This window comes from Pseudomonas sp. MH9.3 (assembly GCF_034354675.1).
Lineage (GTDB): Bacteria > Pseudomonadota > Gammaproteobacteria > Pseudomonadales > Pseudomonadaceae > Aquipseudomonas.
The window spans coordinates 344,923-402,593 of the sequence record NZ_CP133785.1; the positions used below are offsets into that span (position 1 = coordinate 344,923).

The window sequence follows — 57,671 nt, forward strand, 5'->3', positions numbered from 1 at the left end:
GGGCGCTGTTCGAACAGCCAACCCTGGCCGGCTACGCCGCTATAACCGAACGAATGGAGATCGTCCTATGAGCATCAATCAACTGCTGGCGACGCTGAAAACCAAGGACATCCAACTGGCCCTCAAGGGCGAACAGTTGTCGGTGCAAGGCAACAAACAGGCATTGAGCGAGCCGGCGATACTCGCCGCGCTGCGCGAGCACAAACCGGCGCTGATCGAGCTGATCAAGGCCGGCGACTACACGGCGACCAAGGCCGGTGAGGTGCCGGTGCCGGCCAATGGCATTCCCGCTGGCGCAACGCGCATCACCCCGGACATGCTGACCCTGTCCACCCTGAGCCAGGAAGAGATCGAGCGCATTGTCGCCAGCGTCGACGGCGGCGTGGCGAATATCCAGGACATTTACCCGCTGGCGCCGCTGCAGGAAGGCATTCTGTTTCACCACGTCAGCGCCGAACAGGGCGACCCCTATGTGATGCAGTCGCAGTTCGCCTTCGACAGCCTTGAGCGTTTCGAGGCGTTTGCCCAGGCGCTGCAAAGCGTCATGGACCGGCACGATATTCTGCGCACCGGCGTGGTGTGGGACGGTCTGCAACAGCCCTCGCAAGTGGTGTGGCGCCAGGCGCGCCTGCCGGTGCAGGCCCTTGAGCTGGACCCGGCCGACGGCGATATCGCCGCGCAACTGCACGCGCGCTTCGACGCCCGGCACTACCGGCTGGATGTGACGCAGGCGCCGCTGCTGCGCCTGGTATACGCCGAGGACCTGGCCAACCAGCGCCTCGTCGCTACCTTGCTGTTCCATCACATGGCCCTGGATCACAGCGCCCTTGACGTGGTGTGCCACGAAATGCAGGCCTGCCTGTTGGGGCAGGGCGCGGTGCTGGGCCAGGCCGTGCCGTTTCGCAACTATGTGGCGCAGGCCCGTCTGGGCATCAGCGAGCAGGAACACGAAAGCTTCTTCCGGCAGATGCTTGGCGACATCAGTGAGCCGACGCTGCCATTTGGCCTGCAGGATGTGCAGGGCGATGCGCGCGGCATTGCCGAGGTCAGCCTGCCGCTGGCGGCCGAGTTGTGCCAGCGCCTGCGCACGCAGGCGCGGTTGTTGGGGGTGAGCGCCGCGAGCCTGTTTCACATGGGCTGGGGCCAGGTGTTGGGCGCACTGGCCGGCAAGCAACAGGTGGTGTTCGGCACCGTGCTGATGGGGCGTATGCAGGGCAGCCATGCCACGGACCGCGCCTTGGGTATTTTCATCAATACCCTGCCGTTTCGCGTCGACGTCGACGGTCAGGCGGTACGCGCCGGGGTCAAGGCCACCCACGCGCGGCTGACCACCTTGATGCGCCATGAGCATGCAGCGTTGGCCCTGGCCCAGCGTTGCAGCGGCGTGACCGCGCCCACGCCGTTGTTCAGCGCGTTGCTCAACTATCGCCACAGTGCCCCGGCGGCGAGTGCCGAAGCGGTTGCGGCCTGGCAGGGCATCTCGGCACTGCGCGCCGAGGAACGCACCAATTACCCGCTGACCCTTAGTGTCGATGACCTGGGCGACGGCTTCGGCCTGAGCCTGCTGGCCAGCACCCAGGTCGACCCGCAACGCGTTTGCGCCTATCTGCAAACCGCCCTGGAAAACCTGGTGACGGCCCTGGAGCAGGCACCGCACACCGCGCTCGATCAACTGCCGGTGGTGCCCGCGGCCGAGCAACACCTGTTGCTGGAAACGCTCAACGCGACCGCCGCCGATTTCCCCCAGGGCACCACCCTGCATGGGCGCATCGAGATCCAGGCCGCGCTGACGCCGGATGCGATCGCCGCCGTGCATCAAGGCCGCCAGTTGACCTATGCCGAGTTGAACCAGCAGGCCAACCTGCTGGCCCATCACCTGCTGGCGCTGGGCGTGAAACCGGATGACCGCGTCGCCATCGTCGCCCGCCGCGGCCTGGACACCCTGGCCGGCTTGCTGGCGATCCTCAAGTCCGGCGCCTGCTACGTGCCCGTCGACCCCTCGCACCCGGCCGAACGCCTGGCCTACCTGCTCAGCGACAGCGCGCCGGTGGCGGTACTCACTCAGCATGCGTTGATCGAGCGCCTGCCCGCGCTGGACGTGCCGGTGATCAATCTGGACCGCTACACCTGGCAGCATCACTCGGCAAGCAATCCGCAGGTCGCGGTCACGCCGTCGAACCTTGCGTATGTGATCTACACCTCCGGTTCCACCGGCCTGCCCAAGGGCGTGATGGTCGAGCACCACACCGTGGCCAACCTGGTGGACTGGCATTGCCGCGCCTTCGACCTGCGCGCCGGACGCCACACTGCCAGCGTCGCCGGTTTCGGCTTTGACGCGATGGCCTGGGAAGTCTGGCCGGCGCTGTGCGTGGGCGCGACCCTGCACCTGCCGCCGGCCAGTGACGGCGCCGAAGACATCGACGCGTTGCTGGCCTGGTGGTGCGCGCAACCTCTGGACGTGTGCTTTTTGCCCACGCCGGTGGCCGAGTACGCCTTCAGCCAGCAGATCGACCACCCGACCCTGCGCACCCTGCTGATCGGCGGCGACCGCCTGCGCGCGTTCAACCGTGGGCAAACCTTCGAGGTGATCAACAACTACGGGCCCACCGAAGCCACGGTGGTCGCCACCTCCGGCAAGGTCGAGGCGGGCCGTGCCTTGCACATCGGCAAGCCCATCGCCAATGCGCGGGTCTACCTGCTCGACGCACAACAGCGCCCGGTGCCATTGGGCGTGGCCGGTGAATTGTATGTGGGCGGCAGCGGCGTGGCGCGCGGTTACCTCAACCGGCCCGAAATGACCGCCGAACGCTTCCTGCAGGACCCGTTCAGCCAGGGCCGCATGTACCGCACTGGCGACCTGGCGCGCTGGTTGCCCGACGGTAATCTCGAGTACCTGGGACGCAACGACGACCAGGTGAAGATTCGCGGCATGCGCATCGAACTCGGCGAAATCGAAACCCGGCTCAACCAGTTGCCAGGTATTCAGGAAGCCGTGGTGCTGGTGCGTGAAGAGCGGCTAGTGGCGTATTTTACCGAGAACCCGCAACTCGAACCCCAGGATGTCGGCACCCTCCGAGCGCACCTGGTGGCGCATTTGCCGGACTACATGGTCCCGGTCGCCTACATGAAACTCGACGCGCTGCCGCTGACCGCCAACGGCAAACTCGACCGCAAGGCCCTGCCGGCGCCGGACAGCGCCGCCGTGTTCAGCCGTGACTACGAGGCGCCCGAGGGCGACATCGAGACGCTGCTGGCGCAGATCTGGGCCGATGTCCTGCAGGTGGAACGCGTGGGCCGACGCGATCATTTCTTTGAATTGGGCGGGCATTCGTTGCTGGCGATGCGCATGGTCTCGCAGATTCGCCAGCGCCTGGGCGTCGAGCTGCTGCTGGCCGATCTGTTTGCCAATGCCGAACTGGCGGCGGTTGCTCAGGTGCTGGCCGAGGCAGGGCGCAGCACCTTGCCGGATATTCTGCCGACCAGCGGCAACAGCGACGTGCCGCTGTCGTTCGCCCAGCAGCGCCTGTGGTTTTTGGCGCGCATGGACGGCGGCAACAGTGCCTACAACATCCCCATCGCCCTGGGCATGCGCGGGCCGTTGCAGGCAGATGCCCTGCAACAGGCGCTGGCGCGTATCGTGGTGCGCCATCACACCCTGCGCAGCCGGTTTGTCCAGTACGGCGACGATACCCAGGTGCTGACCGTGCCGGTGGAGGAGGGGGCGCTGCTGCACGTGCAGGACCTGCGCCATCACGCCGAACCGCAACACGCCCTGCAGGCACTGATTCACCAGGACGCCTCGGCGCCGTTCGACCTGGAACACGGCCCGCTGCTGCGCGGGCGTCTGGTGGTACTGGCCGACGATCATCATGTGCTGCTGCTGACCCTGCACCACATTGTCTCCGATGGTTGGTCCATGGGCGTGCTCACCCGCGAGCTGATGGCGCTGTACCAGGCGTTCAGCCACGGTCAACCCGACCCGCTTCCGCCGCTGGCGATCCAGTACGCTGACTTTGCCGTGTGGCAACGCCTGTGGTTGAGCGGCGAGGTGCTGCAGCGTCAGAGCGATTATTGGCAGCAGGCCCTGGCCGGTGCGCCGGCCTTGCTCACCTTGCCCACTGACCGCGCGCGTCCGGCGCAGCAGGACTACACTGGCGGCAGCGTCGAGGTGCGCCTTGACGAACGCTTGACCGCCGGGCTCAAGGCCTTGAGTCAGCGCCATGGCGTGACGTTGTATATGACCGTGATGAGTGCCTGGGCCTCCTTGCTGGCGCGGCTGTCCGGCCAGCAGGATCTGGTGATCGGTTCGCCGGTGGCCAACCGCACGCGCAGTGAAGTTGAGGGGCTGATCGGCCTGTTCGTCAACACCCTGGCGGTGCGCATCGACACGTCCGGCGAGCCGAGCACCGAAGCGCTGCTGGCGCGGGTCAAGGCGCAGAGCCTGGCGGCCCAGGCCCATCAGGACCTGCCGTTCGAACAGGTGGTGGAGATCACCCGGCCGGTGCGCAGCCTGGCCCATACGCCGGTGTTCCAGACCTTGCTGGCGTGGCAGGACAGCAGCGCGCCAGCACTGTCGCTGGGCGACCTGACCCTGGAAAACGTTGCCCAACAGAACCTGTTTGCCAAGTTCGAACTGACCCTGGACCTGTGCGAAGTGCAGGGCCGCATCAGTGGCGCGTTGCAATACGCCGTGGCGCTGTTCGATGAATCGACAGTGCGCCGCTACGTCGGTTACTTCACCCGCGTGCTGCAGGCGATGGTCGCGGACGATCAGGCGGTGCTGGCCCAAGTGCCGTTGCTGGATGAGCACGAGCATCAGCAGGTGCTGGTGGACTTCAACGCGACGGCGATGCCGGCTCGCGACGAGCAGACCCTGCACGGCCGGTTCGTTGCCCAGGCGGCGCGCACGCCCCACGCGATTGCGGCGCAGGCGGGTGAGCGGCAGCTGACCTACGTCGAACTCGACCGCCATGCCAATGGCCTGGCTCATCACTTGCTGGGCCTGGGCGTACAGCCCGACGACCGCGTGGCCATCGTTGCCCGGCGCGGCCTCGACACCCTGGTCGGGTTGCTGGCGATTCTCAAGGCCGGCGCCTGTTATGTGCCGGTCGACCCGTCGCACCCGGCCGAGCGCCTGGCTTACCTGCTCAGCGATTGCGCGCCGGTAGCGGTGCTCACCCAGCATGCGTTGCTCGAGCGCCTGCCCGCCGTGGACGTGCCGGTGATCGAACTCGATGGCAGTGCCTGGGATCAGCCTGTGCATCCGGCGGTTGCGGTGGCGCCGTCGAACCTGGCTTACGTGATCTACACCTCCGGCTCCACCGGCCTGCCCAAAGGCGTGATGGTGGAACACCACAGCGTGGTCAACCTGGTGGACTGGCATTGCCACGCCTTCGACCTGCGCGCCGGGTGCCACACCGCCAGCGTTGCCGGCTTCGGCTTTGACGCAATGGCCTGGGAAGTCTGGCCGGCACTGTGCGTGGGCGCGACCCTGCACCTGCCGCCGGCCCACGACGGCGCCGAAGACATCGACGCGCTGCTCGCCTGGTGGTGTGCACAACCCTTGGACGTGTGCTTTCTGCCCACGCCGGTGGCTGAATACGCCTTCAGCCAGCACATCGAACACCCGACCCTGCGCACCCTGCTGATCGGCGGCGACCGCCTGCGCCAGTTCAGCCATGCGCAGTCCTTTGCGCTAGTCAATAACTACGGCCCTACCGAAGCCACGGTGGTCGCCACCTCCGGCCTGCTCGAAGTCGGTCGGCCGCTGCATATCGGCAAGCCGGTGGCCAATGCCCAGGTGTATTTGCTGGACGAACAGCAACGCCCGGTGCCTCTGGGCGTGGCTGGTGAGTTGTACGTGGGCGGCACCGGCGTGGCGCGTGGCTACCTGAACCGCCCGGACCTGACCGCCGAGCGCTTCCTGCGCGACCCCTTCAATCATGGGCGCATGTACCGTACCGGCGACCTGGCGCGCTGGTTGCCCGATGGCACCCTTGAATACCTGGGCCGCAACGACGACCAGGTGAAAATCCGTGGCGTGCGTATCGAGCTCGGTGAAATCGAGACCCGGCTCAACCAACTGCCGGGCATCCAGGAAGCCGTGGTGCTGGTGTGTGACGAGCGGCTGGTGGCGTATTTCACCGAGCATCCGTCGGCCGGCAGCCTGACTGCCGGCGAGATTCGCGCCCACCTCGTCGCGCACCTGCCGGACTACATGGTCCCGGCCGCTTACGTGCGCCTTGATGCGCTGCCGCTGACCGCTAACGGCAAGCTGGACCGCAAGGCTTTGCCCGCGCCGGACCTGGCTGCGCTGTTCATCCGCGACTACGAGGCGCCGCAGGGTGAGATTGAAAGCGTGCTCGCGCAGATCTGGGCCGAGGTGCTGCAGGTGGCGCAGGTGGGGCGTCGCGATCACTTTTTCGAGCTGGGCGGGCACTCACTGCTGGCCATGCGCATGGTGTCCCAGGTGCGTCAGCGCCTGGGGGTCGAGCTGCTGCTGGCCGACCTGTTTGCCAACCCCGAGCTGGCGGCGGTCGCCCAGGTGCTGGCCCTGGCGGGGCGCAGCGTGTTGCCGGACATTCTGCCGGCCAACCGGGATAACGAGGTGCCGCTGTCGTTCGCTCAGCAGCGCCTGTGGTTCCTGGCGCTGCTGGAAGGCGCCAACACCGCCTACAACATTCCGATTGGCCTGCGCTTGCGTGGTCAGTTGCATGTGCAGGCGCTGCAACGTGCCCTCGCGCGCATCGTCGCGCGGCACGAAACCCTGCGCAGTCGTTTCGCCCAGCACGGTGACGACGCCCAGGTGCTGATCGCAGCGCCGGAAGATGTGCTGCCGCTGCAGGTGCAGGACCTGCGTCGCCATCCGCAGCCGCAGCAGGCGCTGGACGCGTTGATCCACGGTGAAGCCTCGGCGCCGTTCGACCTGGAGCGCGGCCCGCTGCTGCGTGGGCGCCTGGTGATACTGGCCGACGATCATCATGTGCTGCTGCTGACCCTGCACCACATTGTCTCCGATGGCTGGTCCATGGGCGTGTTGACCCGTGAGCTGATGGCGCTGTACCAGGCGTTCAGCCACGGTCAGCCCGATCCGCTGCCGCCACTGGCGATCCAGTACGCCGACTTTGCCATGTGGCAACGCCTGTGGTTGAGCGGCGAAGTGCTGCACCGTCAAAGCACTTATTGGCAGCAGGCCCTGGCCGGTGCGCCGCCGTTGCTGACGCTGCCCACCGACCGCCCGCGCCCGGCGCAGCAGAACTATGCCGGCAATACCGTCGAAGTGCGCCTGGACGATCGCCTGAGCGCCGGGCTCAAGGCCTTGAGTCAGCGTCAGGGCGTGACGTTGTACATGACCGTGATGAGTGCCTGGGCCTCCTTGCTGGCGCGGCTGTCCGGCCAGCAGGATCTGGTGATCGGTTCGCCGGTGGCCAACCGCACGCGCAGCGAAGTGGAAGGGCTGATCGGCCTGTTCGTCAACACCCTGGCGGTGCGCATCGACACCAGCGGCGAGCCGAGCACCGAGGCGCTGCTGGCGCGGGTCAGGGCCGTGACCCTGGCCGCCCAGTCGCACCAGGACCTGCCGTTCGAAAAAGTCGTGGAAATCGTGCGGCCGCCGCGCAGCCTCTCTCACAGCCCGATCTTCCAGACGCTGCTCACCTGGCAGGACAGCAGCGCGCCGGCCCTGCGTCTGGGCGACCTGACGCTGGAAGCGATTGTCGAGGAGAGTCACTTTGCCAAGTTCGATCTGGCCCTGAGCCTGGGCGAAGTCGGCGGCAGCATTCTCGGCACGCTGGAATACGCGGTGGCCTTGTTCGACGAGGCGACGGCGCAGCGTTACGTCGGTTACCTCACCCGCGTGCTGCAGGCGATGGTCGATGACGACCAGGCAGTGCTCGAACACGTGCCGCTGGTGGGCGCGCGCGAGCGTCAGCAGTTGCTGTTCGAGTTCAACGCGACCAGCGTCGACTACAACCTCGAGCAGACCGTGCACGGCCTGTTCGAAGCGCAGGTCGAGCGCACGCCTCATGCGCTGGCGGTCAAGGCCGGCACCCGGCAACTGACCTACGCCGAACTCAATGCCCGGGCCAACCAGTTGGCCCATCACCTGCTGGCGCTGGGGGTGCAACCGGATGCGCGAGTGGCGGTGTGCGCCGAGCGCGGCCTGGACATGGTCATCGCCCTGTACGCAGTGCTCAAGGCCGGTGCTGCCTACGTGCCGCTGGACCCGGCGTATCCCCGCGAACGCATTGCCTACATGCTGCAGGACAGCGCACCACAGGTGGTGCTGGCCCAGGTCGCCACCCGTGGTTTGCTCGGTGAAGTCCCGGTGGTCGAGCTGGATGTGCCGTGCTGGCAGCACCTGCCGGTCGCTAACCCGAACGTGGTCGCGGCCAGTGCCTATGTGATCTACACCTCCGGTTCCACCGGCCAGCCCAAGGGCGTGATCAACGACCACAGTGGGGTGGTCAACCGTCTGCTGTGGATGCAGGACGAATATGCCCTGACCGCCGCCGACGCGGTGCTGCAGAAAACTCCGTTCAGCTTCGACGTGTCGGTGTGGGAGTTCTTCTGGCCGCTGTTTACCGGTGCGCGGCTGGTGATGGCGCGTCCCGGCGGGCACAAGGACCCGGCCTACCTGTGCGAGGTCATCGAAGCCGAAGCGATCACCACCCTGCACTTTGTGCCGTCGATGCTCGATGTGTTCCTCGCCCACGGCGATGTCGGCCAGGCGGCGGGGCTGCGGCAGGTGATGTGCAGCGGTGAAGCGCTGCCGGGCAGCCTGGTGCGACGCTTCAAACAGCAACTGCCGGGGATCGGCCTGTACAACCTGTACGGCCCCACCGAAGCGGCGGTGGATGTGACGGCATGGCGCTGCATACGCGCCGAGATGCCGGATAACACACCGATCGGCAAACCGATCGCCAATACCCGCATGTATGTGCTGGATGCGCAGATGCAGCCGGTGCCCCTCGGCGTGGTCGGCGAGCTGTACATCGGCGGCGTGCAGGTGGCGCGCGGTTACCTGAACCGGCCCGAGCTTTGCGCCGAGCGCTTCCTCGACGATCCATTTACCGGTGGGCGCCTGTACCGCACCGGCGATGTCGGTCGTTACCTGGCCGACGGCACCCTCGAATACCTGGGGCGCAATGATGACCAGGTGAAGATCCACGGCCTGCGTATCGAACTGGGGGAAATCCAGGCGCGGCTGACCGAACATCCGGCAGTCAACGAAGCCGTGGTGCTGGCCCGCGAACAGCGCCTGATTGCTTACTACACCGGCGAGCAGAGCGACATCGATGTGCTGCGCAATCATCTGGCGCAGCACCTGCCGGCGTTCATGGTACCGGCCGCGTTTGTGCACCTGGACGCGCTGCCGCTGAGTCCTAACGGCAAGCTCGACCGCAAGGCCCTGCCGGCGCCGGGCGCCGAATCGGTGATGGCGCGGGACTATGAGGCGCCCGAGGGGGATACCGAAATCGCCCTGGCCAGCCTGTGGGCCGAGCTTCTGGAGGTGGAGCGCGTAGGGCGTCACGACAACTTCTTCGAACTGGGTGGGCATTCGCTGATGGCCGTCAGCCTGATGGGGCGCCTGCGGCACCTTGGCTTGTCGGCGGATGTGAACGTGTTGTTCAGCCAGCCGACGCTGGCAGCGCTGGCGGCAACCCTGGGCGGCAGTCGCGAAGTGGCCGTGCCGGCCAACGGCATCGCCGCCGATTGCCGCGCGATCACCCCGGACATGCTGACCCTGGTGACGCTGGACCAGCCGGCCATCGACCGGGTGGTTGCGGCCATCCCCGGCGGTGCAGCGAATGTGCAGGACATCTACCCGCTGGCGCCCCTGCAAGCGGGGATTCTCTATCACCACCGCGCAGTGCAGCAGGGTGATGTGTATGTGTTGCAGGCGCAATTTGCGTTCGACAACGTTGTGCGGCTGCAGGCCTTTGCCGAGGCGTTGCAGGCGGTAATCCAGCGCCATGACATCCTGCGCTCGTCGTTCCACTGGGAAGGCCTTGAGGAACCGGTGCAAGTGGTGTGGCGTAGCGCCGCGCTGCGCGTTGAAAGCGGGCCGTTGCCGCAGCGCCTGGACCTGACTCAGGCGCCGGTGATGCGCCTGGTCTACACCGAGCAGGCACAAGGCGTGGTCGCGACCCTGCTGTTTCACCACCTGGTGATGGACCACGTCACCCTGGAAATCCTCAAGCACGACATGCAGGCGTTGCTGAGCGGCGAGGGCGCAGCACTGGGAACGGCGGTACCTTATCGCAACTATGTGGCGCAGACCCGGCTGGGCATGACCGAGCAGGAACACGAAGCGTTCTTTTGCGACATGCTGGGTCAGGTCGACGAGCCGACCCTGCTCTGTGTGCCGGGCGCGGATGAAAAAGCGCAACGCCTGCTCGACAGCGCGCTGAGCCAGCGCCTGCGTGCCCAGGCCCGCCGCGCGGGCGTGAGTGCCGCCAGCCTGATGCACCTGGGCTGGGCGCAGGTGATGGGCAAAGTGGCCGGTCGCGACACCGTGGTGTTCGGCAGCGTGATGCTGGGCCGCCTGCAGGGTGGCGAAGGCGCCGAGCGCGCGATGGGGGTGTTCATCAACACCTTGCCGCTGCGCGTCGACCTCGGTGAACACTCGGTGCGCAGTGCGCTGCGCGACACCCATGCGCGCCTGTCGCGTCTGCTCCGTCATGAGCACGCGTCGCTGGCCCTGGCCCAACGCTGCAGCAGCGTGCCGGCGAACACGCCGTTGTTCAACGTGCTGTTCAACTATCGCCACAGTGCCGGGGCGGCGGCAGCGATGAGCGCCGAGGCCGCCATGGCGTGGCAGGGTATTCATCTGCTCGAGGCCGAGGAACGTTCCAGCTACGGCCTGTCGATGAGCGTCGACGACCTGGGCGACGGTTTCAGCCTGACGGCCGCAGGGCAGGGCGCGCAGCGTTTGTGCGATTACCTGCAGACGGCGCTGGAGCACCTGGTGGAGGCATTGGAGCAGAACGTCGACAGCGCCATCAGTGCGGTGTCGATCCTGCCGGCCGTCGAGCGCCGGCAAGTGATCGAGACATTCAATGCCACCGACCGGGAATTCCCCCGTGCGCACACCGTGCAACGTCTGTTCGAGGCCCAGGCGCAGGCGCGTCCCGGTGCGTTGGCGGTGGTGCACGGCGAGCAGCGCTTGAGCTACGGCGAGCTGAACACCCGCGCCAACCGTCTGGCCCATCACCTGCTTGGCCTGGGCGTGTGTGCCGGCGACAGCGTGGCGATCCTGCTGCCGCGCGGCATTGACTTGATTGTCGGCCAGTTGGCCGTATTGAAATGTGCCGCCGCCTATGTGCCGCTGGACATCAACGCGCCCGCCGAACGCCAGGGTTTCATGGTGCAGGACAGCGGCGCGGTGCGGCTGCTGACCCGCAGCGACATCGCCGTCGACTACACGGTTGCGCGCCTGGACCTCGACACCGAGGTGTTCGATCCGCAACCGGCGCACAACCCCGACCTGTCGCAGGCGTCGGACAGTGTGGCCTACGTGATGTACACCTCGGGCTCCACCGGTACGCCGAAGGGCGTGCTGGTGCCCCACCGTGGCATCACCCGGCTGGTCATCAACAATGGCTACGCCGACTTCAACGCCGGTGACCGCGTGGCGTTCGCCTCCAACCCGGCGTTCGACGCCAGCACCATGGATGTGTGGGGGGCGCTGCTCAACGGCGGGCAGGTGCAGGTCATCGATCACGCCACCTTGCTCGACCCGGCCGCCTTTGGCGCGGCGCTGGAGGGGGCGACGGTGCTGTTCGTCACCACGGCCTTGTTCAACCAGTACGTGCAGCTGATACCCGATGCGCTAGCGGGGTTGCGCATTCTGTTGTGCGGCGGCGAGCGTGCCGACCCGGCGGCGTTCCGCAGCCTGTTGGCGCGGGCACCGGCGCTGCGCCTGGTGCATTGCTACGGGCCGACGGAAACCACCACCTACGCGACCACTTATGAAGTGCGCGCACTGGCCGAGGACGCCGACAGCGTGCCGATTGGCCGGCCGATTTCCAATACCCAGGTTTATGTGCTGGATGCGCAGTTGCAGCCGGTACCGGTGGGCGTGAGCGGAGAAATCTGCATTGGCGGCGACGGCGTGGCCCTGGGCTATCTGAACCGTGCGCAATTGAGCGCCGAACAGTTCGTGCAAAACCCGTTCAATGGCGGGTCACTGATGTACCGCACCGGGGATCTGGGCCGCTGGACGGCGGACGGGCTGCTGGAGTGCATTGGGCGCAACGACGATCAGGTGAAGATTCGCGGCTTCCGCATCGAGTTGGGCGAGATCGAAGCGCGCCTGGCGACCCACGCCGCACTGCAGGACGTGGTGGTGCTGGCCCGTGAAGACGTGCCGGGTGACAAGCGGTTGGTGGCCTATTTCACCTGGGCGGGCGAACCCGTCGGCAGCGACAGCCTGCGCGACCATCTGCAGGCGCAACTGCCGGACTACATGGTGCCGTCGGCCTACCTGCCACTGGCGCGGCTGCCGCTGACCGGCAACGGCAAGATCGACCGCAAGGCCTTGCCGGTTCCCGCTGTGCAGGCCCTGGCCGGGGCCGTGTTCGAAGCGCCGCGCGATGACCTGGAGCAGACCCTGGCGCAGCTGTGGGCCGAGGTGCTCAAGCTGGAGCAGGTGGGGCGCGATGACAGTTTCTTCGAACTGGGCGGGCATTCATTGCTTGCGATCCGTCTGGTCAGCCTGATGGAGGACGCAGGGCTTGCGGTGAGCCTGGCCGAACTGTTCGAGCACGCCAGCGTAGCGAACGTGGCATCGATGCTGCGCCAGCGCAATGCGCAGACGGTGCGCGACACCACGGTGATCACCGTGCGCAGCAGCGGCACGCAGCCGCCGTTGTTTCTGGTGCACGAGTTCAGCGGCATGGACGTGTATTTCCCGGCGCTGGGTCAGCATCTGGCCGGTGACTACCCGATCTACGGCTTGCCGGGCCTGGCGCTGGGCGAGTCGCACCTGAACACCATGGAAGGCCTGGCGGCGCGCATGGTTGGCCTGATCCGCGAGATTCAGCCGCACGGACCTTACCGGGTCGCGGGCTGGTCGTTCGGCGGCGTGCTCGCTTATGAAGTGGCGATGCAGTTGCTGGGGCTGGATGAGCCGGTGGCGTTCCTCGGCTTGATCGACAGCTTCGTGCCGCGCATGACCGACCAGGGCAAGGCGCGCTGGGAAGGACCGCAGGCGCTCAAGCGGCATCTGCTGCTGCAGTGCACTGCACATTGGACCGTACAAGGAGGTGTTGATGAAGTGGCAAGACTGGCGCAACTGGAAGCAGACACTCAACAGCTGGACCTTGCTGGTTTGCTGCAATGTTGTCGCGATGAAGGTTTGCTGCACCCGCAAATGGCGGCGGCCGAAGACGCCGACTTGATCAGCTTCATCGAACGCGAGGTCGGCCACGGCCACGCGCTGGCCCATTACAGCCTGTTCCCGCTGCCGGTGGCGGTGCATTTGTTCAGCGCGCAGGAGCGGCTCACCGAGCTGTCGCGGCGCAGTGATTCCCTGGGCTGGAGCGACGCGCTGGCGCCGGGGCAACTGCGCCAGATCGAAGTGCCTGGCACGCACCAGAGCATGATGAAGGCGCCGCATATCCGCGAGCTGGGGGCTGCGATGTCGGCTGCCCTGGCAGCCTCGTTACCGGTGACGCAGGCGGCCCATCAGCCGCTGCTGCGTATCCAAAGCGGGCGGCCGGGGTTTGCGCCGGTGTTCTGCGTACCGGGGGCGGGCGACAGCGTCACCGGGTTCGTCGGCTTGGGCGAAGCGCTCGGGCGTGACTGGCCGCTGTTCGGCCTGCAGCCGCGCGGGCTGGACGGCGAGGCGGTGCCTCACAGCCAGGTCGAGGCGGCGGCGCAGTGTTACCTCACGGCGCTGGAACAGGAATGCCCGCACGGGCCGGTGCATCTGCTCGGGCATTCGTTCGGCGGCTGGGTGGCGCTGGAGATGGCGCTGCGCTTGCAGGCGGCCGGGCGCGAGGTGGCGTCGTTGACGGTGATCGACAGTGAAGCGCCGGGCGGCAATGGCGTGGTGGGACGGCCGTATACGTCGACGGCGGCGTTGTTGCGGTTGATCGAGGCGATGCAGTTGTCGGCCGGCCGGCCGCTGGGGATTGATCCGGTGGAATTTGCCGGGCGCGATGAGGTGGCGCAGCGGCTCGCGTTGCATGCCGGGATGGTGGCGGTCGGATTGCTGCCCGCGCGGGCGGCGGTGGAGGCGATGGTGGGGCCGGCGCGTACGTATGCGGCGGCGTTGCGCACGGTGTATCGGCCTGGGCGGCGGTATGGCGGGGTGGTGAGGTTGGTGTTGGCGCAGGATCCTGCGCTGGATGCGGTGGGCAATCTGCGGGAGCAGGGGGCGATGATTGAGGGGTGGCGTGGCCAGGGGGATGGCTTTGAGGTTTGGTATGGCGGGGGGAATCACTTCACGTTGCTCAAGGCGCCCAATGTTTCTGGGTTGGCCAAGTGGTGGCTTGAGTCGTTGGTGGTTGGGGAGGTGGTGTCGTGACGGGTGTATGCCGCTCAAAACGTGGGAGGGGGCTTGCTCCCGATGAGGGTGGGTCAGTCAGCTTATTGGTAGCTGACACACTGCCATCGGGAGCAAGCCCCTCCCACCTTTGGATCGCCATCTTTCAGGAGAGTATCAATCGGCTTGGCCCTGCTTTGGCTTTGGCTTTGGCCTTTGATCTTGCTTCTGATCTCGGGCACACCGAGCCCGGGCGAGGTGCCGAGTGTTGGGGCAAGAGCCCTTTGGTTACTTTGGGCTGGGCCGGCATTCCGGCTTTTCCAAAGTGCCCCGCCGTAAGGGCGGAACCCTAAGCAGCCGTAACCGCAGCAACGGATATACCCCCAAAAACCTCATCATCTTTTATGGGCATTTATGCAAACGTCTAAATTCCGCAAAATCGGCTTATTCACCCTGTTGGCCATCGCCATCGGCCTGATCATTTACACCCTACAGGCCCCCGCCGACACCCCCCAATACCTGACGGCCACCGCCGAACGCGGCGATATCGAAAACGCCGTTCTGGCCACCGGCCTGCTCGAAGGCATCAAACAAGTCGACGTCGGCGCCCAGGTCTCCGGCCAGTTGAAATCACTCAAGGTCAAAGTCGGCGACAAGGTAAAAAAGGGCCAATGGCTCGCCGAAATCGACCCCCTGATCCTGCAGAACACCCTGCGCAAGGCCCAGGTCGACGAAGAAAACCTCCAGGCCCAGCGCCGCGCCACGGCGGCGCAGCTCAAGCAGGCCAAGTCGGTGTACGAGCGCTACAAGGGACTGCAGATCGACGAGTCAGTGTCCCGTCAGGACTTCGAAGACGCCGAGTCAACCTACCAGGTGCAGCAGGCCAACCTGCTGTCGCTGGATGCGCAGATCAAGAGCGCGCATATCCAGATCGACACCGCCAAGGTCAACCTGACCTACACCCGCATCAATGCGCCGATCGATGGCGATGTGGTGGGCATCGTCACCCAGGAAGGCCAGACGGTGATCGCCAACCAGCTGGCGCCGGTACTGCTCAAGTTGGCGGACCTGGACACCATGACCGTCAAGGCCCAGGTGTCCGAGGCGGATGTGATTCATATCAGCCCCGGCCAGCAGGTGTATTTCACCATTCTCGGCGAGGCCGACAAGCGCTACTACGCCAAACTGCGCGGTACGGAGCCGGCGCCGCAGAACTTCCTCGAGACCCAGAGCGCCGGTACGCCCAAGCAGAACACGGCGGTGTTCTATAACGCGCTGTTCGACGTGCCCAACCCCGACCATCGCCTGCGCATCGCCATGACCGCCCAGGTGCGCATCGTGCTCGACACCGCCCAGGGGGCGCTGATGGTGCCGGTGGCGGCGCTGGGCGCGCGCAACAACGATGGCAGCTATGCGCTGCGGGTGCTGGATGCCAAGGGCAAGGCGCAGGCGCGCAACGTGAAGACCGGCATCAACAACAACGTCAAGGTGCAGATCCTCGACGGCCTGGTCGAGGGCGACAAAGTGGTGATCGGCGACGCTACGCCTGCCGTGGCGGGGAACTGAGCCATGACCCAGCCACTGTTGGAGCTCAAGGGCATCACCCGCAGTTTCATGGCCGGCGAGCGTGAATTCATTGCGCTCAAGGGCATCGACCTGACCATCCAGGCGGGGGAGATGGTCGCGATCATCGGCGCGTCCGGCTCGGGCAAGTCCACCTTGATGAACATCCTCGGCGGCCTGGATTACGCCACCGCTGGCAGCTACAAAATCAACGGCATCGAGACCCGCTCCCTGGGCGATGAGCAACTGGCGGAGCTGCGCCGCGATTACTTCGGGTTTATCTTCCAGCGCTATCACTTGCTGGCGCACCTGAGCGCGTTGCACAACGTGGAAATGCCGGCGATCTACGCCGGCACCCCCGAGACTCAGCGCCACAGCCGCGCCCGCGAACTGCTGACGCGGCTGGGCCTGGCCGGGCACACCCGCCACCGGCCCAGTCAGCTGTCCGGCGGTCAGCAGCAACGGGTGAGTATCGCCCGGGCCTTGATGAACGGCGGCGAAGTGATCCTCGCCGACGAGCCCACCGGGGCGCTGGACACCCACAGCGGCAAGGAGGTGATGCGCATCCTCGCCGAGCTGCACGCGGCCGGGCATACGGTGATCATTGTCACCCACGACCCCAAGGTGGCGGCCAATGCCCAGCGCATCGTCGAGGTGTGCGATGGCGAGATCGTCAGCGACAAGGCCAATGCCAGTGTCGGCCTCGAGCTGCCCGGCGAAACGCCCATCGAGTCACGACGCAGTGGTGCGCGGCGGCTGGTGGCGAGCCTGGGGTTGTTCAAGGAGGCGTTCAACATGGCCTGGGTCGCGCTGGTGTCGCACCGCATGCGCACGCTGCTGACCATGCTCGGCATCGTCATCGGCATCACCTCGGTGGTGTCGATCTCGGCCATCGGCGAAGGGGCCAAGCGCTACGTGCTCAAGGACATCCAGGCCATCGGCAGCAATACCATCGATATTTTTTCCGGCACCAGTTTCGGCGATAGCCGTGCTTCGGCCATCGAGACGCTGATGCCCTCGGATGTGGACGCGTTGAACCAGCTGTATTACGTCGACAGCGCCACGCCGGTGGTGGGCCGCAACCTGCTGCTGCGCTTTGGCAATATCGATCTGGATGCGCAGGTCAACGGGGTGAGCGAGCGCTACTTCAAGGTCAAGGGCCTGAAGCTCGAAGCCGGTATTGCCTTCAGCGAAAACGATGCGCGGCGCCAGGCCCAGGTGGTGGTGATCGACCACAACACCCGCCAGCGCCTGTTTGGCGCGCATGTCGACCCGCTCGGCCAGGTGATTCTGGTGGGCAACCTGCCGTGCACGGTGATCGGAGTGACGGCCGAGAATAAAAACATGTTCGCCGCCAGCAAGTCGCTGAACGTGTGGGTGCCTTACGAGACGGCGGCGGGGCGCGTGCTGGGTCAGCGTCATCTGGACAGCATCACCGTGCGCATCAAGGACGGCCAGCCGAGCAAGGTGGTGGAGGACAACGTCAACAAGCTGATGCTGCAACGCCACGGCACCAAGGATTTCTTCACCAATAACCTCGACAGCATCATGCAGACCGTGCAGAACACCAGCCGCTCCCTGGCCTTGCTGCTGTCGCTGATCGCGGTGATTTCGTTGCTGGTGGGTGGTATCGGTGTGATGAATATCATGCTGGTGTCGGTCACCGAGCGGACCCGCGAGATCGGCATTCGTATGGCGGTGGGCGCGCGGCAGTCGGATATTCGCCAGCAGTTTCTGGTGGAGGCGGTGATGGTGTGTCTGATCGGCGGGATCATCGGGATCTCGCTGTCCTACGCCATCGGCTACCTGTTTTCGCTGTTTGTGAAAGAGTGGGAGATGGTGTTTTCGGTGGGCTCGGTGGTCACCGCGTTTGCCTGTTCCACGCTGATCGGCATTGTGTTCGGGTTTGTGCCGGCAAGGAATGCGGCGCGGCTGGATCCGATTGAGGCGTTGGCCAGAGATTGACAGATGTGGAAGGGGGCTTGCTCCCGATAGCGGTGTTTCAGTCGCACATGCAGTGGCTGACACGCTGCAATCGGGAGCGAGCCCCCTCCCACAATTTGCTGGATGCTGGCTTAAAGACCGCTGTTGTTCTCGGTGGCATACATCCACCGCAACAGCGAATGCCGCCCGCTGATACCCAGTTTGATCGACGCGCGCTTGAGGTAGCTTTCGATGGTGTTGACCTTCAACGCCAGTTGTTCGGCCAGCTCTGGCGCGGTTTTCCCGGCCAGCAGGCCGACGCACACTTCCAGCTCGCGGGTGGACAGGGTCAGCCGCGATTGCACCAGGCGCTCCTCGATGCGCTTGCGCAGGGTTTCGATGCCCTGATGTTTTGCCGCCACCGGCTCGCTGTCGTTGCCAGGCTGGATCGCCGTGATGTGTTTTTCCACCATGGGCAGCAACAGCGTGGAAAACTCCTGCAGCATGTTGCGTTCCTGCGGCGAAAAGCTTTCGGACTGGTGCGAACGGTAGACCGAGAGGATGTAGCGCACGTCATCCTTGCGCCGAGTCAGGTGCAGTTGCGCTGCGGGCTGTTCCTCGCCCAGCGTTGCCATCGAATCGGTGTAGACCGGGCTGATTTTGCGCCGCGTATGCCCCTCGGGGCTCACTCGCAATTGGGTGATATGGGTAGCGTCCACCGCCAGTTGGGTGAGGATCAGGTCGTGCAGCATGCGCGGGAAATGTCGGCTCCCGGTGCTGGCAATGACTTTGCCTATATGAGGAAACAGCTGAGCGTTCATCCAATCGTCCATGAGTGTCAGGTGCGGGTATTCGGCCTTGCAGCGACGGGGTTCAGGTGCCAATACGAATAACCCACAGTGATAGTCCATCCCGCCAGCACCTATGCTAGTACAGCCTCGCCACAGGAAGGGGATCCAATTTGAAAAAAACGGCCCAAGGCCGCACAGCTGCGGGCTGTTGGCTCAGCGTCCAGCGGCCTTTTCCAGGTTTGTTGTAACATATGAATACAACTTCGCCGTTTCAGGGCGGACTGCATGCCAACCCAGAGTGAACCCGCGATGCAACCCACCCGGTTGACCCTTGTCTGCCACGCCGCCACTCCCGCGCAGAAATACGCGCGATTTGCCGATGACGACTCGGTGGTAATGGATTGGCAGAGTGACGCGTTATCCCTGGCCGGTCGCTTCAGCAAACCCCCGCAACTGGTGTGCGGCCCCGAGCTGCGAACCCGTCAGACCGCGAGCCTGTTCGGTAACGAGGCCACGCTGGAAACCGCTCTGCGTGACCTCGACATGGGCCGCTGGAAAGGCCAGGCGATTGACCAGCTCGACACTCACGCGGTGAGGGCCTGGCTCGCCGACAGCGCCGGTGCGCCCCATGGTGGCGAATCGGTGGATGCGTTGTGCGAGCGGATCGCGCAGTGGCTCAAGCAGCTGCAAACCCAACCCGGCCATGTGCTGGCCGTGACCCATCCGTTCGTGATCCGCGCGGCGATGCTGCAGGTGCTGCAGATGCCGGTCGAGATGATCTACCGGATCGACGTCGCGCCACTGTCCTGCATCGAGCTGCGCTTTACCGGCGTGTGGCGCCTGCGCCTGGACACTCACCCCTGGCCGTCCGAACATGGCAACATCCACGCCCCGCACTGAGAGCACCCCATGAAACGCATCCTGATCATCGGCATTGGCGCCGGCAACCCTGACTACATCACGATGCAGGCGGTGAAGGCGCTGAACCGCACCGACGTGTTCTTCCTGATGGACAAAGGCCAGAGCAAGGACAAGCTGATCGACCTGCGCCGCGAGATCTGCGAAACCTACATCACCGAACCCGGCTACCGCTTCGTCGAGGCCGACTGCCCCGAGCGCGTGCGCGGTGAGATCGACTACACCACGGCGGTGCAGGTGCTTAACCGCGACAAGCAAGCCACTTTTGAACGCCTGATCAATGAGCACATGGCCGACGGCGAGGTCGGTGCGTTCCTGGCCTGGGGCGATCCGGCGCTGTACGACAGCACCCTTCGTATCCTGCAGGCGATTCTGGCCGCAGGGCAGTGCGAATTCGAGTTCGAAGTGATCCCCGGCATCACCAGCGTGCAGGCCCTGGCCGCGCAACATAAAGTGCCGTTGAACCGCATCGGCAAGTCCGTCGAAATTACCACCGGCCGGCGTTTGGCGGCAGGGCAGGCCAGTGATGCGGATACGCTGGTGGTGATGCTCGATGCCGAAGACTCCTACCGCAGCGTGGCTGAGCAGGGCTTTGATATTTATTGGGGGGCCTACCTGGGCACGCCGGATGAAATCCTGATCAGCGGCAAGGTCAGTGAAGTGGCTGAAGAAATCGAACGGGTGCGCAAGGCCGCGCGCCTGGAAAATGGCTGGATCATGGATACTTATCTATTGCGCAAACCCTGAGGTGACCTCCCATGCTCAAACTGTTTGCCCTGGCACTGACCCTGGTGGCCGCTGCCGCCCACGCCGACTCGAACCTGCACACCGATTTGCCGTTGTCCTACCTGGAACAGACCCAGGGCGATGCGCGCAACCAGCCGTTGGTGATCTTCCTGCACGGGTTCGGCAGCGACGAGGAGGATCTGTTCGGGATCAAGGACGCGTTGCCCTCGACCTGGACCTACCTGTCGGCCCGCGCGCCAACGCCGGTGGACCCCCATGGCTATCGCTGGTTCACCAAGACCACCGGCGAGCGTGATTACAACGGCGAGACCGCCGACCTGCAGCGCAGCGCCGCGCTGATCGAAGACTTTGTGCGCAAGGCCACGGTCAAGTACCACACCCAGAGTGATCGCGTGTTCCTGGTGGGGTTCAGCCAGGGCGCGATCATGTCCTACGAGGTGGGCTTGCGTAAGCCTGAGCTGCTGCGGGGCATCGCGGCGCTGAGCGGCAGCGTGCTACCGGTACTCAAGGCTGAGCTCAAGCCCGATGACGCGCTGGGCAGGCTGGCGATCTTTATTGGCCATGGCACATTGGATCAGGCGCTGCCGTATGCGTCGGCGACGCGGGCGAACGAGGTGCTGGTGGGGTTGGGGTTGAAGCCGCAGTTTCATACCTATGAAGGCATGAACCACACGATCAGCGAAGCGGAGGTGCAGGACCTGAAGGCCTGGCTTGAATCGAACCTGAAGTGAGCACGGTTGCAATGTGTGAGGGGGGCAAGCCCTAATGCCGCTCAGTTAAGCCAGCGTGATGCTCGAAGCAACGAGCGGTGCGACTTTTCGGTGTACATATCGGTTTGTTCGGTAACGGCGGCTTAGGGTTCCGCCCTTACGGCGGCTCACTTTTGAAAAGCGCAAAAGTAAGCAAAACGCTCTTGCCCCAACACTCGGCACCTCGCCCAGGCTCGGTGTGCCCTCACGCAGGCTTTGGAGCGTGGGCCGCCGCGATGGGCCATCCTTGGCCCAGCGCGGCTAACCCGGCGTCCTGCCGGGTTACCCACGCTCCAAAGCCTGCGTTCGGCCAGCGTGTTTGACGGGGCGCCTAAGATCAAGATCAAAAGCGCGGCGGCCTGAGAGCCGACCGGAATGGTTTGCGAACGCTGTACAAAATGTGGGAGGGGGCTTGCTCCCGATGGCGTCGGCCCAGCAAACATTGATGTTGAAGACCCACCGCTTTCGCGGGCAAGCCGAATCGTCGCACCGCCGCTCCCACAGGGGAGCTGCGCTTAACTCAACGGCATTGGGGCAAGCCCCCTCCCACAAGGGGGTTTGCGTTGGTTGTGGGAAGTGGGTTATTTGCCGGTGATCTGTTTCACCAGTTCGGCGTGCCCCTTCACATCATCGGCCCGCGAAATGGCCTGGATCACCAGCAACTGGTTGCCCGAGCCGCCGAGGAACGTGGAGTTCAAGGTCTTGCCGCCGCCCTGGGTGGCGGTGCTGTCGACCTGACGCATGCCCAGGCCCTTGAAGTTGAGCTTTTTCTCGCTCTGTTTCTTGAAGTCGGGCAGGGCGGCGCTCTGGTCCTTGATGAAACCGGCGACGGCGCCGTCAAGGAACTTGGGGTCGTTGTCCTCGATCTTTACCCCGTCCTTGCGCACGGTTTCGGCGACGATCACCACACTTTTCGTGCTCTGATTGGCGTACAGGGTGCCCTGGGTGTCGCCGGTGCCATCCTCGGCCTTGCCGGCCGGCAGGGTATCGGCGACGTAGGCCTTGGGCAGGCTGAAGGTGAACTTGCCGCCCAGGGTGGAGATGGTCTGTGTGCTTGGCTTGGCGGCAGCGAACACGCTGCCGGCGGTCAGTGCGAGGGCAAGCAGGACGGCGGTCTTGGTGAAAGTGGCCATGAAGCACTCCGGTGATAAAACGAAATTGCGCCTTATTCTGTCAGAAAATTTGCAAGATCGTTCCTCCCCCGGCCTCACGCCTTGTCGGACTCTTCCTCAAGCCGATCCATCTCAAACAGCCGCGCCAGTTCGGTGCGGGCTTCCTGGGCGGTCTGCATGACCTTGGCCGCGTCGTCGTATACCGCATGCTGGGCGGCGAGCACTTGCAGGTCGTGGTTCCTGAAGCGGTTGATGCGCGCATCGGCCTGGGCCTGGCTTAACCCCAGGCCGACCAGGGTACGTCGGCTCATTTCGAGGCTGGAGTAGAAGGTCTCGCGAATCGGCGAGGCGTCGAGGTCCACCAGGCGGTGCACGTGCTGGCGGTTACGTGCGCGGGCGATGATCTTCATGTGCGGGTAGAGGTTGCGCACCAGTTCGGCGGTTTTGATGTTGATTTCCGGGTCGTCCATGGCGATCACGAAAAATTCCGCCTGGTCGACCTTGGCCGCGTGCAGGATTTCCGGACGCTGCGGATCGCCGTAGAACACCGGCATCCCGCCGAAGCTGCGGGTCAACTCGATGGTTTCCACCGAGGTGTCGAGGGCGATGAACGAAATGTTCTGCGCGCGCAGGATCCGCGCGACGATCTGCCCCATGCGGCCCATGCCGGCGATCACCACGCGTGGCGCATCGCCTTCGATGGCGCGGTATTCCTCGGGCACTTCCACCGGCCTGGTCTTGCGCTTGAACAGCTTCGGGCAGATCAGCAGCAACAGCGGCGTGATGGCCATGGACAGGGTGATGGTCAGCACCAGAATGTCGTACAACTGCGGCTCGAACAGGCCCTGGTCGCGGCCGATCTTGAACACCACGAAGGCAAACTCACCGCCGGCCGCCAGCACCACGCCCAGGCGCAGGGCGCTTTCGCGATTGAGGTCACCGGCCATGCGGCCCACGGCATACAGGATCGGCAGCTTGAGGCCGATCAACAGCAGGGTCAGGCCGATGACCACCAGCGGCGAACTGAGCAGCAGGCTGAGGTTGGCGCCCATGCCCACGCTGATAAAGAACAGCCCGAGCAGCAGGCCCTTGAACGGTTCGATCTGGGACTCCAGTTCGTGACGGTACTCGGAGTCTGCCAGCAGCAGGCCGGCGAGGAAGGCGCCCAGAGCCATGGACACGCCGACCAGTTCCATCAACCAGGCCGTGCCGATCACCACCAGCAGCGCGGTGGCGGTGGACACTTCGCGCAGGCCGGTTTTGGCCACGATGCGAAACACCGGGCGCAACAGGTAACGCCCGCCGATGATCACCACGGCGATACTGCCCAGCACCTGCAAGCCGTGCTGCAGGCCTTCGGACTCGGTGGTGGGGTGGCTGCCGCCGGCCAGCAACGGCACCATGGCGATCAGCGGGATGGCGGCGATGTCCTGAAACAGCAGGATCGCAAAGGCCATGCGCCCGTGGGGCTGGTTGAGTTCCTTGCGCTCGGCCAGGCTTTGCAGGCCGAACGCCGTGGACGACAGCGCCAGGCCCAGGCCCAGCACAATCGCGCTGTTCCACGCCTGACCGAACAGCCACAGCGCCACCGCGCCCATCACCAGGCCGGTAAGCAGCACCTGCGCCAGGCCGACGCCGAACACCGCCTTGCGCATCACCCATAAACGCTTGGGCGACAGCTCCAGGCCGATGATGAACAGCAGCAGCACCACGCCCAGTTCGGAAAACTGCGCCACGCTTTGCGGGTTACGCACCAGGCCCAGTACCGACGGACCAATGATCACCCCGGCGAACAGATAGCCGAGCACCGCGCCCAGTTGCAGGCGCTTGGCCAACGGCACGGTGAGCACGGCGGCGAGCAGAAACACCACGGCTGCTTGTAACAGGTTGCCTTCATGGGGCATTGCGAACTCCAGAATCTTCAAAGCCAGTCAACAGGGCGCTATTAGAGCGCTTTTTGCCGACTGAGAATTGTATTTTTGCCGCGCGTGCGCATCGGCCAAGACTTGTAGTACGTACAAATAATTTGCCACTGGCGAGGAAAGTCTTACGGTCTAGGGTTATGCCATTGAGTTTATATTCCATGGGTGGCATATTTGCATGAGTTGGGACATAGAATACACGGACGAATTCGGAGACTGGTGGGCTGATCTGGATGCAGGAGAGCAATCCTCGGTATCTGCCAGCGTTGATCTGCTGGGGCTGTTTGGACCAGGTCTGCGCTTTCTCCACAGCAGCGATGTCAAGGGATCTCGACACGGTAACCTGCGAGAGCTAAGGGTGCAGCACGCCGGTCGCCCTTATCGGGTGCTGTATGCATTCGATCCCCGCCGTTGCGCATTGCTGCTGATAGGTGGCGATAAAACATCGCGACATCGATGGTACGAAGAGCACGTCCCCGTGGCAGATAAGTTGTATGACGTTCATTTGGAAACATTGCGTAGAGAGGGCCGTAACCATGGCTAGAAAATTCGCTGAACTTCAAGCTCGCATGTCACCCGAATCGCGGGCTGAGGCCGAGCAGATATTCGCGCAGCATGTGAGAGAAATGCCGCTGCATGAGCTGCGTAAAGCCCAGCAGTTGAGCCAGGAGAGCCTGGCCAAGGCGTTGAAGATCAACCAGGCTGCGGTCTCTAAAATGGAACGCCGCACTGACATGTATATCAGTACCTTGCGTGATTACATACGCGCCATGGGGGGTGAGCTGGAAATCATCGCGACGTTTCCCGACGGGCAGGTGAAGATCGACAACTTCGCTTGCTGAAGGCCGCGAGCGCCATGCTTTTTTCACATTGCCCCTGGCTGCCCTTTGTTACCATCGCCTTCCATCGTCGCCAGGAGTCACCGCCCCATGCAGCACCAGTGGGATGAAATGCACCGCACCCGCAAGCCCACGTTCGTATTGTGTGGCGAGCCTCAGGGCGATGTGCTCAATCTCTATGTCCACGGTTACTCGGCATTCTTCAACCAGCAACAGCTGGGTAACTTCAAGCAACAGCTGGCAGGTATCGAAGGCTCGACCAACCTGATGCTGTTCTGGCCGGCCGGGCATTTTCTGGAAAACCTGTTTGCACCGTTCAAGGACGTGATCGCCTCGATGCTCGGCGGTGGCGGCCTGGGCGCGGCAACCGTGGGGCTGGGCAAGGCGATTGCGTATTTTCTCGACCACTACAAAAGCGTCGAGACGCGGGTGGATGAGGTGGCCAAAAGCTTGCTGCCGGAGCTGGCCAATTACCTGCATGGCGAGTCACTGACGGTGCGCCGCATCAACCTGATCGGTCATTCCCTGGGCGCGCGCATTCTCGTCAAAAGCCTGCTCGCCAGCCCTGAAACCGCGCGCGAGCTGCCGCTGAACAATGTGCTGCTGATGGGCGGCGCCATCTGTACATCGAGCCCCTGGGAGCAGGTGGCGGCGCCGTTGACGGGGCGTGTCATCAATTGCCACTCCAGCAAGGACTGGGCATTGGCGATAAAGCCCGACACCGAGCGCTGTATCGGCCGTTATGCCATCCCCGTCACGCCTGCGCTCAAGGCCAAGGTGACCAATGTGCATCTGGCCAGCTTCGACCATGCGGCGTATTGGCCCCAGCTGAAGACGGTGGTGCAGTACACCGACCTGTTGCAGGTGCGGCGCGGCATGATCCGCTTTGACCCGCGCAGCAGCGAGGTGCGGTTTGCCGAGGAGGATGTCGACCTGTTCCCTGTGCTGGTGCAGGCACGGCCGGACGAGTTGAAGTTTTTGGCCGAGCTGATGGCGCAAAAGCGCAGCGCCTCGATTGACGCCTCGGTGCGCGAACCCCGCAAGCTGGCCATCGAACTGCAGCGCATGGGCGGCGACAGCCTCATGAACATTGCCCGCGGGCATGGCGTGAGTTATCGCCAGATCGCCCAGGACGTGGCGGGGCGGCTGGGGATCAAATTCGACGAGCCGATCGCCAGTGTGGCGCTTGCCGACCTTGAAGCGCAGGTCGCCGAGAAACTGATCGAGCAGTACAAGGACAAACTCAGCCAGGCCGACCGTCAACGGTTCGACGCCGAACTGCGGGCCGCGGCGCAAAAGGAGCAGGGTCTGTTCAATCGCTTCGCTGTCGGCCGCTCGGCCACCACAGCCTTGAGCGGCACTGCGCTGGCGGGGCTGACCGGATTCATGTTGAGACGCGGCGCTGCCTCGGCGATTCCGGTGGTGGGCCAGGCGCTTGCGGCGGCGATGTTGCTGGTGAGTGGCGTACGGGCGTTCTCAGGCCCTGCGTATTCCATCACCACCCTCGCGGTGTTGGTGGTCGGGGTGATTCGCCAGCGCATGGAGCGCGAAGCCTTGAACCAGGAGCTGGACCTGGTGGTGCAGGTGGTCGAAGCGTTCGATCTGCCTCGGGACACGGTGATGCGCACGGTTGTGTCTGACTGCTAAGCTGCGTGCCTGTCTTGTGTGTTTACCTGGAATCGCGCGTGAAATTCAGCCTGCCAAAAATCGCTACCGCCCCCTTTTGCCCGCCGGAAGTGGCCGGCTCCGTTGCCGTTGACCCCAAGGCGTCGTTTTTCAAGCGCGCGCTGATGTTTGCAGGCCCCGGCCTGCTCATCTCCATCGGCTATATGGACCCGGGCAACTGGGCCACGGCCATCGAAGCCGGTTCGCGTTATGGCTACAGCCTGCTGTTTGTGGTGTTGCTGGCCAGCCTCGCCGGGATGGCGGTGCAGTGCCTGTGCTCGCGGCTCGGCATCGCCACCGGCAAGGACCTGGCGCAGCTGTGCCGTGAACGCTACAGCAAGCGTTCGGCCCGCACCCAATGGGCCTTGGCCGAAATCTCCATCATTGCCACCGACCTCGCCGAAGTGCTCGGCTGCGCGTTGGCATTTCACCTGCTGCTGGGGGTGTCGCTGACCACCGGTATCGTCATCACCGCCTTCGATACCTTGCTGATCCTGGCCCTGCAGAACCGTGGCTTTCGCCGCCTGGAAGCGATCATGCTGGCGCTGGTTGCCACCATCGGCGTGTGTTTCTTTATTGAGCTGGTGCTGATCAAACCCTACTGGCCGGATGTGTTGAGCGGGTTCACCCCGTCGCTCTCGGCCATCAGCGATGCGGCGCCGTTGTACCTGGCCATCGGTATCCTTGGCGCCACGGTCATGCCGCATAACCTCTACCTGCACAGCTCGATTGTGCAGACCCGGATGATCGGCAAGGACCTGGCCAGCAAGCAGGACGCGGTCAAGCTGGCACGCATCGACACCATTGGCTCTCTTGCGCTGGCGCTGCTGGTCAATGCCGCGATCCTGGTACTCGCCGCGGCCGCCTTCCACAAGACCGGCCACACCGACGTCGTGGAAATCCAGGACGCTTACCATCTGCTTGAGCCGTTGGTGGGTGGCGCGTTTGCCAGCATCCTGTTTGGCATCGCATTGCTGGCCTCCGGGCAAAGCTCCACCTTCACCGGCACCATTGCCGGGCAAGTGATCATGGAGGGTTACCTCAACCTGCGTATTCCGTGCTGGCAACGACGCCTGATCACCCGCGGCCTGGCGCTGATCCCTGCATTCCTCGGGGTGTGGCTGATGGGGGACGATGCCATCGGCAAACTGCTGATTCTCAGCCAGGTGGTGCTCAGCCTGCAGTTGCCGTTTGCGCTATACCCGTTGATTCGCATGACGGGTGACAAGCAACTGATGGGCCCGTTCGTCAATCGCCTGCCCACGCGGTTACTGGCGTGGTTCCTGTTTGCGGTGATCAGCGGGGCGAATGCGTGGTTGATTGGGCAATGGTTGTTTTGATCTGAGTATCCGAGTGTCGGAGGTGATCTAGACGAGGATCGCCAGCGATGTGTACTGAGCAACCTGCGGATCGGTGGTCAATAGTCTCATCGGTTCGCTGATGGCGGTTGCAACGATAAGTCGATCAAAAGGGTCTTTGTGATGATGCTCCAGATCCTTTACCGCGATGGCATGCTCGGAGGTGATGGCTAATTCGACGACACCGCTCTCCAGACAGTACCCACGAATTTCGTCCAGATCGACATGGAGCTTTCCCAGGCTTACCTTGATTGCCATCTCCCAGAATGTCGCCGCGCTGATGTAAACGTCGGCTGCATTTTCGATGAGCTTTCGTGCTTTGCTGGACAGTTTGGGATCGCCACTGAGTGCCCAAAGGAGGATGTGAGTGTCCAACAGTACCCTCATGACGCCTTGCCCTGAAACGAATCCAGCAGATCGTCCGGTAGGGGAGCGTCAAAGTCGTCCGGGATGACGAGTTTCCCCTTCATTGCACCAACCCTCTTGCCGTTGGGCTTGGTCATCGGGACGAGTTGGGCCATTGCGCGGCCATGCTTGGCGATGGTGATGATGTTGCCAGCGGCGGCCTCATCAACCAGTTTTGACAGATTATTCTTTGCTTCGCCCAGCGGTACGGTAACCATAGAGTTCTCTCCATGTTTTGGCCAAATATAGTCAAAACCAGCTGAGCTATCAAAGACGGGTAGACAGCTGTCAGACCGGCCAGATCGTATTTTTTTGTAGTACAGGACATTCATGGCAATTCTCCGAAGAAGGACGTTGCTGGAGTCTGCCTCTTGAAGACGGGTGTCATAAATAGTGGCCCGTAAAATCGGACCCGGACTACTTTTCCTACTAGGAAATTTCCTCACGCATAACGCCCGCGTCGCCTGAACGCTCACCGATCCCAATACGGCACTGTCCCAAAACACGCCGCAAAGTAATCGATCACCGTACGCACCTTCAGCGACAACCGTCGGCTGCCCGGCCATAGCGCGGCGATCTGTTGCGGTTCGAGGGTGGTGGCCACTTCGTAGTCGCTCAGCACCGCCTGCAAGGTGCCGGCGCGCAGGCTTTCGCCGATCAGCCATGATGGAAATACCACGAATCCCAGGCCCTGTTCTGCGGCGTGGGTGAGGGTGTCGGCGTGGTTGCCGGTGATCGGGCCTTTGACGCTGTAGGGCGTCCATTCGCCCTGGGCGCGGCGGAAGAACCAGCGTTGCTGGCCGGTGACGCCTTTGTAGGCCAGGCAGTGGTGGTTGAGCAGTTCATCGGGGTGGCTGGGCGTGCCATGCTGCGCCAGATAAGCGGGGCTGGCAGCGAGACGGAAGCGCTGGGGCGCGAAGATGCGTGCCTGCATGCCGGAGTCGTTGAGTACGCCGATGCGAAACAGCAGGTCGGTGCCATCCTGCAATGGATCGACGAAGGTGTCGGTTTGCTGGATGTCCAGTTGCAGCTTGGGGTAACGCCGGCACAGCTCGCCGAGCCACGGCGACAGGTGACGCTGGCCGAACACCATCGGGGCATTGATGCGCACCAGGCCGCTGGGCTCGCTTTCCTGTTCCTGCAGGGCCTGGCCGGCGGCTTCCAGTTGCTCCAGCATCACTCGCGTATGCCGCCCGAGCAGGCGTCCGGCTTCGGTCGGGCTCACCGCGCGGGTGTGCCGATAGAGCAGTTGCTGGCCGAGGGCCTGCTCCATCAACTGGACCTGCCGGGAAATGGAGGAGGGCGCAAGGCCTTCGCGGCGGGCCACTTCGGAAAAACTGCCATGGTCCAGCACGGCGACGAACAGGCGCAGCGCCTTGAAACTCAGTTCATTCAAACCCTGCATCAGGTCTCCTGGTTGTGCGTATTGCGCAAAGGTGTTGTCCGCATGCTCCCATTTATCGCACAGGGCAGCCACTGGATAATGCGCGCCATCCATTTTTTTGTTGAAGCGCAGGTGATGCATGCAGGCAAGTTCTGTCGAGGGCGTGGCGCAGGCCAGGCCAAAACGAAACATTTTGAAGTTGCTGCTGTTGCCGTTGGTGATTCTGGCGGGCATGGGGCTGTCGATGGAAGCGGGTTTGCTCGGCCCGCTGGGTGAGCAGGTCGGGCATCTGTGGGCGACCTTGAGTATTTTCGGGGTGGGTTCGGCGCTGCTGTTTCTGCTGCTGTTTTTCAGCGGTGCGCGAAAGGGCCCGGCACTGAGCGAGCTGCCGCGCTGGCAGTTGATCGGCGGTTTCCTGGGGCCGATCTATGTGGTGGTGCTTACCCTGGCCACGCCCCACATCGGGATTGCCATGACCATGATCGCGATCCTCTCGGGTCAGGTGGGCAAGAGCGTGTTGATCGACCATTTCGGCTGGTTCGGCACGGCCCGCAAGCGGGTCAATAGTGAGCGCTGGATTGCCCTGGCGTTGATTGTGGTGGCACTTGTTTTGATTGCGCGGGGTTGAGGCGATGAATCTGATTCTATTACTGGTGGTCGTGGTTGCCGCAGGTGCGGTATTGAGCGTGCAGGCGGCGATCAACGGGCGCCTGGGGCAGACGGTCGGCGTGCTGCGCAGCAGCCTGGTGACCTTCGGCATCGGCGCACTGGTGACGGCGCTGCTGATTTTCTTCTTCGAACCGGCGCACGCCGTGAGCCTGTTGGACGTGCCGAAATGGCAACTCACCGGCGCGCTGTTCGGCGTGGTGTACATGATCGTGATGGTCGGCGCGGTGCCGGTGGTCGGCACGGCCGTCGCCACGGTGGCGGTGATCACCGGGCAATTGGCGATGGGCATGCTGATCGACAATTTCGGCTGGCTGGGGAATCCGGCCATTGAATTGTCGGGCAGCCGCATCGTGGCGATGGTCTGCCTGGCGCTGGCGCTGGTGTTCATGTACCGCAGTAATACGCGCAGCGAGTGATGGTTTGAACCATCCGCGGCGGGCCACAGTCACTGCTTAAGGTGGCGGTGTTCGCCGCGCCATGACGACCATGAAGAAGGAGTCTGACCATGCCAGATCAAACCTGTGCCTGCCCACACTGCAAGTGCGTGTTGGGTGTTGATGCGGTAATGAAAGACGATAAGGGCTATTGCTGTGAGGGCTGTGCTCAGCATCATGCGCATGGTGAGCCGTGTGCTGCGCAGGCCAATTGTGAGTGTGCCAAGTCGGCCCATGGCTGAACGCTTGCGGGCTTTGGGAGGCGACGGTTTTAGAGTTGACCGACGTTTTCCTGACTGGCGATATTAAAAAATGTGGGAGGGGGCTTGCTCCCGATAGCGGTGGGTCAGTCAGCTTACGTATAGCTGACCCACCGCCATCGGGAGCAAGCCCCCCGCCCATCTGTGTGATTGCATCCGGCTTGGCTATTGGGTCTCCAGCTCCAGACGCAGGCTGTGGTCGGACAGGCGCTTGCGGTCCTTGACCACGGCGCTGGTGCGCTTGCCTTCCAGTGCGAACACCACCGTCTGCGCATGGTGCAGGTCGTCGGGCAGGGGTTGAAGCACCTTGAGCACCAGGCCGTCGGGTTCGTGCCGCACGCTCACCTGGCATTCCGCGTGTTTGGCCAGTGGCCCGAACAAGGTGTCCTGGGTGTAGTCGATCTGCGCTTTGCCGTTGACCTGTGCTGTTGAGTCCATGATTTTTCTCCTTGATCCAGCCTGGGCGCACGTCCCGAGTGGCGCTATTGCCAGGCCTGTGATGTAAACAAGTGATCGCCATGGAGGTTAAAAATTCACTAATCCTATTAGATAGCGCTTTTGTGGCGAGCGGGCTTGCCCCGCGTTGGGGTGCGCAGCAGCCCCAAAACCAGGCTCTGAGCAGTGTCAGGCACACCGTATGCGCCTTAATTGGGGGCGCTTCGCACCCCAACGCGGGGCAAGCCCGCTCGCCACAGAAGCCCGTTCGCCACAGGGGCATTCGGCGGGTCTGGAAAGGTGTGTAGGTTACTCGACCTCGGGCACGCCTTTTTCCCAGGCCGACCAGTTGCTGAGGATCGCCTGCACCAGCGGGTTACCGGTGCGATAGAGGTTCTCCAGCGCCGGCACGAAGCCGCCCTGGTCGGCGTATTTGAGCAGGTTGTCCACCTCGCTGTAGCCCGGATAAGGGCGGTCGAAGTCGGACCCCGCGCGCACCACGGCCAGGCGCTGGATGTCCACCAGGCCTTCACGGCTGGCGCGCAGCAAGGCTTCGTAGGTGGAGTTGTCCTCCTGCTGGGTGGTGCAGTACTCGCCTTTGTTGTCGGTGAGCAGTTTGGTCCACACCTCGGCGCGCTCACTCAGGCGCGTGCCGGAAAACCAGGTATTGCCCGCCAGGGTGTCGCAACGGGTCACCTGCGGCGGCTGGTTGGCGGGAGCGGCGGGGTAGTGCTGGCGCCAGGCCGCCGATTCCTTGCTTTCGGAAAGCGTGACCTTGTGCGACAGCGCAAAGGCCTTGGCCTGCAACTTGGGGTTCAGCTCGAACACTTCGGTCTTGTAGTCCAGCGGCGGTTTTTCGTTGGGGCCTTTTGTGTTGATGCCGATATAACCCGTTGGCCAGTCCTTGGGCGCATCCCGCGAGTCCAGCTCCCACTGGGTGCCGAACTCCACCAGATAATGGGCCCAGGCCGCCGTGCCGAGGGTGCCGTGTTTGGGGCTGATGCCGGCGATCCCGGCGATCAGGAAGTAACTCTGGCGCAGGTCGAACTTGGGCGACAGCGCCAGTGCCAGCGTCGACGCTGCGGCGTTGGTCTGGCCCATGCCGGTCACCAACAGGCACACGTCCTGGGTGTTGCAGCGAATCACCGGGTATTCGGCGGACAGGCCGGGCACACGGACTTCCTGCTTGAGCGCCAGGCGGTCTATCCAGGTTTGCGCCTCGGGGGCGAACATGGTGATCAGCATCACCTTGGGTTTGATCGGTGCGGTCTGCGCCAGCACCACAGAGGGCAGCAGCGCGAGGCTCATGGCAATCGACAGACGGGTAAACGCTTTCATCCAAAACTCCTTGATCAGAATTGATAGCCCACGCCGGCGTAGTAACCCCAGCCGTCCGAGCGTGCGCGAAAGTTGCCTTCGCCGAAATTCAACTCGCTGCCATCTTCCCAGTTGCCGCCGTTGTGAAAGTAACGGCCGACCAGGGTGAAGCGCAGGTGCGTGAACGAGTACAGCAACACGTTGGTCGCCACCAGTGAGTTGGCGGTGCGCGCCGGGTTGTCCTTGTGCAGGTCCGAGCCGAAGTCGTAATTGGTAAAACTGATGTAGGTCAGCGAGGCGCCGTTGTCGAACTTGCCGATGGGCACGATGTACTTCATCTGTGCACGGTAGCCGTCCCACGAGTATTCATTGCTGGCGCCGTAGTTTTCCCACTGGTACCGGCCGTAGAAGTTGGCCGAGAGGTTGACCCGCGAGTGCGTGTCGATATCGGTGCCCAGGCCGCTGTAAAGGGTGTTGGCGCGGTTTTCCTTGTGGCTACCGTGGTCGTAGATCCAGTCGAACGCCACGTACCATTCCTTGAACGGGCCGATGGCCAGGCTGCGGCCGGTCAGGTAGTCGATGGAGATACGCGGTTCGTGCTCCATGAACACCGGCGAACCGTGGTCCCACACGCCTTTGTCGTTGCTGTTGCCGATGGTGAGGATCTTCGGCACATCGACATAGCCGTACAGCTCGAACGGGCCCTTGCGGCCGAAGTACTCGTATTCCAGATACACATCATCCTGCGGCCGGGGGCCGAAGCTGATGTCCTTGCTGCCGATCAAGGTCAGGTCCTGGTTGAACCATTCAGAAAGATAAACGCCCTTTTTCGTCGCAGGGCTGGCTTCAGGGCTCAGGGTTTCGCCCTGTGCCGAGTCATCGGTGGGCTTTTCCTGCGCCAAAATGGGGGCACTGAGTACTCCCGTAACGGCGGCCAGGACCATGGAAACACCAAAGCAGGCCCGGGGCCTTGAGTTCAGGTGCATTGAAAATCCCTATTCGTACGCGGTGGGGACCCGATTATTCAGGCCGACATGAACCCGCCTGGCAGGTTCGTAGCGCAAACGTTTGCACGGGCCGTACCAACTTTGCCCAATGGACTGAATGGCATGGAAAAAAGCGAAATTAGTCGACCTGTTGATCAGAAATGACTGGGTGTCATTTTTCGCCGGGATTAAACAGATGTACCGCACTGCCACGCCGGTATTCGCTCGGCGTCTGCTGCATCTCGATACGGAAGTGCCGATTGAAGTTGGACAGGTTGGCGTAGCCCACTTCAAAACAGATATCGGCCACCGACCGATCGCTTTGCAGCAGCAGGCGGCAGGCACGCTGCACGCGGAACTTGCGCATCAGGTCGATAAAACCGTGGCCGGTGTTGCGCTTGAAGAAGCGCGAAAACCCCGGCTCACTCATCTGCAGCTGTTGGGCAATGACCGACACGCGCAGGTCGCCGGTCAACTCACGCATCAGGTAATCGAACGCGGTGTTGATGCGTTCGGCGCTACGGGCGTCCAGGGTTGGCGCGTAGCAGGCGCTGGCCAGCGCTTTCACCTGCGGTGCCGGGGCGCTTTTCAGGGTGTCGAGCAACTGCAGGAACAGGATCAGGCGTTGCAGGCCGTGGGCATGGCCGATGTCTTCCATCAAGGCCGCCGCCTGCACGGCGGTGGCGCCGCTGAATTGCAGGCCGCGCCGGGCCCTGTCGAACAGGGGCTGCAAGTCGCCCAGTTCCGGCAGCGTGTTGCGCAGGGCCAGCAGGGCGGCGCCGTCGAATTGCAGCACCACGTCGCGGCCGCGCAGGCAGTCGCCGGGCGCCAGCTCGCCAATCCAGTCGTGGGGCAGGTCGGGGCCGATCAGGGCCACGTGCCCGGCACTGAAGGCGCCGATGTAGTCGCCCGCCACCAGCTTGCCGCTGCCTTGACGGATCAGGTGGATCTCGAACTCGGGATGGTGGTTCCAGCGTGCCAGCTCGAAGGGATAGTCGTGTTCGAACCAGCGGAAACAATGCTCCGGCTCGGGCAGGATCACTTCCAGCTCGGCGGGGCGATGTTCGAACAGGGTGGCGCGGTCAACGGGCATGCGGCTGCCTCTTGTGCGTTGGGTCACGCCAAAATACTCGCCCGGAGCCTGCCTGCGCTACCTCTGTTATCGCGTGCAACCGGTACTTTTTTGCGCCTGGCGCGCCGGTTAAAAAAGTACCGGTCGCGCATGCGCCAGGCGTTTGTGAGGGTCAGGCCAAGCTGCTGTAATCGTTGCTCGACAACAAAAACAGCAGGCGCACACCGCCATGGCTCTCGCAACTAATGTTGACGGACACTGACCCCATGAAACGACTCCAAGGCAAGAGCGCGCTGATCACCGGATCGGCGCGGGGCATCGGCCGGGCCTTTGCCCAGGCCTATATTGCCGAAGGCGCAACGGTTGCCATCGCCGATATCAACCTGCAGCAGGCCCGGGCCACGGCCGCCGAACTGGGCCCGCACGCCTACGCCGTGGCGATGGACGTGACCGAGCAGGCTTCCATCGATGCGGCCATCGACGCGGTGGTGGCCCACGCCGGCAAACTCGACATTCTGATCAACAACGCCGCGCTGTTTGACCTGGCGCCCATCGTCGATATCACCCGCGCCAGCTTCGACCGGTTGTTTTCGATCAACGTCGCCGGCACGCTGTTCACCTTGCAGGCCGCGGCCCGGCAGATGATCCGCCAGGGCCATGGCGGCAAGATCATCAATATGGCCAGCCAGGCCGGGCGGCGCGGCGAGCCGTTGGTGGCGGTGTACTGCGCCACCAAGGCCGCGGTGATCAGCCTCACTCAATCGGCCGGGCTCAACCTGATCAGGCAGGGCATCAACGTCAACGCCATCGCGCCGGGGGTGGTCGACGGCGAGCACTGGGACGGCGTCGACGCCCTGTTCGCCAGGCATGAAGGCCTGGCGCCGGGCGAGAAAAAACGCCGGGTCGCTGCCGAGGTGCCGTACGGCCGGATGGGCACGGCGGATGACCTGACCGGCATGGCGGTGTTCCTGGCGTCCACGGACGCCGATTACGTGGTGGCCCAGACCTATAACGTCGACGGCGGCAACTGGATGAATTGAGCGCTTTTTACAGCACATACATCCAATTCCAGCGCCGCCAATACCGGCAGAATTCCTCCATCGCTCAACGCTGCATGGGGGACTCAACACCATGGACGCAACATCCGGCACCGGCCCGTACGAAGTCGTCACCCTGGTCGTCAAACACCTGATCAAGCGCGGTCGCGAGGCCGACTACGAAGCCTGGCTGCGGCGCATCGTGCGCATCGCCGGCGAGCGCCCCGGCCACCTCGGCGTTGACGTGGTGCGCGGCACGCAGAACGGCCAGGCGCTGTTCACCTGCGTATTGCGCTATCGCTCCACCCACGACCTTGAAGTGTGGCTCGACTCCGCGCAGCGCAAGCTGTTGATCGACGAAGCCGCGCCGATGCTCGCCGATGGCGACCACACCGAAGTCGGCGGCGCCAACGAATTCTGGTTCACCCCCCTTGCCGACAGCGCGGCCAAGCCGCCGCGCTGGAAGCAGGCGGTGGTGAGCCTGTGCGTGATCCTGCCGCAGACCTTGATCCTGCCCTTTATCTGGGGGCCGATCCTGCGCCTGCACCCGTTCCTCTCAAATTACGTGGTCTCCACCTTTCTGGTCACCCTGACCATCGTGCTGTTGGTGGTGTACCTGTTGATGCCGGCGGCCACCCGGCTGTTCGCACCCTGGCTCGAAGCCTCCGTAAAGGAAACCCTATGAACGCCGACCTGATCCTGTTCAATGGCCAGTTCCACACTGTCGACCGTGAAAACCCGCGCGCCACCGCCGTCGCCATCCACCAGGGCCGCTTTGTCGCGGTGGGCACCGACGGCGAGGCCATGGCTCTGCGCGGCAGCGGCACCCAGGTCATCGACCTCAAGGGCCGCACGGTGATCCCGGGCCTCAACGACTCCCACCTGCACCTGATTCGCGGCGGGCTCAACTACAACCTCGAACTGCGCTGGGAAGGCGTGCCGTCCCTGGCCGATGCCCTGCGCATGCTCAAGGACCAGGCCGACCGCACGCCGACCCCGCAGTGGGTGCGCGTGGTCGGTGGCTGGAACGAATTCCAGTTCGCCGAAAAACGCATGCCGACCCTGGACGAGTTGAACCAGGCCGCGCCGGACACGCCGGTGTTCGTGCTGCACCTGTACGACCGCGCCTTGCTCAACCGCGCGGCCCTGCGCGTGGCCGGCTACAGCAAAGACACGCCGAACCCGCCGGGCGGCGAGATCGTGCGCGACAGCCACGGCAACCCCACCGGCATGCTGGTGGCGCGGCCCAACGCGATGATTTTGTATGCGACCCTGGCCAAAGGCCCGAAGCTGCCCCTGGAGTACCAGGTCAACTCCACCCGCCAGTTCATGCGCGAACTCAATCGCCTGGGCCTCACCAGTGCCATCGACGCCGGCGGCGGTTTCCAGAACTACCCCGACGACTACGCGGTGATCGAGCAACTGGCCAGGGACGAGCAACTGACGGTGCGCATCGCCTACAACCTGTTCACCCAGAAGCCCAAGGAAGAGCTCAGCGACTTCAAACACTGGACCGGCAGCGTCACGCTGCACCAGGGCGATGACTACCTGCGCCACAACGGCGCCGGCGAAATGCTGGTGTTCTCGGCGGCTGACTTCGAAGACTTCCTCGAGCCACGCCCCGACCTGCCGCTGACCATGGAGCAGGAGTTGGAGCCGGTGGTGCGTCATCTGGTCGAGCAGCGCTGGCCGTTCCGCCTGCACGCCACCTATGACGAATCCATCTCGCGCATGCTCGACGTGTTCGAGAAGGTCAACCGCGATATCCCGTTCAACGGCTTGCCGTGGTTCTTCGACCACGCCGAAACCATCACCCCGCACAACATCGAGCGCGTGCGCGCCCTCGGCGGTGGCATCGCGATTCAGGACCGCATGGCCTTTCAGGGCGAGTACTTCGTTGAACGCTACGGCGCCAAGGCCGCCGAAGCCACGCCGCCGATCCAGCGCATGCTCGCCGAAGGCGTGCCGGTGGGGGCGGGCACCGATGCCACGCGGGTGTCGAGCTACAACCCGTGGACCTCGCTGTACTGGATGGTCAGCGGCCGCACCGTGGGCGGCCTGGCGCTGCACGCCGAAGGCCTGCCGCGCCTCACCGCGCTTGAGCTGTTCACCCATGGCAGCGCCTGGTTTTCGTCGGAGCAGGGCAAGAAGGGCCAGATCAAGGTCGGCCAGTTGGCGGACATCGCTGCGTTGTCGGCGGACTTTTTCAGTGTCGACGAAGAAGCCATCAAGTGGATCGAGTCGGTGCTCACCGTGGTTGGCGGCAAGGTGGTGTACGGCGCCGGCGACTTCGAGGATTTCGCGCCACCACGCGTGCCGGTGCTGCCGGACTGGTCGCCGGTGGTCAAGGTACCCGGCCATTGGCGCCCCGGTGCACCGATGCAGGCTCAGGTTCACCAGTGCAGCGGCCCCTGTGGCGTGCATGCCCACCGCCATGAAACAGCGCGCCTTTCCAGCGTGCCGGTCAGCGACTTCCAGGGGTTCTGGGGTGCGTTTGGCTGCTCGTGCTTTGCCTTTTAAACCCCCCTGAAGGAGTTGACCCATGACCTACAAGCGCTTGAACAAAGATGATGCCGTGGTACTGCTGGTGGATCACCAGACTGGCCTGATCTCCCTGGTACAGGATTTTTCGCCCAACGAATTCAAGAACAACGTGCTGGCCCTGGCCGACGTCGCTAGGTTTTTCAACCTGCCGACCATCCTCACCACCAGCTTCGAAGGCGGTCCCAACGGCCCGCTGGTGCCGGAGCTCAAGGAACTGTTCCCGGACGCGCCGTACATCGCGCGTCCAGGCCAGATCAATGCGTGGGACAACGAGGATTTCGTCAAGGCCGTGAAAGCCACCGGGCGCAAGCAGATCATCATCGCGGGTGTGGTCACGGATGTGTGCGTAGCTTTCCCGACGCTGTGTGCCCTCGCTGAAGGCTTCGAAGTGTTTGTGGTCACCGACGCTTCCGGCACCTTCAACGAAACCGTGCAACAAGCGGCCTGGGCCCGCATGACCGCCGCCGGTGCACAGCTGGTGAACTGGTTCTCCGTGGCCTGCGAACTGCAGGTTGACTGGCGCAACGACATGGAAGGCCTGGCCAACCTGTTGTCGCCGCGCATCCCCAACTACCGCAACCTGATGAACAGCTACTCGGCGTTTACTGCCAAGTAATCCGTTTAGAACAGGCCGATGCTGCCTGTGGGAGGGGGCCAGCCCCTTCCCACAATGTGTTTTGTGGTGTGCCTGGTTAACCGCTATAAACCTGCCAACTGTCTACCGAGAAGTGACAATGAACCCCTTCGAAGACATGCGCCTGTTCTGTCAGGTGATGGAGTCCGGCAGCTTCACCGCCGCTGCCGAGCAACTGGGCCTGTCCAAGCAATTTGTCAGCCGTCGGCTGATCCAGCTCGAAGACCGCCTCGGCGTGCGTCTGCTCAACCGCTCCACGCGGCGCCTGGACGTGACGCCACTGGGCCAGCGCTATTACGAATCCGCCCTGCGCCTGCTCAGCGATGTCGAGCAAATGGAGCAGGGCATCGCCGGCCAGAACAGCGAACCGCGCGGCACCCTGCGCCTGAGTGCGCCGTTGTCGTTTGCCATGGCGCACCTGGGCTGCCTGTTGCCGTTGTTTTTACAGCGCTACCCGCACGTCGCGGTGGAGGTCGACTTGAGCGATCGCCCCGTCGACCTGATCGGCGAAGGCTACGACCTGGTGCTGCGTATCGGCACCCTGGAAGATTCCACCCTGATCGCCCGCCGCATCGCCAGCATCTCCCGCGTGTATTGCGCCAGCCCCGACTACCTGGCCCTGCGCGGCACGCCGCAAAAACCTGACGACCTCGCCGAACACGACTGCCTGCCCTACGGCCACGGTCGCCAGGTGCAATGGCGGTTCAAAGGCAAGGTGCAGGCGCTGAATGTCAGCGGGCGCATGCGTGTGAACAACGGCGACCTGCTGCGTGATACGGCCATCGCAGGTCTGGGCATCACCTATTTGCCGACGTTCATCGTCGGTGAAGCGTTGAAGGACGGCCGTCTGGTGACGGTGCTGGACGATTTCGCACCCGAGGCCCTGGCGTTGTCGGCGGTGTACCCGCAGCATCGGCAAAGCTCCAGGCCGGTGCAGACGCTGGTCGAGTTTTTGCGCGAGCGTTTGGCGGGTGGCTGCTGACAGGGGAGATGGACCCGTTATCCCTGTGGCAGCGGGCCTGTCGTGGCGAGCGGGCTTGTTGTGGCGAGCGGGCTTGCTGTGGCGAGCGGGCTTGCCCCGCGTTGGGGTGCGAAGCGCCCCCCATCAAGCAAAACGCGGTGTACCTGATACGGCTCAGCGTCTGGTTTTGGGGCTGCTGCGCAGCCCAACGCAGGACAAGCCTGCTCGCCACAGGGAATCTGCGCTTAACTGAACGGCATTAGGGCAAGCCTGCTCGCCACAGAGGCTCCCGTTCGATCTTCGGTGCGCATGCCAGCGACCGGCCGATAAGCGTTAGTGGCTAATGGCCGTTACCCTGATAGACTCCAGGCATTCATCCAGGATCACACGCGACCATGGCTGCCCCAGGAGGAAACGGAGTTCCGCTCGCTACCCGTTTGTATAAATCCCGCGCGCTGGGGCTGACGCTCGGCTTTGTGTGCGTGTTGTTTGGCATGTACCCCCTCGATCCATCGCCGTGGGTGTGGGCGTGGATGCTGGTGAACGCGTTTGTCTGGCCCCATGTGGCGTTTCAATTGTCATTGCGGGCGGTGCACACCCTGCGCAGCGAGCGGCGCAATTTACTGTTCGATTCCTTCTGCGGCGGGTTCTGGGTCGGTGCCATGCACTTCAATCCGCTGCCCAGCGTCACCACACTGTCGATGATGACGATGAACAACGTCGCCATTGGTGGCCCGCGCTTCATGTGCGCAGGGTGGATCGCGCAGGGCTTGGGCGTTTGTGCAGCGCTGCTGGTGTTCGCCCCGGCGTTTGTCGCCGTGACCACCCAGGCCCAGCTGTATGGCTGCCTGCCAATCCTGATGCTGTACCCGCTGGCGCTGGGCTGGATCTGCTATCGACAGGCCCGGACCCTGGCGCGGCATAAGCGCGAACTGCTGGCCTTGAGCCGTACCGACAGCCTGTCCGGCTTGCTCAACCATGGCGCGTGGAAGGATCATCTGGAGATCGAGTTCCAACGCTGTCGCCGGGAGCAGCAGGGCGCGGTGATTGCGCTGATTGACATCGACCATTTCAAACTCATCAACGACACCTACGGCCACGTCACCGGTGATATCGTCCTGCGCCAGTTGGGCAAAGTGTTGCGCCAGAACTTGCGTATCACCGATCTGGCCGGGCGTTACGGGGGTGATGAGTTCTGCATCATCATGCCGGGCATGCCGCTCAATCGTGCCACCGACGTGATGGATACCCTGCGTGATCGCTTCAACGCGCTGGTCTATGACCAGGACCCGACCTTGCGCGCCAGCTTGAGCATCGGCCTGGCGCCGTATCAAGCGGAGCATGCCGATTGCACCCGGTGGCTCAACGATGCCGACCTCGCGCTGTACGAGGCCAAAAGCGGCGGGCGCAACCGCGTCAGTTGCGTGCAAGGCAGTTGGTTGCGATCCGTCTAGTGGGGTAGGGTGTGACTTTTCCTACCAGCACTTAACAAGGATCGGTTTATGCTTTTCACCTTCCCGCGCACCCTTCTGGCCGTCACGCTGGCCTTGTCCTTCGCAGTCCCAGCCTACAGCGCCGAACCCCATAAACAGATTCAGGCGGGTGCCGAGCAATACAAAGGCCAGGCGCTGAAACTGCTGGAGCGCCTGGTGAACATCGATTCGGGCTCTGGCTATGGGCCAGGCCTGACACAAGTCAGCGACATCGCGGTCGATGAGCTCAAGCAACTCGGCTTCAGCATCGAACGCGTCCCGGATGCCGCCGCCAACAGCAGCCATGTGATCGCCACGCTCAAGGGCAGCGGCAAGGCCAACATCCTGCTGATGGCGCATATGGACACCGTATTCAAGGAAGGCTCGGCCGCCGAGCGCCCGTTTCACATCAAGGACGGACGCGCCTATGGCCCCGGCGTGATGGATGACAAGGGTGGCATCGTCGCTGGCATCTACGCGCTCAAAGTCCTCAAAGACCAGGGCTTCAAGGACTACGCAAAAATCACGTTCCTGCTCGACGCCAGCGAAGAAACCGGCTCCGATATCGCGTCCGACCTGATCCGCAAAACCGCCAAGGGCCACGACGTCACCCTCAACCTGGAACCTGGTCGCCCGGCCGACGGCCTGGTGGTGTGGCGCAAAGGCAGCGCCACCGCCGTGGTCGACGTCAAAGGCAAAGCCGCCCACGCCGGCGTCGCCCCGGAACTGGGACGCAACGCCGCCATGGAAGCTGCGCACCAGATCCTGCAACTGGGCAAGCTCGGCGACGAAGACAAGAAAACCACCATCAACTTCACCGTGATCAACGCCGGCGACCGCACCAACGTCATCCCCGACCACGCCACCGCCAAGGCTGACGTACGCGCAGCATTGCCGGAAGAGTTTGATCGGATCGAAAAGGACCTGGTGCGCGTATCCGCCAACAAGCTCATCCCGGAAACCGAAGTGACCACCACGCTCAAACGCGGCTTGCCGCCAATGCCGCAGACGGCAGAGTCCGACAAATTGGTGGCAATTGCCCAGGGCATTTATGGGGAGTTGGGCAAGCAGTTGACCATCGAAGGCAGCGGCGGTGCAGCGGATGCCAGTTTGTCGGCCGGAGTGGGCACGCCAACGCTGGATGGATTCGGGATTGTGGGGGGCAATATTCATACACCGGAGGAATATGCGGAGGTGGAGAGTGTGGTGCCGCGGGTGTATTTGTTGAGTCGGATGATTATGGAACTTTCGAAGCGGTGAGTGGGGGGGCTCACTCGGTGTTGAGTGAGCCTATTTTTGTTGCGGTAGCTTCTGCATCATAAGTGACTAGACAGTTGAGTAAAGTTAGCATGAACTTCCTTTTGTTTAAGATTTCTTCTTCGAAGTATGTGTCAAATAGATAAAATACAGACTCAAAGTCATCTCCCTTTTCTAGGAAATGTTGAAGTGTATCGATATGCCAGCGCCTTTCATCTTGCTTGTATCTCATGAACTCTGGTTTTGTAAGGATTTCAAATAAGCTTATAAGTTCTTGTTCGTTGTTCACGTTTTTTGAAAAAATCAACTCTTCTCTTTCATAATCTCGTGAGTTTTCTATGCAGTAAGTGAATAGAAGACCTTTGATGATTTGTAAGTCTGGTTTAAATTTCATTCGAGGTCACCATAGGCAGTGATAGGCTGTCCATTTTCATTTAAGAAGACTCTTGCATTTCTTGTTTTTTCGTATTCGTAATTTTCTTTTTTATAACCTTCGCCAATAATTTTACCTATGTCCATTGGTCTTTTAGATACCGATAAATTTGTCTGCTTGAAGATGAGCTGTGCACGGTAGATAGCGTTTAACTGATCCCTGTGACTTAAAAAGTGAGTGGCTGCACTGGGCGGTCTAGGTTCTCCCGTATGGGGACCCCTTAGGTATCTTTCTATCTCACCAGTAGTTGGGTTTTTTGCTGTCATGACTCTCTCTAACTGAGACTCTAGCGACGTCTGAGCCCCATGTTTCTCTAAAAAATGTGCCCCCGGCGTTGCTTTTTCCAATTCATCTAACCGCCTGTAGGCGTTCGCCTCTGCGAGTTCGTCAATTCTTGCCTGCCGCTCAGCTCTTTTAGCTTGCGGTAGTGCAGGCTCTCCGTGATTTACGTTCTCTGCAGGATTTTGAGCTGTAGTGCTTGATTTACATCCATCTCCACCTGGGCATGTGCTTAGCCCCAGCGGATCTACCCAGCCTGTCGGATTCGGCACATACCGGTACGCATTGATCCCGCCCGCCAGCTTCACCGGGTCCGGCGTCAGATAGCGCCCAACATCCGGATTGTAGTAGCGATGTCGGTTGTAATGCAGGCCGCTTTCCTGATCGAAGTATTGACCCTGAAAACGTAGCGGGTTGTCGATTTTTCCGACGTCGAGGCGGCTGATCTGGCCGTAGGCGCGGTAGTGCGCGGACCAGACGATTTCGCCGTCTGCGGCGGTGAGTTCCTGTGGGGTGCCGAGGTGGTCGAGTTGGTAGTGGTAGGGCTGGGTGGCGTTGGGGCCGAAGCCTTCCAGCAGGGCCAATGGCCGGAAGCTGTCGGGTTCGTAGAGGTAGCTGCGGTGGCGGTCGGCGTGGTGTTCGGCGATCAGTTTGTCGCCTTGCCAGAAAAACTCCGTCGTTACGCCGTCGACGGTTTTGCTGATGCGCCGGCCAAAGGGGTCGTAGCGGTAGTGGGCGGTTTGGCCGTTGGGTTGGGTGATGCTGGTTAAACGATGCTGACAGTCGTAGCGGTATTCGGTGACCAATGCGTGAGCTTTGCCACGGCGTTCGCGGATCAGGTTGCCGAAGGCGTCGTGGTCGTAATGCCGGTCGCCCTGGATCATCAGGCGATTGCCGGCGACGATGTCCGGGCCGGGGCGGTCGTGCATCAGCAGGTTGCCGGCCGGGTTGTGGCCGAAGCGTTCCTGTAAGTCCTGCGAGTGATCGGCGCGGGTCAGGCGGTGGAGCGGGTCGTAGGCGTAGTGGTGTTCGCCTTTGCGCGTATCGAGAATGCGGGCGAGGTTGCCGGATTTGTCGTAGTCGTATTGGCGGCGGTAGTGGCGGTTTTCCTGTTGCGTGATGGCGTGGGCGTGCAGGCGGTGTTGGTCGTCGTAATGGTAATGGCTGATTAATTCGCCTTGCTGTCGTTGCTGCTCCTTGCCCGCTTTGAATAGATGCGAGGTGAGCACTTCACCGTTGAGCTGAACCGTCGCGAGGTGGCCACCTTTATCGTGGTTAAACGTGACGCGGTTGTTATCCGGCAGGCGCAGGCGCTGCAGTTGACCGCAGGCGTCATAGCCATAACGCAAGGTGCCCCAGCCTTGATGCTCGGCGGTCAGGCGGTTTTGTCGATCGTATTCGTAGGCCAGCGCCCAGTGACCGTCTACGACGCTGAGGAGATTGCCCTGGCGGTCGTAGGCATAGTCAACAAGGGCGCCATCGGGCAGGGTTTTTCTGACAAGGCGTCCGGCGTGGTCGCGCGCGTAGCGGGTAACCAACTGACTGCCATCGTCGCCATGTTCAGTCTTTTCCTGCAGATTGCCGTTGAGGTCATAAACGTAGGCGGTACGCTGGCCGTTAAAGCCGATTTCCTGCTGGATCAGGCCGTTGGGGTGGTAGGTAAGCCGGTAGGTCTCGCCCACCTCGTTTTCGATCTCGGTCAGCAGCAACCGAGTATTGTCGTAGCGGTACTGGACCTGCGTGCCGTCGGCATTGAGCCGTCGACTGATCAGGTGCAGCCCGTCGGCATACTCGTAGCGGGTGATATGCCCCAGTTCATCGCGTTCGGCGGTGATTTTTCCGTAGGCGTTGTAGCTGTATTCCCTGCATGCACCGCCCGGCAATATCAGGCGAGTCAGCCGGCCCACGCTGTCCCACTGATACTGGGTCAGCGCCCCATGCTCATCCTCGCGGGCAACCTCTCGACCCAGGTCGTCATAGCGATAGCGACTGATCCCGCCATTGGGCAACTGTTCCTCAAGCAGTTGCCCGCGCTCATTCCACACCAGCCGTTGGCAACTGTGATCGGGATACCAGACGCCAATCAACTGCCCGTGTTTGTTGTAGCTGTAGTCGGTTATATGGCCGTCTGGATCAGTCTTACGCGTTACGTCGCCTTGCTCGTTGCGCTCGTACTTCCAAACCGCCTCACCCCGGCGCACCACCCGTACGAAGCCATTGTCATGCTCGTAGGACGTCGGCTCATCGTCCCCCGGAAACAGCGCCACCAAGCGACCAGCGTCGTCGTACTGATACGCCGTCACCGCGCCGAGTGGGTCCTGCTCAACCGTCAGCCGGCCTTTTTCATCGTAGGATTTGAAGTGTTGAGCGCCATCCGGATCAACCCGCTGCACCAGCCGCGCCCGCGGGTCATGCACATACACTTCCTGACTGCCATCGGCGTTATGCACGGTGACGCGCCCGTCATCACCCCACACATAACGCGTGTCCATCTGCGTAAAACTGGCCCAATGCCGTACACAGCGCGCCGCCTTGCCGGAACGTTCCCACGCCCAGAAGAAACTCGCCCCACCGGCCAGCCCACGTTCCAGAATCACGTGCTGCTCGTCGTACCGATAAACCTCGCATTCACCTACGGCATTGGTCGCCGACACCAGTCGGCCTGCGTCGTCGTAGGTGTAGGAAACAACCGTCTGTTCAGTCACCCACTCGTAAGGCTCACGCCCCTTGGCGCGATGCACCTGATAGTCCACCGCACCAATCCGGCCCTGCGCATAGCGCAACCACAGCGAGCGCCCGGCGCCGTTATCCAGCCGTTCAATGCGCCCCAGCACGTCGCGGGAAATGCGCAGCCGGTTGTCATACGCATCGCTGATCGACACCAGCACGCCATCGCGAAAGTGATAAAATCGCGACGCCTGGGCCAGCACCAGTTCATCCGGTAAATCCCCGAGGAAGATCGCTGCTTCCGCCAGGCTGTTGGTGATCGCCGGTCGCGAAGCGGTCGGCAGCGGAAACTCGGTCGAGCGATTTTCATGGTCGGTCCACACCACCGAATCGCCCGCAACCACCAGCCGCTGCGCCAGGGCATGACTCCAGCCAAACCCCAGCCCAACATCGATTTCCACCGCACTGGTGCGATAAGCGCGCGTCCACTCAAACGGTAAAATCCCGTCCAGCGTGCCGTCGGTGAGGGTGAGCAATTCCTCGCCGGTGACCATCGACACCGGGCAGCCGTTGGTCACGGTTTTATCGGAAGAGGCCGCCGCATCCCCCGCCGGGTTCTTCGCCGAAACCGGGGCATCATCCACAGGCGATTCGCGCACGAGTGCCGTGCGCTGCTGCTTGCTGCGCACCGCCGGCACGGCGTTCGGCACCAGTTCCTCGCCCATTTTCAGCGGCGCCACCGTCTTGATCGGCGTGGCCGCGCTCCCCAGCAGCAACGGCTTGGCCGTCTCGACATGCTGCGCCAACCCCGGCTGCGCCAACTGCTCGGCGAGCATCTCCAGCCAGCGGCGCACCCGCCCGGACTTGATATGACCCACCACCTGCACGCCCAGGCGAATCTTCACGCCCATGCCCCGCGTGGCCCAGATCAGCAACAGGTTGATCAGCACCTCGCCGGTGATTTCGCCCACCAGCTCAACCATCTGCGGTGGCGGCAGCAGGCGGATCCAGCTGGTCAGCGCCGACAGGTAGATAAACAGCAGCGGCTCATCACTGAGCACCAGCAGGCCATGGGCGATGGCGTCCTTGCCCAGTGTGAGCAGCTCATCCAGCTCGGCCTGGGAGACATAGCGCAACCACTGCTCGCTGTTGGCCTTGAGGTTGGCGATCAGGTCGTACAGCTGCGTGATGTTGTCCCACAGGTTGTAGAGGGCTTTGGCCAAGCCGCCCGCGAAGGCGGCGCCCTGCAGGGCGCTGCGCTTTAAGGGTGGGGCTTTGGCGAACTCAGTCCACTGCGCTTGGAAGGTGTCTTTCCATTCCTCGCGCAGGCGAGTTTCCAACCCGGCGGTCAGCGACTGATAAGAGGCATACAGCGCCTTGACGTGGTCTTTGGAAACGTTGGGGTAGAAGGTGATTTGATACGGCTGGCCGCGGGTGCATTCCGGGATTTCAAGCCTGCCGCTGGGATCTATCGTGCGATGGAGCGGGGCACCGACCGGACTGCCATCCGCTGCGATGGCCTGCACCATCACCGGCGTATCGCCGATGGGCACAAGGCGAGTGCTCTCGAACAGATGCACCAGGGTCAGCGAACCCTGGGCGGGGCAGGTCGCGACAACAGCGCTTGGCGTGCGCGAAGACACCGGTGCACTCAGCGTGACGTCTTCGCCGACCTTGAAGATCTGTTCAAGCTCCAGCGCCGAGCCGCTCCAGAAGCTCTCGGCCCATGCGTCGAAGGTGTTCAGGCAATCGCGAAAATCACGAAAAACGCTTTCGACGTCCGGTGCCTTGGCATCCATTGGCATCAGCACCAGCTTGGCAATGACCGGAATCATGAAGCAGCCCCGCAACCGGGGGCCTTAGCCAGCAACTCCATCTGCAATCCCTCGCACTGTGTGATCAGGCGAAGGACTTTGCAGAGGTTGGAGTAGGAGGGGAGTAGAGGTTATCCGGCGGCGCTGTGGGATGTTTCAGTAGAGCTTGTCTCCCATACGATGCTCCGCAACAGCGCGCACTGATGTATCGTTCCATACATGGAACGATCAACGCTGTTTTTACCGTCTAGCGCACAATTGCTATCGGTTTTAAGGTGTATGCACTTTGGAGGTACATCATGAAAAAGCTTATCGGTCTTTACACCAGCCCTCGTGGCCACTGGGTCGGCGACGGCTTCCCGGTGCGCACGCTGTTTTCCTACGACAACCTGGGCAAGCACATCAGCCCGTTCCTGCTGCTGGACCATGCCGGCCCGGCCGATTTCACGCCGACCGAGCAGCGGCGCGGCGTCGGCCAGCACCCTCATCGCGGCTTTGAAACCGTGACCATCGTGTACGACGGCGAGGTCGAACACCGCGACTCCACTGGCGCCGGTGGCAAAATCGGCCCCGGCGACGTGCAGTGGATGACGGCGGCCAAGGGCATTCTCCACGAGGAATTCCACTCCGATGCCTTCGCCCGCAGCGGCGGGGCGCTGGAGATGGTGCAACTGTGGGTCAACCTGCCGGCCAAGGACAAAATGGCCGATGCCGGTTACCAGACCATCGTCGACGGTGACATTCCTGTGCTGCCACTGGCCAACGACGCCGGCAAGCTGCGCCTGATCGCCGGAGAGTTCGCCGGCACCCAAGGCCCGGCGCGCACGTTCACGCCCATTGACGTGTGGGACCTGCGCCTGAATGCCGGCAAGGCCGTCACCCTGGACCTGCATGCCGGGCGCAATACCGCGCTGGTGATCCTGCGCGGGACGGTGCAGATCAATGGCGAAGAGGTGGCGCGCCAAGGGCAACTGGCGCTGTTCGAGCGTGACGGCCAGCAGCTTTCACTGGCGTCGGACGACGACGCCATGGTGCTGCTGCTCAGCGGCGAGCCGATCGACGAGCCTATCGTCGGGCACGGACCGTTCGTGATGAACACCGAGCAGGAGATTCATCAGGCGTTTGCCGATTTCCAGGCCGGCAAATTCGGTCAGATGCATGCCTGACTCTGTGGGAGGTGGCCCAGCCACATAGAAGGCAACCACCTCCCTCTGGTGAGCGGGCTTGTCGTGGCGAGCGGGCTTGCCCCGCGTTGGGCTGCGAAGCAGCCCCCAATCAAGGAAAACGCAGTCTGCCTGGCACTGCGCAGAGCCTGGTTTTGGGGCTGCTGCGCAGCCCAACGCAGGACAAGCCTGCTCGCCACAGGGAATCTGCGCTTAACTGAACGGCATTAGGGCAAGCCCGCTCGCCACAGGTTTGGCGCAGCGCTCTACATTTTGTGCTGCGCTATACCCGCCATCTTGATTTCATGCGATCTTCCCGTCATTGCCACTGGAGTCGCCTGGATGCCCTCATTTATCGCCGATCACCCGATGCTGTGCGCACTGGTATTGATCCTGATCGACATCGCCGTGTGGCGGCTGATTTCCGCCAACCTGGCCAACTGGAAGCTGGCGGCGCGGTTGGTGATTTTTGCGGTGTTCAGCGCGGTGCTGTTCAACGATGGCATGAACCCGATGCTGGTGGCGCCCTATGCCGACGACACCGCGCTGCATATGGCCGCCACCGCTTTGCAGATCGGCTGGTGGCTGTTCGCGGCGCGCACGCTCACGGTGCTGCTCGGCGCGTTGATGATGCAGCGGGTCGGGCACACCGGGCGGTTGTTGCAGGACTTGATGGGCGCGGTGATTTTCCTGATCGCGATCATCGCCGCCATGGCCTATGTGCTCGACCTGCCGGTCAAGGGCGTGCTGGCCACCTCCGGCGCGGTGGCGATCATTGTCGGCCTGGCCTTGCAAAGCACCTTGAGCGATGTGTTTTCCGGGATCGTGCTCAACACCACCAAACCCTATCAACTGGATGACTGGATCTCCATCGACGGCACCGAAGGCCGTGTCACCGATATCGACTGGCGCGCCACACGGTTACAGACTTCTCAGGGCAGCCTGGCGGTGATTCCCAACTCGCTGGCGGCCAAGGCCAAGATCATCAACTTCTCGCGCCCGGCGGACATGTTCGGCCTGACGGTCAGCCTGCAGGTCAGCCCCCATGCCCGTCCGCAAACCGTGATCGATGCGCTGGAGCGCGCCATGCAGGGCTGTCGACCGTTGCTGGCCAAACCCGCGCCGAGCGTGGCGTTCAAGGCGTCCTCCAGTGGCGGCGTGGAGTATGAAATCAGTGGTTTCGTGCCGGCCATGACCCTCAAGCGCGAAGTGCGCAACCAGCTTTACGACCTGGCGTTCCGGCATTTGCAGGCGGCGGGCGTGGGCCTGCTCTCGTCGACCGAGAGCAGCGCACCGGCCGAGATGTCCGGCGCGCGCGCGTTGCTGGAGCGCTCGTCGATTTTCTCTACGCTGCGCCAGGAAGAGAAAGAAACCTTCAGCCAGAACATGACCCTGCACACCTACCGTGCCGGCGAGATGATCCTGCCGGCAGGCGAGGTCAGCGATCATTTGTTCATCGTCGAGTCCGGCGTTGTGTCGGTGATGCTCACCAAGGCCGGGCACACCTTCGAAGCCGGACGCATGGGGCCGGGGGAGGTGATCGGCGAGGCGGGCATCCTGTCCGATCAGGCGGCGCTGGCGGACTTTGCCGCGAAGACGTTTTGCACCCTGTACCGCATCGAAAACGAATACCTCAAACCGTGCCTGGATGCGCGTCACGACATCGGCGAAGCCATGAAGGCGCTGCTGGATTTTCGTCTGCATGCCGCACAGGTGTTGACCGAGGACGCGCCGGTGGTGCCGGTGAAGAAGGGCTTTTTGCAGTGGTTGCGCACGCGCGGCCTGTAACGGCGCTGTCGCGATCCGACAGCGCCGCCGCGTTGCGTCAGAACGTCAGATAGACCGGGCTGGCAGTGGACAGCGAGGCTTTTACCCCCTGCGCCGTGTCACTGATCAGCGCTTCCTGGCGGTCTTCACTCAGGGCTTGCAGGGTGACCGCGACCACCTCGGCCGGCGTGCTTTTCGGCGCCTGCACATCGGCCACCATGTCGGTGTCGATGTAGGCCGGGTGCACGCCGATGACCAGCGTGTTCTGCCCACGCAGTTCGCCACGCAGGCCGTTGGTGAGGCCCCACTGGGCGGACTTGGAAGTGCTGTAGCCGCCGGAGCCGGGCGGGCTCAGCCAGCTCAGGACCGAGAGGATATTGATCAGGGCGCCGCCGCCTTGCCTGGCCAGGATCGGCGCAAACGCGCGGCTCATGCGCAGGGTGCCGAGGGTGTTTACTTCAAAGTGCTGTTGCAGGTTTTCGACGCTGTCTTCAGCGAGCAACGAACCGTACTTCAAGAAGCCCGCGTTATTGATCAGTACACTGACGTCGCCGCATTGCTCGGCGGCGCGCTGCACGCTGGCCGGGTCGGTAATGTCCAGAGTAATCGGCGTGCTGCCGGGAATCTCGACACTGCCCGGATCCCGCGCGCCGGCGTACACCTTGGCCGCGCCTGCGGCCAGTAGCGCAGTGACGAACGCCTTGCCCAGGCCACGATTGGCACCGGTCACCAGTACCACTTTTCCACGAATATCCATGAGATGCTCCACGCGCCAGTTGGGTTTAATGATGAAACCATTTTTATCCTGTGCGTTTGGGTCCTATAATGCAACCTTATTTTTCACGCAGGCGCAGGGATACGATGAAACGCAAATGCCTGGAAGGGAACGGCTGCCCGGTGGCGCGCGCGCTCGATGTGGTGGGCGACTGGTGGACGCTGCTGATCATTCGCGATGCATTCGCCGGCGTCACGCGCTTCGGTGATTTCCAGAAGCACCTGGGCGTGGCGAAAAATATTCTCGCCACGCGCCTTAAGGACATGGTCGAGCAAGGCCTGCTGGAAACCCGCGAAGTCGGCGCGCGCAGCGACTATCAACTCACGGACAAGGGCCGCGCGCTGATGCCGGTGCTGGTCACGTTGGCCCAGTGGGGAGAGGCGCATACCGAGCCCGAAGACGTCGGTACGCAGGTGCTGGATGCGCGTCTGCTCAAGCCGCTGCGCAAGGTCGAGATCGTGTCCGAAGACGGCCGGGTGCTGGGGCTTGGGGACATTGTCACCCAGGCCCCGTAGGCCTTGATAACGAGGGTTCAGCGCACCAGGCACGGGCGCTTGTTGTCGAAGCTCCAGCCGGGAATCAGGAATTGCATGGCGACGCTGTCATTGCGCGCGCCCAGGCCCATGCCTTGGTAGAGTTCGTGGGCATGCGCCACGGCGTCCATGTCGATCTCCACTCCCAGGCCCGGCTTGGCCGGTACTCGGATGTGGCCGTCGACAATCTGCAACGGCGCCTTGGTCAGGCGCTGGCCGTCCTGCCAGATCCAGTGGGTGTCGATTGCGGTAATGTCGCCCGGCGCCGCCGCCGCCACCTGGGTGAACATCGCCAGGGAAATATCAAAGTGGTTGTTGGAGTGCGAGCCCCAGGTGAGGCCCCACTCGTGGCACATCTGCGCCACGCGCACCGAGCCCTGCATGGTCCAGAAGTGCGGGTCGGCCAGGGGAATGTCCACCGATTGCAGCTGGATGGCATGGCCCATTTCGCGCCAGTCGGTGGCGATCATATTGGTCGCGGTCGGCAGGCCGGTGGCGCGACGGAATTCAGCCATGACTTCGCGACCTGAATAGCCGTTTTCCGCGCCGCACGGGTCTTCGGCGTAGGCCAGCACGTGGTGCTGATCGCGGCACAGGGCGATGGCTTCCTTGAGTGACCAGGCGCCATTCGGGTCCAGGGTGATGCGCGCGTCGGGGAAGCGTTCGGCCAGTGCGGTCACCGCTTCGATTTCCTCTGCGCCGCGCAGGACCCCGCCTTTGAGCTTGAAGTCGTTGAAACCGTATTTGGCCTTGGCGGCTTCGGCCAGACGCACGATGGCGTCCGGGGTCATGGCCTGCTCGTGACGCAGGCGGAACCAGTCGTCGGCGTCGGCTTCGCTGCGGTAGGCGAGGTCGGTGCGGCTGCGGTCGCCGATGTAGAACAGGTAGCCGAGCATCTTCACTGCGTCGCGCTGCTGGCCTTCACCGAGCAAGGCGGCCACCGGCACGTCGAGGAACTGGCCGAGCAGGTCGAGCAGCGCGGCTTCCATGGCGGTTACAGCGTGGATGGTGATGCGCAGGTCGAACGTCTGCAGGCCGCGTCCGCCGCTGTCGCGGGTGGCAAAGGTGCGGCGCATGGCATTGAGGATGCTCTGGTATTGGCCGATGGGTTTGCCGATCACCAGGCTGCGCGCGTCTTCCAGGGTCTCGCGGATACGCTCGCCGCCGGGCACTTCACCGACGCCGATATGCCCGGCGCTGTCCTGCAGGATCACGATATTGCGCGTAAAGAACGGCCCGTGGGCGCCGCTGAGGTTGAGCAGCATGCTGTCGTGGCCGGCCACCGGAATCACTTGCAGGCTGGTGACCACCGGGGCGTTGCTGGCGTGGTGCTGATGTTCTGTGTTCATGAAGAAGCGTTCCTTATTTGCTCAGGGCGGGGGCAGGGTGCAGCACGCTGGCGGTGTGGGCGCCGGGGCGGGTCTTGGCGAAAAACACCAGGATGGCCGCGAGGATCGACGTCCCGGCCAGCCCGTACAGGCCGCCCTGGATCGACCCGGTGGTCTGCTCCAGAAAGCCGAAGGTGGTCGGCGCGACAAACCCGCCGAGGTTGCCAATGGAGTTGATCAGCGCAATCACCGCCGCTGCGATGCGCGCATCCAGGTAGCCCTGGGGAATCGGCCAGAACAGCGACGACGCCGACTTGAAACCGATGGCCGCAAAGCAGATGGCGATGAAGGCGAAGATCGGCCCGCCGGTGGTGGAAAAGAACATCCCCGCGGCGGCAATCAACAGCGCCGTGGCCACCCAGGCCTGCTGGTGCTTGTATTTGCCGGCCAATGCCGCGAACGAGTACATCGCGATGATCGAGATCAGCCACGGAATCGAGTTGTAGAAGCCCACCTGGATGTCGCTCAGGTCGCCCATCTTTTTGATGATGCTCGGCAGCCAGAAGGTGGCGGCGTAGATGGTCAGCTGGATGCAGAAATACAAGGCGCAGAACAGCATGATCTGACGGTCCTTGAGCAAGGTGCCCAGGGTTGGCTTGACCGTGTTGGCGGCATCGCGCTCGCGTTGCTCGCGGTCGATCTCGCCCACCAGCGCGTCCTGTTCCTCACGGCTGAGCCATTTGGCATCGTGGGGTTTGGAATCGAGCCAGAACCACACGAAAAAGCACAGCAGCACCGACGCCATGCCCTCGATGATGTACATCCATTGCCAGCCGTGCAGGCCCAGGCCTGTGATCTGCAACAGCACGCCGGACAGCGGGCCGGAGATCAGCGAGGCCAGCGCCGAGCCGCTGAGAAAGATCGCAATCGCCTTGCCGCGCTCCACGCCGGGCAGCCAGCGCGTGAAGTAATAGATCACCCCCGGAAAGAACCCGGCCTCGGCCACCCCCAGCAGAAAGCGCAGGATGTAGAAGTGGGTTTCGTTCTGGATGAAGGCCATCAAGGTGGCGGTGATGCCCCAGGTGAACATGATGCGGGTCAGCCAGATACGCGCGCCGACCTTTTGCAGCAGCAGGTTGGAGGGCACTTCGAACAGCGCGTAGCCGATGAAGAACAGACCGGCACCCAGGCCGTAGGCCGCGGCGCCGATGCCCAGGTCATGTTCCATGTGGGTGCGCACGAAGCCGATATTGACGCGGTCGATGTAATTGACGATGAACATGATCACGAAAAGTGGCAGCACATGGCGCTTCACTTTCTTGATCGCGCGGGCCAGCACGGGGTCGTGGGCAGGCGCAGCTGTGGCGGGGCTGGAAGGGGTCACGAGGTAGAACTCCCACTGATTATTGTTGTGCGGGTTGGGTTCAGGGTCGTCGGACATGTCTGACAACTTGCCAGACATCATACAACTGAGATTTTTAAAGTGGCAACCCCTATCTCCAGACCTGTGATGACCCCGGCGGACGCTGGCTTGCCTGCGATAGCTTCACATTGCTGTACCTGACGCACCGCAGCGTCTGCATCGCAGGCAAGCCAGCTCCCACAAAAGACGGGTGCACTTCGGGGAAAATTTGTTTGTTGTCATACAAGTTGCTGCTCAAGCAGGGTGCTAGTATTGCGCGGTCTTTTCGATGGACCCGCCCATGCTCACCGACCTCCCACGCAAGCGCTCCCAGGGCCTGGCCCATGACATCGTCAGCGACCTGACCCAGCAAATTCTGCTGGGGCAGATGGCGCCTGGCGAAAAGCTGCCGTCCGAGTCCGCCATTGTTGGCGAGTACGGTGTCAGTCGCACGGTGGTGCGCGAGGCGCTGTCGAAATTGCAGGCGGCCGGGCTGGTGGAAACCCGGCATGGCGTCGGCACGTTTGTGCTGGCGCGCGACTCGCGCCAGGGCCTGCACCTGACCCACGACACCGCTGTGAGTGTGCGCGGCATCCTCGAACTGCGCATGGGCCTGGAAACCCAGGCCGCCGCCCTGGCAGCGCTGCGCCGCACCGACGCGCAGTTGCAGCAGATGCGCCAGGCCCTGGATGACTATCAGGATTCACTGGGCAGCCACGACAGCAGCGTCGAACCCGATGTGCGCTTTCATCAGTTGATCGCCCAGGCCACGGGCAATAGCTACTTCACCGACGTGATTCAGCACTTGGGCCATTCGGTGATTCCGCGTTCGCGCATCAACGCTCAGGAGCGGGGTGATGCGGACCTGGTGCAACTGGGGCAATTGGCCAATCTGGAACACGAGGCGATTCTCAAGGCTATCCGCCGCCAGGATCCGGATGCGGCGCGTGCGGCCATGTTGCTGCATTTGAGCAATAGCCTGGAGCGTATGACCGGGGAGTAAGAGCGCCCCAGATCAAAAGCAAAAGCGCGGTGGCCTTGGAGTCGACCGTGATTGGCTGCCGAACGCTGTACAAACTGTGGGAGGGGGCTTGCTCCCGATGGCTGAGTGTCAGTCAGCTTATTGGTAGCTGACCCACCGCTATCGGGAGCAAGCCCCCTCCCACAGTTGATCTCCATTTGTCTGTTGGATATCACACTTCTTTTGATCTGCTTTGCTTTGCTTTGGCTTTTGATCTCAAGCGCCCCGTCAACCACGCTGGCCGCACGCAGGCTTGAATCCGTGGGTAACCCGGCAGGACGCCGGGTTAGCCGCACTGGGCCATGGATGGCCCATTGCGGCGGCCCACGGATTCAAGTCTGCGTGCGGGCACACCGAGCGTGAGCGAGGTGCCGAGTGGTGGGGCAAGAGCGTTTTGCTTACTTTTGCGCTTTTCAAAAGTGAGCCGCCGTAAGGGCGGAACCCATATCAGCCATCACCCAAACAACGGATAAGTACCCCCACCCCCACCCCCACCCCAAAACTCCAGGAATTCCCCGACAAGAACTTCATGACCGCGCGAAAGAGTATTCCCAAGCGCCACATGGGAATACTGCCCGAACGCAGCGCGCGCTATTCAGCCTTGCCCTGCATCGGCCAGATCCGCTCCCGCTGCGTCTGCCCCAACCACACCATGCCGTGCATGAACGTCTCGCGCTCTTGCGGTGTGGTCAGCGGGAACTGCGCCAGATGGGTATGCGCCATTTCCCGCACTTGCTCGAACCACGCCCGTTTATCCTCCTCATTATCAAACGCCTGCCCCTCCAGGACATGGGCGGGCATCAGCTCGCTCGGCTCCAGCGGCAATGCATCGCGGGTGAAGAGGCGCGCGTTGATGTTTGCGCTGCAGATCTCCACGGTCAAACCGGTAATGCCCTTGGCCAGCAGCTTTTTAAGCGGCTTGATCTTCTTGTGGGTCTGGGCGGCAAAGTTGGTCGACTTGAGCAGCGTGTTGTACTGCGGCTTGAAGTGGTTGATCAGCGCCGCTTCCGCCAGGGTGACCACCTCGTCGCGATTGAGGCGCACCGCGCGCAGCCGTTCGAAGTGCGCGTGATCCTCTTGCTCGCAGGCTTGGGGATCAAGGTTGAGGTCGCCGCCATTGCTGATCACGGTGCGCCCGTGTTCAAAGCGATACAGCAGCAGCGAAATTTCCAGCTCCGGGGTGTGGGTCGAGGCTTCGGCCAGGATGCGTTGCAGGGTGGTGTGGTTGAGCAAACGGTCAACGGCGGTCAGTGCGTTGACCTTGCCCAGGCCCTGGCCGACATACAGCACGTTCATGTCCCGTTGCTCGGTGTGCAGCGCACTGCTGGCGTTGGCGACCACGATATGGGCGGCGGTGATGACCTGGCGTGTGGCGGTGGTGATCAGCAGATGGGTGCCGTTGGGGGCGACCTGCACCTGCTCGATGGCGTCGCGATCCCCCGGCGTGATCGGCGGGATCTCGTAGCTGAAGGGGATCGGCTGCTCGCCGGTCTCGTCCATCACCAGGAAAAAACTGCCGTGCACGGTGCGGTCCTGCAACTGCA

41 protein-coding genes (2 of these 41 only partly in view) are annotated in these 57,671 nt (G+C 63.0%); 25 read left to right on the forward strand and 16 right to left on the reverse strand.

Annotation, left to right across the window (positions count from 1 at the left end; all coding sequences use genetic code 11):
• The 4 genes from RHM60_RS01425 to RHM60_RS01440 all read left to right on the forward strand — a co-directional run.
• Positions 1 to 71, forward strand: partial view of a non-ribosomal peptide synthetase gene (locus RHM60_RS01425; protein WP_322213361.1) — the 3' end only. The gene continues 12,844 nt to the left of window position 1, outside the view; only the last 71 of its 12,915 coding nucleotides appear in the window; the start codon falls outside the window, past its left edge; it ends in the stop codon at positions 69 to 71.
• A complete protein-coding gene (locus RHM60_RS01430; RefSeq protein ID WP_322213363.1) occupies positions 68 to 14,533 on the forward strand; it encodes a non-ribosomal peptide synthetase in 14,466 nt (4,821 codons plus the stop codon). Before RHM60_RS01425 ends, RHM60_RS01430 begins: the two co-directional genes overlap by 4 nt.
• Positions 14,534 to 14,905: 372 nt before the next feature.
• Entirely contained in the window at positions 14,906 to 16,057 is a 1,152-nt protein-coding gene (macA, locus tag RHM60_RS01435; RefSeq protein WP_322213365.1) for a macrolide transporter subunit MacA, read from the forward strand.
• Positions 16,058 to 16,060: 3 nt separating this feature from the next.
• Positions 16,061 to 18,019, forward strand: coding sequence for a MacB family efflux pump subunit (locus RHM60_RS01440; protein WP_322213367.1), 1,959 nt, complete (start codon positions 16,061 to 16,063; stop codon positions 18,017 to 18,019).
• A 110-nt stretch (positions 18,020 to 18,129) separates the two neighbouring features.
• Here the strand turns inward: RHM60_RS01440 and RHM60_RS01445 are convergent, their stop codons facing one another.
• Positions 18,130 to 18,798 (reverse strand): helix-turn-helix transcriptional regulator, encoded by a 669-nt coding sequence (locus RHM60_RS01445; RefSeq protein ID WP_209990286.1) that lies wholly within the window; start codon positions 18,796 to 18,798, stop codon positions 18,130 to 18,132.
• 279 nt (positions 18,799 to 19,077) lie between these two features.
• On the opposite strand from RHM60_RS01445, the gene RHM60_RS01450 reads away from it, so the two are divergent.
• Genes RHM60_RS01450 through RHM60_RS01460 form a run of 3 tightly spaced genes read left to right on the forward strand, consistent with a single transcriptional unit; the run spans position 19,078 to position 21,164 of the window.
• Complete coding sequence (locus RHM60_RS01450; protein ID WP_231421855.1) at positions 19,078 to 19,668, forward strand: histidine phosphatase family protein; 591 nt, start codon at positions 19,078 to 19,080, stop codon at positions 19,666 to 19,668.
• Between the two features lie 9 nt (positions 19,669 to 19,677).
• Positions 19,678 to 20,433, forward strand: coding sequence for a precorrin-6A synthase (deacetylating) (gene cobF, locus RHM60_RS01455; protein ID WP_322213368.1), 756 nt, complete (start codon positions 19,678 to 19,680; stop codon positions 20,431 to 20,433).
• A gap of 11 nt (positions 20,434 to 20,444) precedes the next feature.
• The gene (locus RHM60_RS01460) at positions 20,445 to 21,164 is read left to right on the forward strand and encodes an alpha/beta hydrolase (protein WP_322213369.1); all 720 of its coding nucleotides are present in this window, start codon (positions 20,445 to 20,447) and stop codon (positions 21,162 to 21,164) included.
• A 599-nt stretch (positions 21,165 to 21,763) separates the two neighbouring features.
• Here RHM60_RS01460 and RHM60_RS01465 read toward each other — a convergent pair.
• Positions 21,764 to 22,315: a hypothetical protein gene (locus RHM60_RS01465; RefSeq protein WP_209981258.1), complete on the reverse strand. Its 552-nt coding sequence runs from the start codon at positions 22,313 to 22,315 to the stop codon at positions 21,764 to 21,766.
• Between the two features lie 74 nt (positions 22,316 to 22,389).
• The gene (locus RHM60_RS01470; protein WP_322213370.1) at positions 22,390 to 24,198 is read right to left on the reverse strand and encodes a monovalent cation:proton antiporter-2 (CPA2) family protein; all 1,809 of its coding nucleotides are present in this window, start codon (positions 24,196 to 24,198) and stop codon (positions 22,390 to 22,392) included.
• Between the two features lie 196 nt (positions 24,199 to 24,394).
• Here RHM60_RS01470 and RHM60_RS01475 point away from each other — a divergent pair, with 196 nt between their 5' ends.
• The 4 genes from RHM60_RS01475 (at position 24,395) to RHM60_RS01490 (ending at position 28,060) form a co-directional block, all read left to right on the forward strand.
• A complete protein-coding gene (locus RHM60_RS01475) occupies positions 24,395 to 24,760 on the forward strand; it encodes a type II toxin-antitoxin system RelE/ParE family toxin (protein ID WP_322213371.1) in 366 nt (121 codons plus the stop codon).
• Positions 24,753 to 25,058, forward strand: coding sequence for an XRE family transcriptional regulator (locus RHM60_RS01480; protein WP_209981264.1), 306 nt, complete (start codon positions 24,753 to 24,755; stop codon positions 25,056 to 25,058). Before RHM60_RS01475 ends, RHM60_RS01480 begins: the two co-directional genes overlap by 8 nt.
• 87 nt (positions 25,059 to 25,145) lie before the next feature.
• Entirely contained in the window at positions 25,146 to 26,702 is a 1,557-nt protein-coding gene (locus tag RHM60_RS01485) for a DUF726 domain-containing protein (protein ID WP_322213372.1), read from the forward strand.
• Between the two features lie 38 nt (positions 26,703 to 26,740).
• Positions 26,741 to 28,060, forward strand: a complete 1,320-nt coding sequence (locus RHM60_RS01490) for an Nramp family divalent metal transporter (RefSeq protein ID WP_322213373.1) — start codon at positions 26,741 to 26,743, stop codon at positions 28,058 to 28,060.
• A gap of 27 nt (positions 28,061 to 28,087) precedes the next feature.
• Here the strand turns inward: RHM60_RS01490 and RHM60_RS01495 are convergent, their stop codons facing one another.
• From RHM60_RS01495 to RHM60_RS01505, 3 genes are all read right to left on the reverse strand, one after another.
• Positions 28,088 to 28,465 carry a type II toxin-antitoxin system VapC family toxin gene (locus tag RHM60_RS01495; protein ID WP_057009402.1) on the reverse strand — a complete coding sequence of 126 codons (378 nt, stop codon included), beginning with the start codon at positions 28,463 to 28,465 and terminating at the stop codon, positions 28,088 to 28,090.
• Positions 28,462 to 28,815 carry a type II toxin-antitoxin system Phd/YefM family antitoxin gene (locus tag RHM60_RS01500; RefSeq protein WP_322213374.1) on the reverse strand — a complete coding sequence of 118 codons (354 nt, stop codon included), beginning with the start codon at positions 28,813 to 28,815 and terminating at the stop codon, positions 28,462 to 28,464. The genes RHM60_RS01495 and RHM60_RS01500 overlap by 4 nt, the downstream gene beginning before the upstream one ends.
• A gap of 140 nt (positions 28,816 to 28,955) precedes the next feature.
• Positions 28,956 to 29,888, reverse strand: coding sequence for a LysR family transcriptional regulator (locus RHM60_RS01505; protein ID WP_322214565.1), 933 nt, complete (start codon positions 29,886 to 29,888; stop codon positions 28,956 to 28,958).
• Between the two features lie 118 nt (positions 29,889 to 30,006).
• Here RHM60_RS01505 and RHM60_RS01510 point away from each other — a divergent pair, with 118 nt between their 5' ends.
• The 3 genes from RHM60_RS01510 to RHM60_RS01520 all read left to right on the forward strand — a co-directional run bounded on the left by RHM60_RS01510 (position 30,007) and on the right by RHM60_RS01520 (position 31,212).
• Positions 30,007 to 30,495 (forward strand): DMT family transporter, encoded by a 489-nt coding sequence (locus RHM60_RS01510; protein ID WP_057009399.1) that lies wholly within the window; start codon positions 30,007 to 30,009, stop codon positions 30,493 to 30,495.
• Between the two features lie 4 nt (positions 30,496 to 30,499).
• Positions 30,500 to 30,952, forward strand: coding sequence for a DMT family transporter (locus tag RHM60_RS01515; RefSeq protein WP_057009398.1), 453 nt, complete (start codon positions 30,500 to 30,502; stop codon positions 30,950 to 30,952).
• Between the two features lie 89 nt (positions 30,953 to 31,041).
• Entirely contained in the window at positions 31,042 to 31,212 is a 171-nt protein-coding gene (locus tag RHM60_RS01520) for a metallothionein (RefSeq protein WP_231421823.1), read from the forward strand.
• Positions 31,213 to 31,395: 183 nt separating this feature from the next.
• Here the strand turns inward: RHM60_RS01520 and RHM60_RS01525 are convergent, their stop codons facing one another.
• The 4 genes from RHM60_RS01525 to RHM60_RS01540 all read right to left on the reverse strand — a co-directional run bounded on the left by RHM60_RS01525 (position 31,396) and on the right by RHM60_RS01540 (position 35,061).
• Positions 31,396 to 31,668 (reverse strand): hypothetical protein, encoded by a 273-nt coding sequence (locus RHM60_RS01525; protein WP_209981276.1) that lies wholly within the window; start codon positions 31,666 to 31,668, stop codon positions 31,396 to 31,398.
• 306 nt (positions 31,669 to 31,974) lie between these two features.
• Positions 31,975 to 33,003: a purine nucleoside permease gene (locus RHM60_RS01530; protein ID WP_322213375.1), complete on the reverse strand. Its 1,029-nt coding sequence runs from the start codon at positions 33,001 to 33,003 to the stop codon at positions 31,975 to 31,977.
• Positions 33,004 to 33,017: 14 nt separating this feature from the next.
• Positions 33,018 to 33,968, reverse strand: a complete 951-nt coding sequence (locus RHM60_RS01535) for a nucleoside-specific channel-forming protein Tsx (protein WP_416195155.1) — start codon at positions 33,966 to 33,968, stop codon at positions 33,018 to 33,020.
• A gap of 172 nt (positions 33,969 to 34,140) precedes the next feature.
• The gene (locus tag RHM60_RS01540) at positions 34,141 to 35,061 is read right to left on the reverse strand and encodes an AraC family transcriptional regulator (protein WP_322213377.1); all 921 of its coding nucleotides are present in this window, start codon (positions 35,059 to 35,061) and stop codon (positions 34,141 to 34,143) included.
• A gap of 245 nt (positions 35,062 to 35,306) precedes the next feature.
• On the opposite strand from RHM60_RS01540, the gene RHM60_RS01545 reads away from it, so the two are divergent.
• From RHM60_RS01545 to RHM60_RS01575, 7 genes are all read left to right on the forward strand, one after another.
• Positions 35,307 to 36,080 (forward strand): L-iditol 2-dehydrogenase, encoded by a 774-nt coding sequence (locus tag RHM60_RS01545; protein WP_209981285.1) that lies wholly within the window; start codon positions 35,307 to 35,309, stop codon positions 36,078 to 36,080.
• A 91-nt stretch (positions 36,081 to 36,171) separates the two neighbouring features.
• The gene (locus RHM60_RS01550) at positions 36,172 to 36,762 is read left to right on the forward strand and encodes an antibiotic biosynthesis monooxygenase (RefSeq protein ID WP_322213378.1); all 591 of its coding nucleotides are present in this window, start codon (positions 36,172 to 36,174) and stop codon (positions 36,760 to 36,762) included.
• Positions 36,759 to 38,597, forward strand: a complete 1,839-nt coding sequence (locus tag RHM60_RS01555; RefSeq protein WP_322213379.1) for an amidohydrolase — start codon at positions 36,759 to 36,761, stop codon at positions 38,595 to 38,597. The genes RHM60_RS01550 and RHM60_RS01555 overlap by 4 nt, the downstream gene beginning before the upstream one ends.
• A 22-nt stretch (positions 38,598 to 38,619) precedes the next feature.
• Complete coding sequence (gene ycaC / locus RHM60_RS01560) at positions 38,620 to 39,237, forward strand: isochorismate family cysteine hydrolase YcaC (RefSeq protein WP_209981292.1); 618 nt, start codon at positions 38,620 to 38,622, stop codon at positions 39,235 to 39,237.
• A 118-nt stretch (positions 39,238 to 39,355) separates the two neighbouring features.
• Positions 39,356 to 40,237, forward strand: coding sequence for a LysR family transcriptional regulator (locus RHM60_RS01565; RefSeq protein ID WP_322213380.1), 882 nt, complete (start codon positions 39,356 to 39,358; stop codon positions 40,235 to 40,237).
• Between the two features lie 374 nt (positions 40,238 to 40,611).
• Positions 40,612 to 41,670, forward strand: coding sequence for a diguanylate cyclase (locus tag RHM60_RS01570; protein ID WP_231421829.1), 1,059 nt, complete (start codon positions 40,612 to 40,614; stop codon positions 41,668 to 41,670).
• A 48-nt stretch (positions 41,671 to 41,718) separates the two neighbouring features.
• Positions 41,719 to 42,948, forward strand: coding sequence for a M20/M25/M40 family metallo-hydrolase (locus RHM60_RS01575; protein WP_231421830.1), 1,230 nt, complete (start codon positions 41,719 to 41,721; stop codon positions 42,946 to 42,948).
• A gap of 10 nt (positions 42,949 to 42,958) precedes the next feature.
• Here the strand turns inward: RHM60_RS01575 and RHM60_RS01580 are convergent, their stop codons facing one another.
• Together RHM60_RS01580 and RHM60_RS01585 are read right to left on the reverse strand one after the other, a co-directional pair.
• Positions 42,959 to 43,339, reverse strand: a complete 381-nt coding sequence (locus RHM60_RS01580) for a hypothetical protein (RefSeq protein WP_322213381.1) — start codon at positions 43,337 to 43,339, stop codon at positions 42,959 to 42,961.
• Positions 43,336 to 48,159, reverse strand: a complete 4,824-nt coding sequence (locus RHM60_RS01585) for an RHS repeat-associated core domain-containing protein (protein WP_322213382.1) — start codon at positions 48,157 to 48,159, stop codon at positions 43,336 to 43,338. Before RHM60_RS01585 ends, RHM60_RS01580 begins: the two co-directional genes overlap by 4 nt.
• 278 nt (positions 48,160 to 48,437) lie before the next feature.
• Here RHM60_RS01585 and RHM60_RS01590 point away from each other — a divergent pair, with 278 nt between their 5' ends.
• Both RHM60_RS01590 and RHM60_RS01595 read left to right on the forward strand, forming a co-directional pair.
• Positions 48,438 to 49,304 (forward strand): pirin family protein, encoded by an 867-nt coding sequence (locus RHM60_RS01590; RefSeq protein WP_209981304.1) that lies wholly within the window; start codon positions 48,438 to 48,440, stop codon positions 49,302 to 49,304.
• Positions 49,305 to 49,643: 339 nt separating this feature from the next.
• Positions 49,644 to 51,089: a mechanosensitive ion channel domain-containing protein gene (locus RHM60_RS01595; RefSeq protein WP_322213383.1), complete on the forward strand. Its 1,446-nt coding sequence runs from the start codon at positions 49,644 to 49,646 to the stop codon at positions 51,087 to 51,089.
• A gap of 37 nt (positions 51,090 to 51,126) precedes the next feature.
• Here the strand turns inward: RHM60_RS01595 and RHM60_RS01600 are convergent, their stop codons facing one another.
• Positions 51,127 to 51,825 carry an SDR family oxidoreductase gene (locus RHM60_RS01600; protein WP_231421834.1) on the reverse strand — a complete coding sequence of 233 codons (699 nt, stop codon included), beginning with the start codon at positions 51,823 to 51,825 and terminating at the stop codon, positions 51,127 to 51,129.
• Positions 51,826 to 51,929: 104 nt separating this feature from the next.
• Between RHM60_RS01600 and RHM60_RS01605 the strand changes: the two genes are divergently transcribed.
• On the forward strand, positions 51,930 to 52,358 hold the full coding sequence (locus tag RHM60_RS01605) for a winged helix-turn-helix transcriptional regulator (RefSeq protein WP_209981311.1): 429 nt from the start codon (positions 51,930 to 51,932) through the stop codon (positions 52,356 to 52,358).
• 17 nt (positions 52,359 to 52,375) lie between these two features.
• On the opposite strand, the gene gudD is transcribed toward RHM60_RS01605, so the two are convergent.
• Positions 52,376 to 53,725, reverse strand: a complete 1,350-nt coding sequence (gene gudD / locus RHM60_RS01610) for a glucarate dehydratase (protein ID WP_231421835.1) — start codon at positions 53,723 to 53,725, stop codon at positions 52,376 to 52,378.
• Between the two features lie 13 nt (positions 53,726 to 53,738).
• Entirely contained in the window at positions 53,739 to 55,145 is a 1,407-nt protein-coding gene (locus RHM60_RS01615; protein WP_245228944.1) for an MFS transporter, read from the reverse strand.
• A gap of 262 nt (positions 55,146 to 55,407) precedes the next feature.
• Between RHM60_RS01615 and RHM60_RS01620 the strand changes: the two genes are divergently transcribed.
• Positions 55,408 to 56,109, forward strand: a complete 702-nt coding sequence (locus tag RHM60_RS01620; RefSeq protein ID WP_209981316.1) for a FadR/GntR family transcriptional regulator — start codon at positions 55,408 to 55,410, stop codon at positions 56,107 to 56,109.
• A 609-nt stretch (positions 56,110 to 56,718) separates the two neighbouring features.
• Here RHM60_RS01620 and RHM60_RS01625 read toward each other — a convergent pair.
• A protein-coding gene (locus tag RHM60_RS01625; RefSeq protein ID WP_322213384.1) for a hypothetical protein crosses the window boundary here: on the reverse strand, positions 56,719 to 57,671 show its 3' portion. 196 nt of this gene lie beyond the right edge of the window; the window shows 953 of its 1,149 coding nt (coding positions 197-1,149); the start codon falls outside the window, past its right edge; it ends in the stop codon at positions 56,719 to 56,721.

Excerpts from the sequence above, each read along its gene's own strand:
- RHM60_RS01500 (WP_322213374.1), bottom strand. The coding sequence starts at position 28,815 with ATGAATGTCCTGTACTACAAAAAAATACGATCTGGCCGGTCTGACAGC.
- ycaC (WP_209981292.1), top strand. The coding sequence starts at position 38,620 with ATGACCTACAAGCGCTTGAACAAAGATGATGCCGTGGTACTGCTGGTG.
- RHM60_RS01485 (WP_322213372.1), top strand. The coding sequence starts at position 25,146 with ATGCAGCACCAGTGGGATGAAATGCACCGCACCCGCAAGCCCACGTTC.
- RHM60_RS01615 (WP_245228944.1), bottom strand. The coding sequence starts at position 55,145 with ATGTCCGACGACCCTGAACCCAACCCGCACAACAATAATCAGTGGGAG.
- RHM60_RS01525 (WP_209981276.1), bottom strand. The coding sequence starts at position 31,668 with ATGGACTCAACAGCACAGGTCAACGGCAAAGCGCAGATCGACTACACC.
- RHM60_RS01465 (WP_209981258.1), bottom strand. The coding sequence starts at position 22,315 with ATGGCCACTTTCACCAAGACCGCCGTCCTGCTTGCCCTCGCACTGACC.
- RHM60_RS01475 (WP_322213371.1), top strand. The coding sequence starts at position 24,395 with ATGAGTTGGGACATAGAATACACGGACGAATTCGGAGACTGGTGGGCT.
- RHM60_RS01515 (WP_057009398.1), top strand. The coding sequence starts at position 30,500 with ATGAATCTGATTCTATTACTGGTGGTCGTGGTTGCCGCAGGTGCGGTA.
- RHM60_RS01550 (WP_322213378.1), top strand. The coding sequence starts at position 36,172 with ATGGACGCAACATCCGGCACCGGCCCGTACGAAGTCGTCACCCTGGTC.
- RHM60_RS01470 (WP_322213370.1), bottom strand. The coding sequence starts at position 24,198 with ATGCCCCATGAAGGCAACCTGTTACAAGCAGCCGTGGTGTTTCTGCTC.
- RHM60_RS01575 (WP_231421830.1), top strand. The coding sequence starts at position 41,719 with ATGCTTTTCACCTTCCCGCGCACCCTTCTGGCCGTCACGCTGGCCTTG.
- RHM60_RS01565 (WP_322213380.1), top strand. The coding sequence starts at position 39,356 with ATGAACCCCTTCGAAGACATGCGCCTGTTCTGTCAGGTGATGGAGTCC.
- RHM60_RS01440 (WP_322213367.1), top strand. The coding sequence starts at position 16,061 with ATGACCCAGCCACTGTTGGAGCTCAAGGGCATCACCCGCAGTTTCATG.
- RHM60_RS01555 (WP_322213379.1), top strand. The coding sequence starts at position 36,759 with ATGAACGCCGACCTGATCCTGTTCAATGGCCAGTTCCACACTGTCGAC.
- RHM60_RS01590 (WP_209981304.1), top strand. The coding sequence starts at position 48,438 with ATGAAAAAGCTTATCGGTCTTTACACCAGCCCTCGTGGCCACTGGGTC.
- RHM60_RS01445 (WP_209990286.1), bottom strand. The coding sequence starts at position 18,798 with ATGAACGCTCAGCTGTTTCCTCATATAGGCAAAGTCATTGCCAGCACC.
- macA (WP_322213365.1), top strand. The coding sequence starts at position 14,906 with ATGCAAACGTCTAAATTCCGCAAAATCGGCTTATTCACCCTGTTGGCC.
- RHM60_RS01520 (WP_231421823.1), top strand. The coding sequence starts at position 31,042 with ATGCCAGATCAAACCTGTGCCTGCCCACACTGCAAGTGCGTGTTGGGT.
- RHM60_RS01430 (WP_322213363.1), top strand. The coding sequence starts at position 68 with ATGAGCATCAATCAACTGCTGGCGACGCTGAAAACCAAGGACATCCAA.
- RHM60_RS01595 (WP_322213383.1), top strand. The coding sequence starts at position 49,644 with ATGCCCTCATTTATCGCCGATCACCCGATGCTGTGCGCACTGGTATTG.
- RHM60_RS01545 (WP_209981285.1), top strand. The coding sequence starts at position 35,307 with ATGAAACGACTCCAAGGCAAGAGCGCGCTGATCACCGGATCGGCGCGG.
- RHM60_RS01505 (WP_322214565.1), bottom strand. The coding sequence starts at position 29,888 with ATGCAGGGTTTGAATGAACTGAGTTTCAAGGCGCTGCGCCTGTTCGTC.
- RHM60_RS01570 (WP_231421829.1), top strand. The coding sequence starts at position 40,612 with ATGGCTGCCCCAGGAGGAAACGGAGTTCCGCTCGCTACCCGTTTGTAT.
- gudD (WP_231421835.1), bottom strand. The coding sequence starts at position 53,725 with ATGAACACAGAACATCAGCACCACGCCAGCAACGCCCCGGTGGTCACC.
- RHM60_RS01535 (WP_416195155.1), bottom strand. The coding sequence starts at position 33,968 with ATGCACCTGAACTCAAGGCCCCGGGCCTGCTTTGGTGTTTCCATGGTC.
- RHM60_RS01480 (WP_209981264.1), top strand. The coding sequence starts at position 24,753 with ATGGCTAGAAAATTCGCTGAACTTCAAGCTCGCATGTCACCCGAATCG.
- RHM60_RS01585 (WP_322213382.1), bottom strand. The coding sequence starts at position 48,159 with ATGATTCCGGTCATTGCCAAGCTGGTGCTGATGCCAATGGATGCCAAG.
- RHM60_RS01540 (WP_322213377.1), bottom strand. The coding sequence starts at position 35,061 with ATGCCCGTTGACCGCGCCACCCTGTTCGAACATCGCCCCGCCGAGCTG.
- RHM60_RS01620 (WP_209981316.1), top strand. The coding sequence starts at position 55,408 with ATGCTCACCGACCTCCCACGCAAGCGCTCCCAGGGCCTGGCCCATGAC.
- RHM60_RS01530 (WP_322213375.1), bottom strand. The coding sequence starts at position 33,003 with ATGAAAGCGTTTACCCGTCTGTCGATTGCCATGAGCCTCGCGCTGCTG.
- RHM60_RS01495 (WP_057009402.1), bottom strand. The coding sequence starts at position 28,465 with ATGAGGGTACTGTTGGACACTCACATCCTCCTTTGGGCACTCAGTGGC.
- RHM60_RS01600 (WP_231421834.1), bottom strand. The coding sequence starts at position 51,825 with ATGGATATTCGTGGAAAAGTGGTACTGGTGACCGGTGCCAATCGTGGC.
- RHM60_RS01510 (WP_057009399.1), top strand. The coding sequence starts at position 30,007 with ATGCAGGCAAGTTCTGTCGAGGGCGTGGCGCAGGCCAGGCCAAAACGA.
- RHM60_RS01450 (WP_231421855.1), top strand. The coding sequence starts at position 19,078 with ATGCAACCCACCCGGTTGACCCTTGTCTGCCACGCCGCCACTCCCGCG.
- RHM60_RS01580 (WP_322213381.1), bottom strand. The coding sequence starts at position 43,339 with ATGAAATTTAAACCAGACTTACAAATCATCAAAGGTCTTCTATTCACT.
- cobF (WP_322213368.1), top strand. The coding sequence starts at position 19,678 with ATGAAACGCATCCTGATCATCGGCATTGGCGCCGGCAACCCTGACTAC.
- RHM60_RS01605 (WP_209981311.1), top strand. The coding sequence starts at position 51,930 with ATGAAACGCAAATGCCTGGAAGGGAACGGCTGCCCGGTGGCGCGCGCG.
- RHM60_RS01460 (WP_322213369.1), top strand. The coding sequence starts at position 20,445 with ATGCTCAAACTGTTTGCCCTGGCACTGACCCTGGTGGCCGCTGCCGCC.